The following is a 41,893-nucleotide window of genomic DNA, read 5'->3' on the forward strand; positions in this document are numbered from 1 at the left end:
CAGCCCAGGACCAGCATCAGGATCGTTGTCGTCAGGCTCATAAGTGCCTCCTTTCGTGCCCTTGTGGGGCACACACTCTTACTAATCGACAGTCTAGTAGGCTCTGTGTTTCAAGCTATTGACCAATAGTCGAGCGTCTTCGAACACTTCGCTCTATGGTTTTAAATTAACTGCCCCCCGGCGCTATACCCCTGCTCGCGAGAGCCCTATGATCAGGGCCCCAGCCGGGAGCGGGTCGCCCGGCAGCAGATATATAGAGAGCGATGATGGTGCGGGTATTTCCTCGATTTCGAGCGGCGCTGCTGGCCAGCGCCTGTGTCTTGGGCCTGGTCGGTTGTGCCGGCAGTGTGCCGCCGCAGCTCAAGCGCTTGCCTGAGCGGGTGGAACTGAGCAGCGTGCCGTTCTTCCGTGGCGAGATGTACCAGAGCGGACCAGGGGCGTTGGCCAGCATGCTGTCGCAGCAGGGCATCGTGATCACCCCAGGGTTGCTGGACAAGCCCCTGCATTTGCCGGGAGCCGAGGCCCAGTTGCAGCAGAACATGCAGAACCTGGCCCGGGAATACGGCATGGTGGTCTACCCCTTGGACGATAACCTGGCGGCCTTGCTGACCCAGGTGGCCGCCGGTTATCCGGTACTGGTGCGCTTCACCGAAGGCAAGGCATTCTGGAGCGAACCGCGCTATGCGGTGCTGGCGGGTTACAACCAGGATAAGCAGACGGTGCTGCTGCGGGGGGGCAAGTTGCGTCGGCAGTTGATGGAATTCGGCGAGTTCGAGTCGGCCTGGAAGGATGCCGGTAGCTTCGCGGTGCTGATCCAGGCTCCCGAGCAACTGCCGGCGGGCGTCGATCGCCAGCGTTGGCTGAAGGCGGTCAATGAGCTGGCCCAGGCTGGCCAGGAGCAGGCAGCTGCCAGGGCCGGCAAGGCCCTCGACAAACGTTGAACCTGTAATAACGACAACGGCGCCCGAAGGCGCCGTTGTTGCAAGAGAGGGCTGCGGATCAGTGGGAGGCCTGGGTGGCTCCCACCTGCCGGCTCTTGAGGTTCTTCTCGGCCTTGTAGCGCAGGGCCACATCCGGCACCGAGCCGCTCTTGCCGGTCTCTACCCAGTTGCGGATCCGGCTGGCATCGGCGAAGTGGGTGTACTTGCCGAAGGCATCGAGAATCACCAGGGCCACCGGACGATTGCCCATGCTGGTCACCAGCACCAGGCAATGACCGGCCTGGTTGGTGAAGCCGGTCTTGGTGATCTTGATGTCCCATTTTTCCTTGTTCACCAAATGGTCGGTATTGCGAAAGCCCAGGGTGTAGTTGGGCTTGCGGAATGCCACGGTCTTTTCCTTGGTGGTGCTCAGTTCGCTGAGCATCGGATATTTGCGTGCGGCCAGCAGCAGCTTGCTCAGGTCGCGGGCGGTGGACACGTTATGGATCGACAGGCCGGTGGGCTCCACGTAGCGGGTGTGGGTCATGCCCAGGGACTTGGCCTTGGCGTTCATCGCGGCGATGAAGGCGGCGTAGCCACCCGGGTAGTGGTGGGCCAGGCTGGCGGCGGCGCGGTTTTCCGAGGACATCAGGGTGATCAGGAGCATTTCATGGCGGCTGAGCTCGCTATTGAGCTTGACTCGGGAGAACACGCCTTTCATTTCCGGGGTGTCGCTGATATTGACGGAAATGTATTCGTTCATGGGCTGCTTGGCGTCCAGCACCACCATGGCGGTCATGAGCTTGGTGACCGAGGCGATGGGCACCACGACGTCCGGGTTGCTGGAATAGATGACTTTGTTGGTCTGCAGGTCGAGCAGCAGGGCGCTGCCGGAGGCGATGTGCAATTGTGAAGTGTCTCTTGGCGCCGCGGTGGTTTCGGCGGCGTCGACGCTCTGCGCGACCAGGGTACCGGACACAGCAAACAACAAGCTGAGGATGGAGAGACGAATTTTCACGCTGGTGGACTCGATAGGATGGATATGCCGTCTTGCAACGGGCTTTCTTGGAAAAACGTTACATTCTATGAGTATGGCTGAAGAACTGTCGATTGCTCTTCAGCAGTCAGGTGAAAGCCCTTCAAAACCAAGAAAAAAACCGATTTTTTCCTGAACGGTAGTGCATGGTCGGTCTGGATCGCATGGCAGGCGCCGGGCCAGAAGTCGCCAGCGATAAGGGGAGGTAAATACTGGGGTGTTACAGAATAAAGAAAGCCCGCCGATGGCGGGCTTTTGTGTGCGCAAGGGCGCTCAGCTGTGCAGCGTTTCGGCGGCGTACAGGGTATTTTCCAGCAGGCAGGCGCGGGTCATGGGGCCTACGCCACCTGGCACCGGCGTAATCCAGCCGGCACGGGGCAGGGCGGTGTCATACACCACGTCGCCCACCAGCTTGCCGTCTTCCTGGCGGTTGATGCCGACGTCGATGACGATCGCGCCTTCCTTGATCCATTCGCCCTTGACCAGGCCCGGCTTGCCGGCGGCCACGACCACCAGGTCGGCACGGCTGACATGGCCGGCCAGGTCCTTGGTGAAGCGATGGGTCACGGTCACGGTGCAGCCGGCCAGCAGCAACTCCATGGCCATGGGGCGGCCGACGATGTTGGATGCGCCTACGACGACCGCATCCATGCCGTACAGGTCGGCACCGGTGCTCTCCAGCAGGGTCATGATGCCCTTGGGGGTGCAGGGGCGCAGCAGCGGGATACGCTGGGCCAGGCGACCGACGTTATAAGGATGGAAGCCATCCACGTCCTTGTCCGGGCGGATGCGCTCCAGCAACAGAGAAGAGTCCAGATGCTCCGGCAGAGGCAGTTGCAGCAGGACGCCATCGATATTCGGGTCATCGTTGAGGCGGTCGATCAGGCCGGCCAGGGCCTCTTGGGTGGTATCGGCCGGTAGATCGTAGGCTTGGGAAAGGAAGCCTACCTCTTCGCAGTCTTTACGCTTGTGCGAGACATAGACCTGGGAGGCCGGGTCGCTGCCGACCAGAATCACCGCAAGACCAGGAGTACGCAGGCCTTGCTGGCGACGCTCGGCGACACGCTTGGCGATCTGCTGGCGCAGGCTAGCGGCGATCGCTTTGCCGTCGATTAGTTGTGCAGTCATGACGCGTGATTAACCATCGAGAGGGAGAGAAAATGGGAACACATTCTCGCATGTCGGAACGAGAGGGCAAAGGCGCTTGGTCCGTGAATTGCCCTAACTCCTTTAATTAAATGAATTTTTTTTAAAAAAGAGTTGACGACCTAACGGCTCGTCTATAACATTCGTCGCACTTGTCGGGCACAGCCTAGCACTGGTTAAGAAGGTCGGGCAGAGTTGAAGTTGAACTCGTAACGACTGAAGCAATTAGTTTGTAGTCATCTAAGAGTACAGATTAATAAGGCGCCCGTAGCTCAGCTGGATAGAGCATCCGCCTTCTAAGCGGATGGTCGCAGGTTCGAGTCCTGCCGGGTGCGCCATTAGGCAGCTTTGGCACAAGTAATGCAATATGGTGGGCGTAGCTCAGTTGGTAGAGCACAGGATTGTGACTCCTGTTGTCGTGGGTTCGATCCCCATCGTCCACCCCATATTCGAAAAGGCGCCAGATTAATAGTCTGGCGCCTTTGCTTTAAAAGTCTGTTACGCGGACGTGGTGGAATTGGTAGACACACTGGATTTAGGTTCCAGCGCCGCAAGGTGTAAGAGTTCGAGTCTCTTCGTCCGCACCAATAAAGTAGCTAGTTAATAGCAGATGACGGCGCAGTACCTGAAAAGGTCTGCGCCGTTTTCGTTTCCGGTCTTGGTGCGTCCCGTGCGCGCGGCACGCCAGGAGGTGAAATACCCGTGCTGTATTCGTCAGCTTTCTCGGCGAATGGCTGCTGTTGGCTGGTACGTTCGAGGGGCTCGTTCAGGTTCCTTCTATATATAGAGGGGCTGATGCTGAGGCCCTGGTTCGGTTCGTAGTATTTGCTCTCATGGCGGGGCTGGAACCTTTGTCCCCGTCTTCACATTGCTGGCCGCTTTTTACCCGTTTTCAGTAGGGTGACTTCTTGAGTTCGACCCACTAGAATGCATGCCCTTGATTCTGGGGTCGGAAAACGGCCGGCTAATCGTCTGTGCAACGAGGAATATCCATGCAAGTTTCTGTTGAAAATACTTCTGCTCTTGAGCGCCGCATGAGCATCACCGTGCCGGCTGAGCGCATCGAGAGCCAGGTCAACAAGCGTCTGCAGCAGACTGCCCAAAAGGCCAAAATCCCAGGCTTCCGTCCTGGCAAGGTTCCAATGAGCGTGATTCGCCAGCGTTATGAGGCTGATGCACGTCAAGAAGCAGTAGGTGATGTGATCCAGGCTTCCTTCTATGAGGCCGTTGTCGAGCAGAAGCTGAACCCGGCTGGCGCTCCTTCGGTCGAGCCTAAGGTGCTGGAAAAAGGCAAGGACCTGGAATACGTCGCCACTTTCGAAGTTTTCCCTGAGTTCACCGTTGCCGGTTTCGAAGGTATCTCTGTCGAGCGCCTGAGCGCCGAAGTGGCTGATGCCGATCTGGACAAGATGCTGGAAATCCTGCGCAAGCAAAACGTTCGTTTCGAAGTGGCCGACCGCGCTGCCCAGAACGATGACCAACTGAACATCGATTTTGTTGGCAAGATCGACGGCGAAGCTTTCGCTGGCGGTTCGGCCAAGGGCACCCAGCTGGTATTGGGTTCCGGCCGCATGATCCCGGGCTTCGAAGATGGCCTGGTTGGCGCCAAGGCTGGTGAAGAGCGCGTTCTGAATCTGACCTTCCCCGAGAACTACCAGAACCTGGACCTGGCCAATAAGGCTGCCGAGTTCACCGTTACCGTCAACAGCGTTTCCGAACCCAAGCTGCCTGAACTGACTGAAGAGTTCTTCGCGCAATTCGGTATCAAGGAAGCTGGCCTGGATGGTTTCCGTGCAGAAGTTCGCAAGAACATGGAGCGTGAACTGCGTCAGGCCATCAAGTCAAAGGTGAAGAACCAGGTCATGGATGGTCTGCTGGCCGCCAACCCGATCGAAGTACCGAAGGCTCTGCTGGATAACGAAGTCAACCGTCTGCGCGTTCAGGCTGTTCAGCAGTTCGGTGGCAATATCAAGCCTGATCAACTGCCAGCCGAGCTGTTCGAAGAACAAGCCAAGCGCCGCGTAGTACTGGGTCTGATCGTTGCTGAAGTGGTCAAGCAATTCGACCTCAAGCCTGACGAAGCACGCGTTCGTGAACTGATCCAGGAAATGGCTTCTGCCTACCAGGAACCAGAGCAAGTCGTGTCCTGGTACTACAAGAACGAGCAGCAACTGAACGAAGTTCGTTCGGTTGTGCTGGAAGAACAAGTTGTGGATACTGTTCTGCAGAAAGCTAGCGTGACCGACAAATCGGTCTCTTACGAAGAAGCGGTCAAGCCGGTAGAAGCACCTCAAGCCGACTAATCTTCTTTATCGTTCGAAGCACACACCATAAGCCAGCCTTCGTGCTGGCTTATGCGTATTCAAGATATGACTATTTGGGAGTAACTGCAGGACATGTCCCGCAATTCTTATTATCAGCAGAGCTCTGACATTCAGGCCGCAGGTGGTCTGGTCCCGATGGTTATCGAGCAGTCCGCCCGTGGCGAGCGCGCCTACGACATCTACTCGCGCCTCCTCAAGGAGCGGGTGATCTTCCTGATCGGCCCGGTAGAAGACTACATGGCCAACCTGGTTGCGGCGCAGCTGCTTTTCCTTGAAGCCGAAAACCCGGACAAGGACATCCATCTGTACATCAACTCGCCAGGTGGTTCGGTGACCGCCGGCATGTCGATCTACGACACCATGCAGTTCATCAAGCCTGACGTTTCCACTATTTGCATCGGCCAGGCATGCAGCATGGGTGCATTTCTGCTTGCAGGTGGTGCGGCTGGCAAGCGCCACTGCCTGCCGAACTCGCGCATGATGATCCACCAGCCGCTCGGCGGTTTCCAAGGCCAGGCGTCGGATATCGACATCCATGCCAAGGAAATCCTGCACATCCGTTCGCGACTGAACTCGCTGCTGGCCCATCACACTGGCCAGAGCCTGGAAACGATTGAGCGTGATACCGAGCGTGATAACTTCATGAGCGCCGAGCGCGCTGCGGAGTACGGCCTGATCGACTCCGTGATCAACAAGCGTCAAATGCCCGCCTAAGCAACTTGAATGGAGGCGACTGGTTTGACCGGTCGCCTGCGGACTTGAAAAAGCCCGCAATTGCCTTCATCTTGTGTTGCAAGCCTATCGGATTTGGATCGATCGAATGACTGACACCCGCAACGGCGAGGACAACGGCAAACTGCTTTATTGCTCCTTCTGTGGCAAAAGCCAGCATGAAGTGCGCAAATTGATTGCCGGCCCCTCGGTCTTTATCTGCGACGAGTGCGTCGACCTGTGCAATGACATCATCCGTGAGGAGGTGCAGGAGGCACAGGCTGAGAGCAGCGCGCATAAATTGCCTTCGCCTAAAGAAATCAGCGGCATCCTTGATCAGTATGTGATTGGTCAGGAGCGTGCGAAGAAGGTTCTGGCGGTAGCGGTGTACAACCACTACAAGCGTCTGAACCAGCGTGACAAGAAAAGTGACGATGTCGAACTCGGCAAGAGCAACATTTTGCTGATCGGCCCTACAGGTTCGGGTAAAACACTGTTGGCCGAAACCCTGGCGCGCCTGTTGAACGTGCCTTTCACCATTGCCGACGCGACCACCCTGACCGAAGCCGGTTACGTGGGTGAGGACGTCGAGAACATCATTCAGAAGCTGCTGCAGAAGTGCGACTACGATGTGGAAAAAGCCCAGATGGGCATTGTCTACATCGATGAAATCGACAAGATTTCCCGCAAGTCCGACAACCCTTCGATTACCCGGGATGTTTCCGGCGAAGGCGTGCAGCAGGCATTGTTGAAGCTGATCGAAGGCACGGTCGCCTCGGTTCCGCCTCAAGGTGGCCGCAAGCATCCCCAGCAGGAGTTCCTGCAAGTCGACACCCGCAACATCCTGTTCATCTGTGGCGGTGCGTTCTCCGGCCTGGAGAAGGTCATCCAGAATCGCTCCACTCGCGGTGGCATCGGCTTCAATGCCGAAGTCCGCAGCAAGGAAGAGGGCAAGAAGGTTGGCGAGTCCCTGCGTGAAGTCGAGCCTGACGATCTGGTCAAGTTTGGCCTGATTCCAGAGTTCGTCGGTCGTCTGCCGGTTCTGGCAACCCTGGACGAGCTGGATGAGGCTGCGCTGATCCAGATCCTCACCGAACCGAAGAACGCCTTGACCAAGCAGTACGGCAAGCTGTTCGAGATGGAAGGTGTCGACCTGGAGTTCCGCACGGACGCACTGAAGGCCGTCGCTAAGCGGGCGTTGGAGCGCAAGACTGGCGCCCGTGGGCTGCGCTCGATTCTCGAAGGCGTGCTGCTCGACACTATGTACGAGATCCCCTCGCAGTCCGAGGTGAGTAAAGTAGTGATCGACGAAAGCGTTATTGAAGGCAAGTCCCAGCCACTGTTCATTTATGAAAACAGTGAGCCGACTGCCAAGGCGGCTCCCGACGCGTAAGCTTCGGGCTGTTCGAGTGAAAGAAGGGGCCTTCGGGCCCCTTTGTTTTTAGCGTCTTTGAAACGCTGTCTTTGAGCTTGTTTTTTTTTCAGGCAGCCCCCATCTTGGTTTCACGTTTACTTCCACCTGTTTACGGCCGTATGGCCGCCGTAGAGGCGAAATCATGAAGACAACCATCGAATTGCCTCTCCTGCCATTGCGTGATGTCGTAGTTTATCCGCACATGGTTATCCCGCTGTTCGTGGGGCGCGAGAAGTCGATCGAAGCCCTCGAGGCAGCGATGACGGGCGACAAGCAGATTCTGCTGCTGGCACAGAGAAACCCTGCTGATGACGATCCCGGTGAGGATGCACTCTATCGCGTAGGTACCATTGCGACTGTGTTGCAGTTGCTCAAGCTGCCCGATGGCACTGTCAAGGTGCTTGTCGAGGGCGAGCAGCGCGGCGCTGTCGAGCGCTTCAGCGAAGTGGACGGCCACTGCCGTGCCGAAGTCGCCCTGATTGATGAGGTCGAAGCTCCCGACCGCGAGTCGGAAGTTTTCGTCCGCAGCTTGCTGTCCCAGTTCGAGCAATATGTACAGCTGGGCAAGAAGGTCCCTGCCGAGGTTCTTTCTTCCCTCAATAGTATCGATGAGCCCAGTCGCCTGGTGGATACCATGGCGGCGCACATGGCGCTGAAGATCGAGCAGAAGCAGGAAATCCTCGAGATCATCGACCTGTCCGCACGGGTCGAGCATGTCCTGGCCCTGCTGGATGCCGAGATCGATCTGCTGCAAGTGGAAAAACGCATCCGTGGTCGCGTCAAGAAGCAGATGGAGCGCAGCCAGCGCGAGTACTACCTGAATGAGCAGATGAAGGCCATTCAGAAAGAGCTGGGCGATGGTGACGAAGGTCACAACGAAATCGAAGAACTGAAGAAGCGCATCGATGCCGCCGGGCTGCCGAAGGACGCCATGGCCAAGGCCCAGGCCGAGCTGAACAAGCTCAAGCAGATGTCGCCGATGTCCGCCGAGGCCACCGTGGTTCGCTCCTACATCGACTGGCTGGTGCAGGTGCCTTGGAAGGCCCAGAGCAAGGTACGCCTGGACCTGGCGCGCGCCGAGGACATCCTCGATGCCGACCACTACGGCCTGGAAGAGGTCAAGGAACGGATCCTCGAATACCTCGCCGTGCAGAAGCGCGTGAAGAAGATTCGTGGCCCGGTACTGTGCCTGGTGGGCCCGCCCGGGGTCGGCAAGACCTCCCTGGCGGAATCGATCGCCAATGCCACCAACCGCAAGTTCGTGCGCATGGCCCTGGGCGGTGTGCGTGACGAAGCGGAAATTCGTGGGCACCGGCGGACCTACATCGGTTCGATGCCGGGAAGATTGATTCAAAAGATGACCAAGGTTGGCGTGCGCAACCCGCTGTTCCTGCTCGATGAAATCGACAAGATGGGCAGCGACATGCGCGGCGATCCAGCCTCGGCCCTGCTCGAGGTGCTGGACCCCGAGCAGAACCACAACTTCAACGATCACTACCTGGAGGTCGACTACGACCTGTCCGATGTGATGTTCCTCTGCACCTCCAACTCGATGAACATTCCGCCAGCCCTGCTGGACCGGATGGAAGTGATCCGCCTGCCCGGGTACACCGAGGACGAGAAGATCAACATCGCGGTCAAGTACCTTGCGCCCAAGCAGGTCCAGGCCAATGGCCTGAAGAAGGGCGAGCTGGAATTCGACCCGGCGGCGATCCGCGACATCATCCGCTACTACACTCGCGAGGCAGGTGTGCGCGGCCTGGAGCGCCAGATCGCCAAGGTCTGCCGCAAGGCGGTGAAGGAGCATGCGTTGGAAAAACGCTTCTCGGTGAAGGTCACTTCCGACCTGCTGGAGCATTTCCTGGGCGTGCGCAAATTCCGCTACGGCCTGGCCGAGCAGCAGGACCAGATCGGCCAGGTGACCGGCCTGGCGTGGACCCAGGTGGGGGGGGAGCTGTTGACCATCGAGGCGGCCGTGGTGCCGGGCAAGGGGCAACTGATCAAGACCGGTTCCCTGGGCGATGTCATGGTCGAGTCGATCACCGCCGCGCAGACCGTAGTTCGCAGCCGCGCCAAGAGCCTGGGCATTCCCCTGGATTTCCATGAGAAGCGCGATACCCATATCCACATGCCCGAAGGCGCGACTCCGAAAGACGGTCCGAGCGCGGGCATAGGCATGTGCACGGCATTGGTTTCGGCCCTGACCGGTATTCCGGTACGAGCGGATGTAGCGATGACCGGCGAGATCACTCTGCGTGGTCAGGTATTGGCTATCGGTGGTTTGAAAGAGAAACTACTGGCGGCTCATCGGGGCGGAATCAAGACCGTGATCATTCCTGAAGAGAACGTTCGCGATTTGAAAGAAATTCCAGACAATATCAAGCAGGATCTGCAGATCAAACCAGTTAAATGGATTGACGAAGTCCTGCAAATTGCGCTGCAATACGCGCCGGAGCCCTTGCCGGATGTGGCTCCCGAGATAGTTGCAAAGGACGAAAAACGCGAGTCTGACTCTAAGGAAAGAATTAGCACGCATTAGTACGCATTAGCCTGGGGGGCTTCCTTGACAGCTTTTTAGAGCCCTTGTTATAAAGCGGCTCTTAAATGCCTGTAGGCCATTCAGCACTCGTTTTTGCTTTCACCAAAAAACTTAGAATCATACTCATAGATATATAAGGGGACTTAGAGTGAACAAGTCGGAACTGATTGATGCTATCGCTGCATCTGCTGATCTCCCGAAAGCTGCTGCTGGCCGTGCGCTGGATGCAGTGATCGAATCCGTTACTGGCGCTCTGAAGGCCGGTGACTCTGTTGTGCTGGTTGGTTTCGGTACTTTCTCGGTAACTGATCGTCCAGCTCGTGTTGGTCGTAACCCACAGACCGGCAAGACTCTGGAAATCGCTGCTGCTAAAAAGCCAGGTTTCAAAGCCGGTAAAGCTCTGAAAGAAGCGGTCAACTAAGTTTCTTCAGGGCCTTTGCCCATCCGGGTCGGGGTCATGCCTGATCTGGCAGCGGGGCGCCAGTCGACCGGTGCTACCGGTTCACGCCGAGAGTCGCAGGTTCAGCTCTTGTCCGCTCCGCCAGTTACGAGAAGGCGCATCCTCGGATGCGCCTTTCTTCTATCCGGACTCTACCCACGCTCCACGGTTGCTTGAACAGAAGTACAGCCGTTTCTGGGGGACGCATGCTGCAGAATATCAGGGACAATTCACAAGGCTGGATTGCCAAAACCATCATCGGGGTCATCGTCGCATTGATGGCGTTGACCGGTTTCGATGCCATTTTCAACGCGACTAGCCATAAACAGGATGCGGCCAAGGTCAACGGCGAGGAGATCACTCAGAACGAGTTGAGCCAGGCCGTCGACATGCAACGCCGCCAGCTGATGCAGCAATTGGGCAAGGACTTCGATGCCTCCCTGCTCGACGAGAAGATGCTGCGTGAAGCGGCCCTGAAAGGGTTGATCGACCGCAAGTTGCTGCTGCAAGGTGCCCAGGACTCCAAGTTCGCTTTCTCCGAAGGTGCCCTGGACCAGGTGATCCTGCAAACACCGGAATTCCAGGTTGAAGGCAAGTTCAGCCCCGAGCGTTTCGATCAGGTCATTCGCCAGCTGGGTTATAGCCGCATGCAGTTCCGGCAGATGCTCAGCCAGGAAATGCTCATCGGCCAGATCCGTGCCGGCCTGGCTGGCAGCGGTTTCGTCACCGACGCCCAGGTGCTGGCATTCGCCCGGCTGGAGAAACAGACCCGCGACTTCGCTTCCCTGACCGTCAAGGCCGATCCGGTAGCCATCAAGCTGACCGATGACGAGGTCAAGGCCTATTACGACCAGCACGCCAAGGAGTTCATGACGCCTGACCAAGTGGTGATCGATTACATCGAGCTGAAGAAAGCCGCTTTCTTCGACCAAGTCAGTGTCAAGGACGAAGACCTGCAGGCGCTTTATCAGAAAGAGATCGGCAACCTGGCCGAGCAGCGCCGTGCCGCGCATATCCTGATCGAGGTCAACGACAAGGTCGACGAAGCCCAGGCCAAGGCCAAGATCGAAGACATCCAGGCTCGCCTGGCCAAGGGCGAGAAGTTCGAGGCGCTGGCCAAGGAGTTCTCCCAGGATCCGGGTTCGGCCAATAACGGTGGTGACCTGGGTTACGCAGGTCCCGGCGTCTACGATCCAGCCTTCGAGAAAGCGCTGTACGCGTTGAACAAGGACCAGGTCTCCGCCCCGGTACGCACCGATTTCGGTTTCCACCTGATCAAGCTGCTCGGTGTCGAGGCGCCTGAGGTGCCGAGCTTCGCCAGCCTCAAGGACAAGCTGACCCGCGAGCTGAAGGCGCAACAGGTCGAACAGCGTTTCGTCGATGCCACCAAGCAGCTGGAAGACTCGTCGTTCGAAGCCTCCGACCTGGCCCAGCCGGCCCAGGACCTGAAACTCACCGTGCATACCTCCGCGCCGTTCGGCCGTGAGGGTGGCGACGGTATCGCGGCCAACCGCGCCGTGATCCAGGCGGCTTTCAGTACCGAAGTCCTCGACGAGGGGGCCAACAGCGGCGCCATCGAACTGGATCCGGAAACCGTCGTGGTACTGCGTGCCAAGGAGCACCGCAAGCCCGAGCAACTGCCCCTGGAGAGCGTAGCCAGTTCCATTCGCACGCAATTGGCCAAGGAGCACGCCAGCGCTGCGGCCAAGACCAAGGCTGAAGAGCTGATCGCCAGTCTGCGCGATGGCAAGGTTGCGCTGAACAAGCCCGTGGACGGCCAGGACTGGAAAGTCGCTAAAGCCGTTACCCGCGGCCAGGACGGTATCGATCCGACCGTACTGCAGGCTCTGTTCCGCATGAGCAAGCCTGAGTCCAAGGACAAGCCGAGCTTCACCAGCGTGACCCTGCCTAACGGCAACCTGCTGGTGCTGCAGCTCAACGCGGTCAACGAAGCCACGGCGCCGACCGAGGAAGAGAAGGCCCAGTACCGTCGCTTCCTGGCTTCGCGCCAAGGGCAGCAAGACTTCGCGGCCTACCGCAAGCAACTGGAAAGCCAAGCGGATATCAAGCGCTACTGATGCCTGTTCCCCTGTGTTGAAAAGACCCCGGCCTCAAAGCCGGGGTCTTTTTTTTGCGTGGATGATCCCCATCCATGAGCGGTTAGCGATAAGCCGCAAACCCTTGTCGCTTGGCACCCACCGCTACCAGCAGGGCCGTCAGCAGCAGGCCGCCGATCACCCAGGGGAAGCTGGTCACCCCCGGCCCCTGGAGCAGCACTGCGCCGCCCAGGCCGCCCCCGGCGATTGCCAGGTTCCACAAGGTCACCAGCATCGACTGCGCGGCGTCGGCATGTTCACCAGCAGATTTGGCCAGCGCGGTTTGCAATAGGGTGGGAATACCTCCGAACGAAAGCCCCCAGATCACTGTCGCGACATAGATCGTCGTCGGTCCCTGGGGAAGCAGCCCCAGCAGCAGGGTCGAGGCGATGAACAGTAGGCAACTGACCAGTACCAGTGCCCTTAGCCAGCGATCGATCAGCAACCCGGTCGCCCAGATACTCAACAGGGCGGCCAGGCCGAACACCAGCAGCACACGCTCGATCTGTCCGCCAAGGCCGGCTGGTCCAAGGAAGGGCGCAATGTAGGTGTAGAGAATGTTGTGGCCCAATACATAGGTAAAGGTCACGAACAACACCGGCCTGACGCCCGGCAATGCCAGTACCCGGCGCAGGGGAAGGCGTTTCTGGGGGCGTAGCCCCGGGAAGTCCGGTACCTGCCGGAGTACCCAGACCACCAGCCCGAGGGTCAGCAACGTCATGATGGCGAAACTCATGCGCCAGCCCACCATGTTGCCGAGCAAGGTTCCCGCCGGAATACCGATGGACAACGCGACAGGGGCACCGAGCATGGCCATGGCGATCGCTCGTCCCTGCAGGTGAGGCGCCACCATGCGACTGGCGTAGCCGGCGAGCAGGGCCCAGAGCAAACCGGCGAAGACTCCAGCACAGAAGCGAGCGGCCAGGGTCAGGCTGTAGTCGCTGGAAAGGGCGGTAATGCTGTTGACGATGGCGAACCCGCCAACGGCGATCAGCAACAGGGGGCGCCGTCGCCAACTTTGAGTCAGGGTCACCAGCGGAATGGCCGCCAGCAACGAGCCCAGGGCATACAAGGTGACCAATTGCCCGATCAGAGGCGGCGAGACCTCAAGGCCCTGGCTCATTTGTGGCAGTAATCCGGCCGGCATGGCTTCGGTCAACAGGGTGATGAAACCTGCGCTCGCCAGGGCCAGAAGGCCGCCGACGGGAAAGCGTTCAGAAGTTTCAGTAACAGGGGGCAGCAGCTCGCAGGCATCCACTGGGCGATTCATGGAAGGCTCCATGGTTGAAAGGGAGATACAGGGTAGGGCGCTGTCCATGGGGGAAAAATAGGCTAAGGTTCCGAACTTATCGGACATCCAGGTCCTTAATTCCGGAGTTGGCAATGGATTGGTTAGGCAGTATCCCGGTGTTCATGCAGGTGGCGGAGACTCGCAGCTTCACCGAGGCCGGGCGCCTTCTGGGGGTGTCGTCCTCGGCTGTGGGCAAAAGCATCGCGCGCTTGGAGGAGCGATTGGAAACCCGCCTCTTTCATCGCACCACCCGCAGTATCAGCCTTACCGCCGAAGGGGCGGGGTTGCTGGAGCGGTGCCGCCGGATTGCCGCCGAGGTCGAGCTGGCCCAATTCCAGTTATGCGATTCGGCCAGTGCCCCCGTGGGCAAACTGCGGATCAGCGCGCCCCAGGCCCACAGCCTGTTGATGCCGGTACTGGCGGAGTTCATGTTGCGCTATCCGCAGATCGAGCTGGATGTCGATCTTTCCGACCGCATGGTGGACGTCGTGGAAGAGGGCTTCGATCTGGTGGTACGCACCGGCAACCCCAAGGATTCACGCTTGCTGGCCCGGCAGGTGGGGCGTTTTCGCATGGTGCTGGTGGGCAGCCCGGGCTACTTCCAGGCCCGCGGACTGCCCCTGTCACCCCAGGAGTTGCATGGGCACGCCTGCCTGCGGCACATCTTCCATCACACCGGCAAGCTTGAGGCCTGGCCATTCAAGCCTCGGCTCCACCAGCCTGAACCGCTGCTGCCGACTCGCTTGACCAGTAGCTCTATCGAAGCACTGGAGCAAGCGGCCCGCAGCGGCCTGGGCATCGCCTGCTTGCCGGACTTCATGGTGCGTTCCGCCATCCAGCGCCAAGAGCTGCAGGTGGTACTCGACGAGTACCTGGAGTTCAAGGGCACCTTCTGGTTGCTGTGGCCGTCGAGCCGGCACGCCGCTGCCAAGCTGCGAGTGCTGATCGAACATTTGAGCGAACGACTTTTTCCGGTAAACAGTGGTCAGTAACCTTGCGTGAGATCAACGCCATCAATTAGCCGAACTGCGCGACGCTGATCTGTAGCACAATACGCGCCGAAGCGTTTTCCTCAGGATTCTCGATGTTTAGATCATTTCCCCTGCGCTCGGCAACCGCGGTATTGCTGTTGTCCGCGGTCGCCGGTTGTTCATCGCACAAGACGGCCATCTACGAGCATGAAAGCTTCGACGATTCGGGTACGTTCTCGCGCAACTATCCGGTCAGCGAGACGGCATCTTGCGAGGCTGCGCGACGCGCACTGCTGAGCCAGGGCTACATCATCACCAGCAATGATCCGAAGCTGGTCAGTGGCCACAAGAGCTTCCAGCAGACCGGCGAGACCCACCTGGAAATCAGCTTCAACATCGTCTGTGCCAAGGATGGGACCGGTGGTCGTCGCTCGACGGTGTTCGCCAACGCCCTGCAGGACCGCTATGCCCTGAAGAAACTGAACAACTCGGCGAGCCTCGGGGTCGGGGTCCTGGGCTCGGTATCGATGCCCATCGGCTCCACTGACGATTCGATGGTCAAGGTGGCCAGCGAGACGGTGTCATCCGCCAAGTTCTATGAGCGCTACTTTGCCCTGTTGGAATTGTTCCTGCCCGAGGAAACCAAGGCAGCCACCCATGTCGAGGACAAGCCCAAGGCCGATCTCGGGGTTCCCGAGAACAAGCCGGACAGCCAGGCCCAGCTTCCGGCCAAGGCAGAGCCCCAGCCTGCATCATTGGCTCCGCTGGTCGTGCCCTCAGCGGTCCCAAGTACCCCGGTCGCCGAGCCTGAGCCGAGCCTGTCGCAGCCGGTGGTGCCGCCGGTGCAGGCGGCTCCGATAGTGCCGGCTCCAGCAAGCGAGCCAGCGCCGGCAAGCGATGTGCTCGTTCCAGAGCCCGTCATTACTCCTCCTCCCGCCAGCACGCTGCCACCGCCTTCCGAGCCGATCCAGGCGTTGCCGCGCTGAGCTGCCATGGCGATGGCGGTTCCGCCATCGCGGCACCCGGTCGCCAGGGCCTGGCTTGTCCAACAGTTGCTGCTTCCCTTGTCGACAGGGTCGCTGTTCGCCGTTCGGGCAGGGCGATAGCGGTTGCCTGTTTAAATTGTTTATGGGCCGTTACGTTTCAATGACAGAAATCCTGACTTGGGGGGTAGTATTTTTCCTGTCATCCCGGCAACTTATGCTGATCCTGGCGATAAACGAGCGCAGGTCCATTCAATCAACGGAAAAGGAGTCTCCATGGACGATTACCAAGAAGAGCTGCTGGAGTATCAAGCTTTCGAGCTGGATCCTCTGGAACCCGCAGACGATGCCACCGAGCTGTAAAGCCGGTGGTTTTTTTTAGCCGAACTGCCGGTGGCTGCGACGAAACTCCCCCGGAGTCTGGCCGTTCCAGCGCTTGAAGGCCCGCTGAAAGGCCTCGGCTGAGGCGAACCCCAACAGATAGGCAATCTCGCCGAACGCCAGTTCGGTGTCGCGGATGTAAGTCATGGCCAGGTCGCGCCGGGTGTCGTTGAGAATCGCCCGGAACTGCGTACCTTCCTCGGCCAGCTTGCGGCGCAAGGTCCAGGTCGGCAGCTTCAGGCGCGCCGCCACTTCCTCCAGGTCCGGTTCCCGGCCACCGTTGAGCAACGGTCCGAGCAATTGAATGATGCGTTCGCGCAGGCTGCGGGTGCGGGTCAGTTGCTCCAGTTCCCTTTCGCACAACAGCAACAGGTGGCGCCAGGTGCTCGGGCAATGCTCGGGGTTGCGCAAGGCCAGGCTGGCCTGGTCCAGGCGCAGTTGGTTGCGCTCGGCGCCGAAGTGCACCGTGGTAGGGCCGAGCAGGGCATAGGCCTCGTGGTAGTCGGGCTGTTCGAATTCGATGTCGATCCGTTGCGCGTGCAGCGTTTTCCCGGCCAGGTTGGACAACTGCTGCAACCAGCCGGAGATGATCGAGTCCACCACGAAACGGTTGTAGGCGTTGTACGGGCTGATGGAATAGAAGCGCAGCCAGGCGCCGTCGGTATCCTCGCAAAAGCTCGACTGGCCGCGATAGTTGGAGCCGTACAGGGCTTCGAAGCGCGTCAGGCAGCGTGCCGCTTCACGCACGGTGGGCGCCTGGGCGGCGGTGACACCGGCCAGGCCGGCCTGGCTCAGGCGGCTGAGGCGACCCATGCGCAATCCCAGGGCCGGATCCCCGGTGAGCTGGATCGCCCCGTGGCCCAGGCGCATGTAGCGTGGAATCGACAGGCGCGCCCCGGCTTCGGCCAGCCGCGCGCTGTCCAGTCCATACTGCTCCAACAGGGGAGCAGGGTCCTGGCCATGGCTGCGGACCGCATCCGCCAGGCTATGGACGAAGCCCACCGACAGGTCGCCCAGGCGCATCGGTGCGCTTTTCAAGGCTCTACAGCCAGAGGTTCAGCAGGCGGGCGCCACGGCTGCCATCGTCGGCGAAGGTCTGGCCTGCGCTGCTCAGGAAGCTCTGGCCGCTGGTGCCCAGGTCCCAGAACTGGCCACGCAGGAAGACGCTGGCGCCACCGCTGGCCAGGCTCTGGGAGGCGCGGCTGGTGAGGGTCAGGCGCTGCCACGCCGTGCCCTCGCTGGTATTCGGCGCGAGGGCTGCAAGGGCGGCACTGTGGTCGCCGCGCCAGGGTTGCTCCCAGCGGCCCTTGCCCATGATGAAGGCCGGCACCGCCACCAGCTGTGCCTGCTGTGCGTCGAGCTTGCGGTAGTTCTCCGGATACCAGCTATCGCTGCCGATCAGGACCCCGAGACGCCCGGCCGGAGTGTCGAAGACCTGCGGCGCCGCGCCGACATCGCCATGGATATAGCCGCTCTCGGAGAGGCTGGGGTAGATCTGGCGCTGCGGCTGGCCAATGGGCTGGCCATCGCTGCCGAACACCAGGGCGCTGTTGTACAGGGCGCCAGTACCCACCAGCAGGCTGCCCTGGTTGACGCTGGGTTCGGGGAGCACGATGGAGCCGGCCACCAGGGTCACCTGGAATTCCCGGGCCAGGCCGCCGAAGAGCTCCTGATAGTCCCTGGCCATCTGCTGGGCTTTCATCCGCAGGTGGGCGTCGTCCAGCCGGCTGGCGCCCTTGGCGGCGGCCAAGGCCTTGACGAACAGCAGCGGGTTGCTCACCGCCAGCCAGTTCATGGCCTCCTTCAGGGTGGTGGCCTGGTACAGCTCGTTCTTCTCGCCACTGACCATCAGCCAGGTACCGATATGTTCGGGCAGCACGACGATGGTCTTGGCATTCACCAGGCCGCGCTCACGAGCCTGTTGCAGGTAGGCCGCAAGCTTGCGGTGCAGGCGTGCGCTGCTTTGGTAGTCAGTGGGAAACAGCTCCGGCTGGATCGCCAGCAGGTTGCCGTGGTCGGCGCGCGCGCCATGGTCCACCGCCAGCGTGATGCGCAGGTCCGACAGGTAGTGCGCCCCCGGGCGATCGCGGGTCCAGGCTCCATAGCTGCCGATGGCGGCGACCAGGGCCAGGGCGAGGGTGATGTACAGAAGTTTGCGCATGGGAAAACAGTCGACAACCGTGTGCAGGATTCGCCGCCTAGGGTAGGGCGACAGCCCACGCTTGCCAAGGGTCGCTGTGCGTTTGGATCAATAACTTGTCAGTTACGGTCATTGAGCCTACAGCGGGTGTGCTTTTAGTCTGTGCCGCACTACCGACGGGAGCCGCAGAGCTTCCGCACCTACCGTGATAGCCCGATCTGGAGTGACGCCATGGCTGCTGCCCCGTACCCGCATTTGCTGGCCCCCCTCGACCTGGGGTTCACCACCCTGCGCAACCGCACCCTGATGGGCTCCATGCACACCGGCCTGGAAGAAAAGCCCGGCGGCTTCGAGCGCATGGCGGCGTATTTTGCCGAGCGCGCCCGCGGCGGCGTGGGCCTGATGGTCACCGGCGGCATCGGCCCCAACGATGAAGGTGGGGTGTATTCCGGAGCGGCCAAGCTGACTACCGAGGAAGAGGCGCAGAAGCACCTGATCGTGACCCGCGCGGTGCACGAGGCCGGTGGCAAGATCTGCATGCAGATCCTGCACGCCGGACGTTACGCCTACAGCCCCAAGCAGGTCGCGCCCAGCGCCATCCAGGCGCCGATCAACCCGTTCAAGCCCAAGGAGCTGGACGAGGAGGGCATCGAGAAGCAGATCCGCGATTTCGTCACCTGTTCGACCCTGGCCCAGAAGGCCGAATACGACGGCGTCGAGATCATGGGGTCCGAGGGCTACTTCATCAACCAGTTCCTCGCCGCCCATACCAACCACCGTACCGACCGCTGGGGTGGCAGCTACGAGAACCGCATGCGCCTGCCGCTGGAGATCGTGCGTCGGGTGCGTGAAGCGGTAGGCCCGAACTTCATCATCATCTTCCGCCTGTCGATGCTCGACCTGGTGGAAGGCGGCAGCACCTGGGAAGAGATCGTGCAACTGGCCCAGGCCATCGAGAAGGCCGGCGCCACCCTCATCAACACCGGTATCGGCTGGCACGAGGCGCGCATCCCGACCATCGCCACCAAGGTGCCGCGCGCCGCGTTCAGCAAGGTCACGGCCAAGCTGCGGGGTTCGGTGGGCATCCCGCTGATCACCACCAACCGCATCAATACCCCGGAAGTGGCGGAGCAGATCCTGGCCGAGGGTGATGCCGACATGGTGTCCATGGCCCGGCCGTTCCTGGCCGATCCGGACTTCGTCAACAAGGCTGCCGCCGGCCGTGCCGACGAGATCAACACCTGCATCGGCTGCAACCAGGCGTGCCTGGACCACACCTTCGGCGGCAAGCTGACCAGTTGCCTGGTCAACCCCCGCGCCTGCCACGAGACCGAGCTCAATTACCTGCCGGTCCAGCAGATCAAGAAGATCGCCGTGGTCGGTGCCGGTCCGGCCGGTTTGTCCGCCGCCACCGTGGCCGCCGAGCGTGGGCACCAGGTGACCCTGTTCGATTCGGCCAGCGAAATTGGCGGCCAGTTCAATATCGCCAAGCGTGTGCCGGGCAAGGAGGAGTTCTACGAAACCCTGCGTTACTTCAAGCGCAAATTGCAGACCACGCATGTCGAGTTGTGCCTGGATACCCGGGTGGATGTCGAGCAACTGGTGGCCGGCGGGTTCGATGAAATCATCCTCGCCACCGGCATCGCACCACGGGTGCCGGCGATTCCCGGGGTGGAACACGCCAAGGTCCTGAGCTACCTGGACGTGCTGCTCGAGCGCAAGCCGGTGGGCCAGAAGGTGGCGGTGATCGGTGCTGGCGGCATCGGCTTCGACGTCTCCGAGTTCCTCGTGCACCAGGGCGTAGCCACCAGCCAGGATCGCGAGGCGTTCTGGAAGGAGTGGGGCATCGACACCCGCTTGCAGGCTCGCGGCGGCATCGCCGGGATCAAGGCCGAACCCCATGCTCCGGCGCGCCAGGTGTTCCTGCTGCAGCGCAAGAAGAGCAAGGTCGGAGATGGCCTGGGCAAGACCACGGGCTGGATCCATCGCACTGGCTTGAAGAACAAGCAGGTGCAGATGCTCAACAGCGTCGAGTACCTGAAGATCGACGACGCCGGCCTGCATATCCGCGTTGGCGAAGCGGGCGAGCCCCAGGTGCTGCCGGTGGACAACGTGGTGATCTGCGCCGGCCAGGACCCGCTGCGCGAATTGCACGATGGCCTGGTGGCCGCCGGGCAGAACGTGCACCTGATCGGTGGCGCCGACGTGGCGGCCGAGCTGGATGCCAAGCGCGCCATCAACCAGGGTTCGCGCCTGGCCGCCGAGCTCTGATCCCTCCTGCCCCGGCAGCGGCCCTGTAGCCGCTGCCGAAGGCTGCGCATGCCCCGCATGGGCACGACGATCTTCCATTCCTGCACCTTCCCGTTGGCCTCTGAAGGTCTTACCTGCCCCGTAGGGGCACGGCGATCCTCGATCCCTGCACCCACACCTGCCCTTTGCCCCTGAAGGCCCTGCGGTCCTTTGCGCAGCCTTCGGCAGCGGTTACACGAAGCTTGTGTCGCTGGGGCACGGCGATCTGGTCCAGGGTTGCTAGAATGCGCACCCCTGTCTGCCGAGTCGCCAGCGATGCCCCTTGCCGAGTCCTTCGATCACTTGCCCCAGGCCCCGCTACAGCGGCTGGAGCTGGATTGGCTGCACCAGGCCGGGGTCGAGGTGGCGGTGCTGCGCCTGGACCTGATCGATCCGCTGATCAGCGGCAACAAGTGGTTCAAGCTCAACCACCACCTGCAGGCGGCGCGCCGCCAGGGCGCGCGGGGCATCATCAGCCTCGGCGGCGCCCATTCCAATCACCTGCATGCCCTGGCCGCCGCCGGCCAGCGTTTCGCCTTCGCCACGGTCGGGCTGCTGCGCGGGCAGCGCCAGGACACGCCGACCGTGCTCGACCTGGAGCGCTTCGGCATGCAGTTGCACTGGCTCGGCTACGGCGGCTACCGGGCGCGCCATCAAGCGGGTTTCTGGACACCCTGGCAGGCCCGGTATCCCGACCTTTACCCGGTACCCGAGGGCGGTGGCGGCCTGGCCGGAGCATTGGGCTGCGTGCCGCTGCTGGAGCAGGTGCGCTCGCAACTGCCGGCCCTGGGCTGGAGCGATTATCACGGCTGGTGGCTGGCCGCCGGCACTGGCACCACGCTGGCCGGGCTGGTCCTGGCCGAGGCCGGGGCGCACCCGGTGCAGGGTGCCCTGGCGGTGCCGATGGACCACGGCGTACCGCAGCAAGTCGCCGGTATCCTGGGGGAAGCCGGCAGGGCGCTCGAAGGTTATGCCTTGCTGGACGCCAGCCGTGGCGGCTTCGCCAAGGTGGACCGGGTGCTGGAGGCGTTCATCGAGCAGACGGAAAAGGCCAGCGGCTTGCCGCTGGAGCCGCTGTACACCGGCAAGGCCCTGCTGGCCCTGCACGAGCAGGTCCAGGCCGGAAGATTCGCCCCGGGTTGTCGGTTGATCTTCGTCCACAGCGGCGGCCTGCAGGGGCGCCGCGGCTTTGCCGGTCAGGCCTGATCGCGCGGATGCCACATCCGCTGCAGGGTGTTGTCGCGCATCACGTAGTGGTGATACAGCCCGGCCAGGGCATGCAGGCCGATCAGCCAGTAGCCCAGGGTGCCCAGCAGTTCGTGCCAGCCCTGGAGCTGTTTGGCCAGGGCTTTGTCTTCATGCAGCAGCAATGGCAGGTCCAGGCCATAGAACATCACCTGGTGCCCCTTGGCGCTGGTGGTCAGCCAGCCCAGCAGCGGCATGGCGATCATGAACAGGTACAGCGCCCAGTGCATCAGCGTCGCCAGCAGCCTCTGCCATGACGGCGGCGTGGGCTCGATCCTTGGCGCCACGCCCTGGGCCCGGGCGAACAACCGCAGCCAGACCAGGACGAACACGGTCAGGCCGAGCATGAAGTGGGCCTCGGTGATCAGGGTGCGGCCACCGCTGCCCTTGGGGAAGATGCCGCGAAATTCGATACAGGCGTAGACCACCGCCAGCAGGACCAGCATCAGCCAGTGCAGGGCGATTGTCATGGTGCTATAGCGCGCCTCGGTGTTTTTCCAGGGCATGGGGGCTTCCTCGGTCATCAGGTCTGAAGCCTCCGTTCTTGAGCGACGGAGTGCTTTAACTGTAAGCCGCTTTTGCCCGGTTTGCCTGGTGCGCCGCAAGCTTTCATCGGCTGGATGCCGAGCGCCAGCCGATAAAGCAACGGCGACTTGTATCAGTCGCCGTCCGGTCATTTTCACGGATGAAGTTCACCGCCCCTGGGGCATTTCTCCCCGGGCCAGGCGCTGGTTGATATCGGCGATCACCTGGGGCAGGTCGGCGATGGTGTCGATCATGTAGTGCGGGCGCGATGGCTCGAATAGCGTGTGGATGCGCTGGCGCTCGCTGGCCAGGGTATCGCTGGCCAAGGCGCGGTAGCCCTCGTAGCTCAGGCCCAGGGCGTTGCCCGAGCAGGTCAGGGCCACGGTCCACATGCCGGCGCGGCGGCCTTCGAGAATCCCCGGCACGGTGTCGTCGATCTTCACGCAGGCGGCTACATCGTCGATGCCCAGGGCGATCACGTTGGCCAGGGCCTGGGCCGGCCAGGGGCGACCGTTGGGCACTTCGTCGGTGGCCACCACGTGGTCGGCGATATAGCCGTTGGTCGCGGCCAGGGCCACCACCCGGTCCATCACCTGTTTCGGATAACCGGAGCAGGAGCCGATCTTGATGCCTTGCTCACGCAGCTTGGCGATCACCTCCAAAGCCCCGGGGATCAGGGCCGAGTGCTCGGCGATCTTCTCGATCTGCAACGGCATGAAGCGCTCGTAGATGGCGGTGACGTCGGCATCGGTTGGGGTGCGGCCGAAGACCTTGCGATAGCGCTCGGCCACTTGCGGCAAATCGCACAGGGTGCGGATGTGGTCCCACTTGCCCATGCCCATCGGGCCGCGGGCTTCTTCGATGGAGACCTCTACATCGAACTCGGCGAAGGCCTCGACGAAGATCTGGGTCGGGGCGAAGGAGCCGAAATCGACCACGGTGCCGGCCCAGTCGAGGATCGCGGCTTGCAGCTGGTTGGGGTTGGTGTAGTTCATCGTTCAAGGACCTGTACAAGAGGCGAGGACGGCCGTGCCCGGCGGGCACGGTGATGGGGCGATCAGATATCCAGTACTTCCATTTCCCGCAGCACCTGGGCCACGGCAGCGACGGCGGCCTGCATGCCGGCTCGGTCGACGTGGCCGATGCAGCCGACGCGGAAGGTCTCGACCTGGGTCAGCTTGCCCGGGTAGAGGATGAAACCCTTGGCCTTGACCCGCTCGTAGAAGTCCTTGAACTGGTAGCGCGGGTCTTGTGGGGCGTGGAAGGTAACGATGATCGGCGCCTGGATCGCCGCTGGCAGGAAGCTGCGCAGGCCCAACTCGCCCATGCCTTGCAACAGGGCCTGGCAGTTGTCGCGGTAGCGTGCCAGGCGTGCCGGCAAGCCGCCCTCCTCGTGGTATTGCAGCAAGGCTTCGTGCAGCGCAGCCACCACGTGGGTCGGCGGGGTGAAACGCCACTGGCCGGTCTTGGCCATGTAGGCGTGCTGGTCGTGCAGGTCCATGGCCAGGGAATGGGCATTGCCCGCCGCCTGGGCCAGGGACTCCTTGCGAGCGAAGACGAAGCCCATGCCGGGCACGCCTTCCAGGCACTTGCCGGACGCGGCGATCAGCGCATCGAAGGCGATCTCGCGGGCATCGATGGGCAAGGCGCCGAAGGAACTCATGGCGTCGATGATCAGGCGCTTGCCGTGGCGGGCGACCACCTGGGCGATCTCCGGCAGCGGGTTGAGGATGCCGGTGCTGGTCTCGCAGTGGATCAGCGCCACGTGGCTGATGGACGGGTCGGCCAGCAGCAGGCGCTCGACATCGGCGGCGGTGGTGGGCTCGTCCTCGGCGGTTTCGAAGGTACTGAAGTCACGGCCGAGCACTTCGCAGATCTTCGCCAGGCGCTGGCCGTAGGCGCCGTTGATCAGCACCAGGACCTTGCCATCGCGGGGCACCAGGGTGCCGATGGCGGCTTCCACGGCGAAAGTGCCGCTGCCTTGGAGGGGGACACAGTGATGGGTGGCCTGGCCGTTGACGATGGCCAGCAATTGCGCGCACAGGCTGGCGGTCAGCTGGTTGAAGTCGCGATCCCAGGAGCCCCAGTCCACCAGCATCGCCCGGCGGGTGCGGGCGGACGTGGTCAGGGGGCCGGGGGTAAGCAGGATTGGCTCGGCGATGCTCATGCTGTGTCCTCGAAAATGATGGGAGTTAGGGTCTGTTGCCGTTTCGGCGCAAACCGCGTTGCCGCGTCAAATGGCGCCAGGCTAGGCGTAGGACGCAGGCAATGGTTGTTCCCTTGCCAAGTCCTGCAACGACGCGTGGCGCCATTTGCCGCGCAACCCGAAGGGACGGGCCGGTTTTAGCGCGGCGCGTCGTTACTCGACGGCTCATTTGGACGGCCAAACCTCGCGTCTCTTGCCTAGCCCCGCGCTAAAACTGGCTCCGGCGCGGTCGCGGCGAAATGGCAACAGACCCTAGCTACGGCGACTAAATTGCAATTTGCCTTATCATCAATCAAATTGTTTGTTGTTATGCCTGCCATAAGTGAGGCCGATAGATATGAATCTGTTCCAGCTCCGCGCATTCGACGCCGTGGCCCGAGAAGGCAGTTTCACCCGGGCCGCCGGGCGCCTGTTCATCAGCCAGCCGGCGGTTACCGGGCACATCAAGGCCTTGGAGGAGCACTACCAGATCACCCTGCTGCGGCGTACCGCCCGGCGGGTGGAACTGACCGAGGAGGGCACCAAGCTGGCGGCCATTACCCGGGCGATGTTCGGCCTCGCCGAAGAAGCCCAGGCCATGCTCGAGGCCAACCGCCAGCTCTTGACCGGGCGCCTGGAAGTAGCGGCGGACGGTCCGCACCTGGTCATGCCGATGCTGGCCCGCCTGCGCGAGCGTTATCCGGGGGTGACCGTCAACCTGCGACTGGGCAACGCCCAGGAGACCCTGGCCGCGTTGCTCTCGGAGCATGCCGACGTGGCGGTGTTGACCGAGGTCGAGGAGCGCAAGGGCCTGCACCTGCAGAGCCTTGGGCAGTCGCGGATGTGTGCCCTGGTGCCCCAGGGCCATGAATGGCTGGAGCTGGCCGAAGGCATCGCCATCGAGCAACTGGACCAGGTGATCATGGTGCTGCGCGAACCCAGCTCCATCACCCGCCGCACCTTCGACCAGGCGTGCGGACTTTCCAAGGTCCAGCCCCGGGTGCTGCTGGAGCTGGACAGTCGCGAGGCGGTGACCGAGGCGGTGGCGGCGCACCTGGGGGTCGGGGTCGTCAGTTCGCTGGAAGTGGGCCACGACCCACGGGTGCGGGTGGTGCCGCTTCGTGGCGCGGGCCTGGTCAACCAGCACATGATCGGCTGCCTGGAGCGGCGCCGGGAACTGCGGCTGATCCAGGCCTTCCTCGGCCTCGCCCCGCAAGCCCGGTAGCCGTTGCCGCAGGCTGCGTAGCAGACGCGGTGCCGGAGGTTCCAGGGCAAGGTCCTGCGGACCTTTGCGCAACCTCGCCGTGGCTCGACAGCGGCTACAGGTGGGACGGTCGGTTGTCGAGCACCAGGTCGAAGAAGGTGGCGACGATCCGCCGCGAACGCTGTTCGCGCAGGCACACCAGGGTCTCGGTCATGCGCTGCTGGCAGTCGACGATAGGCAGGGCGCAGATCCGCGAGTCGGCACCGAACTCCGCCGCTGACACCACACCCACGCCGATACCCGCCACCACCGCCTCGCGCGCCGCCTCCCGGCCTTCGACCTGGATCGCCGGGCGGATCCGCAGCCCGGCACGGTGCATTTCCGCCTCCACGATCTGGCGGGTCACCGAGCCGGTTTCCCGCAGCACCATGGGCGTATCGTCGAGGTCGGCCAGGCAGATGGACTGGCGCTCGGCCCAGGGATGATGGCGCGAGACGAACGCCACCATCGGGTCATTGCCCAGGGGCAGCGACCACAGGCGCTCATCGTCCACTTCGCGTCCCAGCAGGGCCAGGTCGGCCTGGTAGCTGAACAGGCGCAGCAGGGATTCGTCGGTGTTGCCGGTCTCGATGCGCACGTTGATCCCCGGATACAACTGGCAGAAGCGAGCGACCTGCGCCAGCACGTGCACTGGCGCATCCACCGCCAGCACCAGGCTACCGGTTTGCAGGGCCTGGGAGTCCTGCAACAGTTCCTTGGCTTCGGCTTCGGCGACGAACAGGCGCTGGGTGATGGCCAGTAACCGCTGCCCCAGGTCTGTGAGCTGCACCGAGCGCTTGTTGCGATGGAACAGCAGGACGCCGAAACGCTCCTCCAGCTTGCGCACCTGGTCCGAAATGGCCGGTTGGGTCAGGTACAGGCGTTCGGCGGCCCGGGTGAAGCTGCCGTGCACGGCTACGGCATGGAAGGCTTTCAACTGCGCATGGGAAACCGACATGACCACCTCTTACAAGCTGGGCTTATATTTGAAATACGATAAATCGATTTCATTTATTAATTGCTAATTGCTTCCATCTTTCAAGGCCCGGTGACCGGTCGGTCGATCGCCACCGGGTCCTGGGGCCTGTGCGTGCGCTCGCAACCTCCCGCCCGGGAGCGCAACAGGCCCCGTCTGACCGGCAGCGCCCGCCACCAGGGCCCTGCCGTCGTGCTCAACAACAAAAAACACAGGCGTTTGCTTCGCATCCTGCCGGCACACTCACCCTGAGGTCAGAATCACGATGAACAAGCAGATCGGCACCATCAAACGTTGGCGCGTGCAGATTTTCGCCATCACCTGGATCGCCTACGCGGCCTTCTACTTCACTCGCAAGGCCTTTTCCGTCGCCAAGCTGGGGATCGCCGACGATCCCGGCTTCACCCTCGACAAGATGGCCATGGCCAACCTCGACGCCATCTACCTGGCGGCCTACGCCGTGGGGCAGTTCACCTGGGGCATGTTCGCCGACCGCTTCGGCCCGCGGGTGGTGGTGCTGGGCGGCCTGTTGATTTCCGCCGTCGCGGCGCTGGTGATGGGCAGCTTCGCCACCTTGCCGGTGTTCGCCACCTGCATGCTGGTCCAGGGGCTGGCGCAATCCACCGGCTGGTCCGGGTTGTGCAAGAACATCGGCAGCTTCTTTCCCGCCGAGCAACGGGGGCGGGTCCTGGGCCTGTGGAGTTCGTGCTACGCCTTTGGCGGCCTGGTGGCCTCGCCCTTCGCCGGCTGGTGGGCCTACACCCTGGTGGGAACCTGGCATGCAGCGTTCATCTCCAGTGCGGTGGTGGTGGGCCTGACCGCGCTGTTGTTCTTCATCTTCCAGCGCAATACCCCGCAGGACGTGGGCCTGCCAGCGGTGGAGGAGCCGGCGGCCCGAGAGCCTGCAACGGGTTGCCGCCTTGGGGTCTGGGCGCCACTGCGGGCGATCCTGCGCAATCGCCCGGTGCTGGTGCTGGGGCTGGCGTACTTCCTGCTCAAGCCGGCGCGCTACGCGATCCTGTTGTGGGGGCCGGTGATCGTCTACGAGCAGATGCCCTCGGTGGGCAAGGTCGGCGCGGCGATCGTGCCCACCGCCTTCGAGCTGGCCGGGTTGCTGGGACCGATCATGATCGGCCTGGCCTCGGACAAGCTGTTCAGCGCCCGGCGCATGCCGGCCTGCGTCCTCAGTTTGCTGGCCCTGACCCTGAGCCTGGGACTGTTCATGGGCGCGCTGCATAGCGGCAGCGTAGCGCTGGTGGTGGCGCTGCTGTTCGTCATGGGCCTGACCCTGTACGGACCGGACTCGATGATCAGCGGCGCGGCCGCCATCGATTTCGGCGCCGCCGGGGCCGGGGCTACGGCGGCCGGGTTCGTCAACGGTTGCGGTTCGGTGGGGGCGATCCTCGGTGGCCTGTTGCCGGGCTACTTCGATACGGTGACGGTGTTCCTGCTGTTTGCCGGCTGCGCCCTGGTGGCGGCGCTGTTGCTGGTGCCATTCTGGAACAGCCGGCCCAGTGGGGTCGAACCGGCGCCTGCGCTGGCCTCCAACGAACCCCTGCTGGCCAGGCCGGTGCGCTCCTGAGGTCCTCGCGCCGGGAGCCGCTGCTGCGCTCCCGGCAAGTCCGACAAGGGCCGGAGCTCGGCCGGCCACTGACTTTTTGGTCGATCAGGGCCCAGAGGACGTATAAACTTGCGCCTCGCGTCGGCCAAATCCAACTCGACGCCATAGATCAAAGAGAGTGAGTAATGGGCGCACAGTGGAAGGTTAAACACAAAGAAGCAGCAGCCAACGCCAAGGGCAAGATCTTCGGCAAGCTGGTGAAGGAAATCACCATCGCTGCACGCAACGGCGCTGATGTAGCCACCAACGCCCACCTGCGGCTGGTGGTCGAGCAAGCGAAAAAGGCCTCGATGCCTCGCGAAACCCTGGAGCGTGCGATCAAGAAGGGCTCGGGCCAGCTGGGCGAGACCGTGCAGTACCACCGCGTGACCTACGAAGGTTTCGCCCCGCACCAGGTGCCGCTGATCGTCGAGTGCGTAACCGATAACATCAACCGTACCGTGGCGGAAATCCGCGTGGCCTTCCGCAAGGGCCAGCTGGGCGCCTCGGGTTCGGTGTCCTGGGATTTCAACCACGTGGGCATGATCGAGGCCTCGCCGGACAGCCCGGACGCCGATCCGGAACTGGCGGCCATCGAGGCCGGCGCCCAGGATTTCGAGCCGGGCGAAGAGGGCGCGACCCTGTTCCTGACCGAGCCTGCGGACCTGGACGCCGTGCAGAAGGCCCTGCCGGAGCAAGGCTTCACCGTGCTGTCGGCCAAGCTGGGCTACCAGCCGAAGAACCCGGTCAGTGGCCTGAGCGATGAGCAGATGGCCGAAGTCGAGGCGTTCCTCGAAGGCCTGGATAACCACGACGACGTCCAGGACATGTTCGTCGGCCTGGCCGGCTAAGCCGCGCTGCGCGATTCGTTCGCCGGCCAGTGAGCTCCTGCAAGGAGGCTTGCTGGCCGGCGAAGTCGTTTCTAGAGGCTGTCCAACTCGCGGATCACCTGCTCGAAAGCCGGGCGCGCCAGGACGTGCGGTTGCTGGCAACGTTGCACCAGGTCCCGCAGGCCCTGGTGCTGCGCAGGGGCCAGCGAACCATCCTGGCGATCGAGCAGTTCCTCCAGCAAGATGCCGAAGGCCCGTACTTCCAGGCGTTGCAGGGCCTGGCTCTGAGGTGTGTCGTCCTGGGCGTGGAACGACGCTGCGCCAAAGTCCCCCAACAGGCAATCGCCCTGGGCATCGAACAAGGTGTTGTGGCCATACAGGTCGCCATGGGTGATGCCCTGGGCGTGCAGGTGGCCGGCTACCGAGGCGATGCCCCGGGCCAGGCGCAGGATCGCCCCAGCGCTGAAGCTGGCGTCCTCGGGATAGATGTCCCGGGAGCAGGAGTCCAGGCTCGGCAGCGCGGCGAGGTTGGCATAGCTGGGGTCGATCAACTGCATCACCAGACCGTCCTGGCCCTGGGGGTGATCGGTGATGCGGCCCTCGACCCGGATCAGGTTGGGGTGTAGCCCGGCGCTGATGCAGGCGTGCATTTCATGCAGCGGCGAGCCATCGCTGGTCATCTGGCCCTTGTACAGCTTGACCGCCACGGCCCGCGCTGGTTGCCCGGGAGCCTGCCACTGCGCTTGGTGGATCACCCCGGAGGCGCCTTCGCCCAGGCGTTGGGCCAGTTCCAGCTGGGTCCAGGGAATGCTGGGCGTGGATGCCAGGGCTGCGGCATCGACCTGGGACTCCAGCGGGTTACCGGCATAGGCCAGCCAGGTCAGGCTCGGCAAGGCCAGCAGGAACGGCGGCAGTTCGGTCAGGCGGTTGGCGGCGATCCGCAGCAGCTCCAGGCGCTGGCACTGCTCCAGGCTTTGCGGCAGCGCGGTCAGGCGATTGCCGGACAGCATGAGTTTTTGCAGCAGCGGGCGCCGGCCCAACTCGTCCGGCAGTTCAGTGATGCGGTTGTCGGTGAGGATCAGCCAACGCAGCAGGGGCGGTAGGGCGGCGGCCGGTACCCGCTCGATGCGGTTGGCCTTGAAGCCGATCATGCTCAGGCGCGCGCAGCGACCCAGGCATTCCGGCAGTTCGCTGAACAGGTTGTCCGAGCAGAACAGGATGCGCAGGTGGCTGAGGCGGTGCAGGTCCTCGGGCAGGCTGTGCAGGGCGTTGCCGCTGAGATTGAGGATCTCCAGGGAGTCGGCGAGATCGAAGATCTCCCGGGGGAATTCAGTCAATCCGCAAGACAGATCCAGGCGCTTGATGCCGGCCAGCTGGCCGGCCCGCAGTTGGGCAAGGGTATCCATGAACAGCGTCGACACTCGAATGGGGAGGCCAGGGCCCCGGGAAAAGGCGCCCATGATAGCCATTGGCGCGCGGGCTTGCTCAGGCAAGTGCGCTGTCGGGGCCGACCTGGCGCAATTGTCCGAGGCGGCTGCGGGTCCGCGCCAGGTCGGCGACCTGGCCATCCAGGCCTTGTGCCAGGGGGAGTTGGCCAATCAGCAGCAGCTGCTTGTCCTGGTCGTAGAGCACATCGATCAGGTTGATGAAGCGCTGCTGGGCGGCCACCGAGCAACTGTCCAGCGCCGGCAGCTCGTCGATGATCCAGGTATCGAAGCGCCGGCTCAGTTCCAGGTAGTCCATTACCGCCGTGGGTCGTTCGCACAGGTCGTCGAACTCGAAGCGGATACTGCGTTGGCCGACCTGGCGCACGTCCAGGTGACGGTTGCCCACCGCCAGCCGCGTGGCCGGGGCATGGCGCTCGGGCAGTTGCAGTGCCTGGCGCTGGGCCGGGCTGCCGGGCCACACATACTGGCCCCGGGTGAAGGCTTGCTGGTCGTGGCTGCGGGCCCGGGTTCGATAATCCTGGTCGCCCCCTACTTCCAGGACGTGCATGCGTGCGTTGATCAAGTCGATCACTGGCTTGAAGCGCGCGTGATACAGCGGGTTGGGCAGCAGGCCCTCGGGGGCGTAGTTGGAAGTCACCAGCAGCAGGATGCCGCGCTGGAACAGGGCCTTGAACAGCCGGGTGATGAGCATGGCGTCGCCGATGTCGTGCACGTGGAACTCATCGAAGCACAGCACCCGGCACTGCTGCAGCAGTTCATCCAGGGTGGTTTGCAGGGCGTCGTCGTGCTGTTGGTGGCGGAACATGCCCTGGTGCAGTTGGTTGAAGAAATCGTGGAAATGCAGGCGGCGCTTTTCGGCGATGGGCAGGGCACGGAAAAAACCGTCCAGCAGCCAGCTTTTGCCGCGGCCGACGGCGCCATGCAGGTACAGGCTGCGGGCTTGGTGCGGAGCATACTGCAGGGCCTGGGCCTGGCGGGCCATGCTGTCGATCACCTGCAACTGGCCGGGGCTCAGGGTGTAGCCCAGTTCCTGCGCCTTGTGCCGAAAGTAGCCGTGGATCGATCCGTCCGTGGCAGGTTGCCGGCGTGCCCTGGCCAACCAGCGGCGCCAGAGCGATGGGATCGATGCAGGTGGTGGCGATGAAGCGGTCAATGCTGGTTATCCCGGATGTTGGCCCGGCGCCCACCTTAAAAGCGCCATGGCCGTTTGACCAATAGAAAACCCGGTGGCCAGTGATCTCGAAAAGGCATGGCTGTGGTGGCGCAAGTGCCTGGGCCGGGCCCTGGGGCCAATTAATACGCAAACTGGCGGTTTTGGCCCCGGGTGCCAACCTCATGGCAGCTAATGCTTCTCATCAGGGAATCGAGGCCTTGAATGGATGTAAGGGTTTGGCAGTCATGAGCGCATTGCTCGGCGTAACGGCAGGCGCCGCTGACCTGCAGGTGCAGGTCCGGGTCGATGTGGCACGTGGCTGCCAGTTGGTGGGGCAACAGCGCGAGGCCGGGGTGGCCCAGCTCGGCACCCTGGACTTCGGTACCACCGCACGCCTGGATGACTCTCGCGGCCCCTTGGGCGCGGCGCTGGGTGGCAGCCGCCAGCCACGCCTGGAGTGCAATCCCGATACTCCCTACCAGATGCGTATCGACGGCGGCCTGCACGGCGGCGTCGGTGAAGTGCGCTACCTGGCCGGCGCTGATTCTGCCGGCAAGCCGATCCCTTACCGTCTCTACCAGGACCCGGCGCGGCGCATCCCGTTGCCGGTCAATGTCCCGGTCAGCGGCCGGGTGCCGGATTCCGGCACGGTGGACCTGCCCTTGTACGGGCGTATCGAGCCCCTGGCCGAGATTCCGCGGGCCGGGGATTACTCCGATGTTTTGAAGGTGACCCTGACCTGGTAGCCAGGGGCATCGACGCTGTCGCGGGGGAACCGCGCAGAACAGGAATAGCCGCTGCAAGTGCACGGCTCAAGTGGGAGTCCTGATGGAACTGGGATGGGGGCAATGAAAGGCAAGACCTGGACGATCATCGCCCTGGGCTCGTTGTGCCTGGTGGTCGACGATGCGCAAGCGGCCATCAGCGGGCAGATCCAGGCGCGCCTGGTGATCACCGCCAGTTGCCAGGTCAGCAGCGGCGGTTCCGCCACCCACCCGGTCACGGATCCGGGCATGCTCGACTTCGGCCGGCAAGGGCCGACCTGGGTCAACCCCATCAAGGCCAGCCTCACCGACGAGGTCCATGGCCAGTTGCAGGTGGCCTGCAATCCCTCGGTCACCGGTTTCACGGTGAGCATCAACGGCGGCCTCAACGGCGACGGTACGACCCGGCGCTTGAGCAACGGCCGCCAGACCATCCCTTATCGATTGTTCGTCGATGCCTCGGGTAGCGATAGCTACAGCATCGGCCAGCAGCGCAATTTCGCAGTGAGCAGCGGTGGCCGGATCCCCATTCCGGTGTTCGGCTCGGTGGTCGCGAATACCCGCGCGGTTCCGGCAGGGGTCTACACCGACACCCTGACCATCACGCTGGATTGGTAAACCACGAGAGGACGTACATCATGCACGCGCTTGTATCCCGAATCGGCTGGCCATTGCTGGGCCTGCTCATGGCCTCCACGGCCCAGGCGGCGACCACGGTCACCGGGCAGATCACCTCGACCCTGATCCTCACCAGCAGTTGCCAGGTCAACGGCGTGGGCGGCACCACCGGATTGAATTTCGGCGCCTTGAACTTCGGCACCACCAACAGCCTGTTCACCACCGCCAGCGGCCAGGTGCTGGGTGGCGGTGGCGGTGCCCTGTCGATCCTCTGCTCGGCCGGCACCACCCCGAGCCTCACCGTGCAGGGCGGCAGCAACGACGGCAAGTCCACCGGCGGCACCCGGGCCCTGTACGACGGGGTGGGCAACTACGTGCCTTATGACCTGTATACCGATGCCGGGCATTCGCAGCTCCTGGCGATCAACGGAGTGATCGCCCTGGCGCCGAGCACCGGCGTGGCCCAGACGGTCAATATCTATGGCCAGGCAGTGGGCAAGGCCGGGCTGCCGGCGGGCACCTATACCGACACGGTGTCCGTGCAATTGACCTTCTGACGCCATGGCTCGCCATGGTCCTGCGGTGCTGGCCCTGGTGTGTGCCACTGCCTGGTCCGGCTGGCTTGCCGCGGCCACCAGCCAGAGCTTCCAGGTCAGCGCCACCGTCGCGGCCGGATGCCTGGTAATCGGCGGTGTCAGCAATTACGGCAGCCTGGTGTTCGGTAGCCAACCGGCATTGTCCACCAGTTCCGTGAGAGTGGCGCTGAGCGGCGGTGTGCAGCTGCAATGCACGCCCGGGGTGAGCCTGAACATGACGGTCGACGGCGGCCAGAACAACAACGGTGGGCGGAACATGCGGCTCAACAGCGGCAGCGCCCGGGTGGCCTACCAGCTGTTTCGCGATGCGGCCTACAGCCAGGGCCTGGGGGTCGGCCAGAGCGTGGCGGTGACCTACAGCGATGCCAATAACATCAGCCTGCCGATTTATGGACAGGTGCAGTTGCCGGGCAATCAGCCTGGGGGGACCTATAGCGATGTGCTGCAGGTGCAGCTGTCGTGGTGATGGGGCGTTTCAACGACCAGCCGGCAGGCGGACAAGGAGTAGCAGCATGCGTTTATCTGTACGGGGCCTGAGGGCCTGCGGTTACCTGATACTGGCCGGGCTGTTGTCCAGCGCCCCGGGAGCCTGGGCCGCCAGTTCGGTATTGATCTGGCCGATCGATCCGGTGCTGGAAGCCGACCAGCAGGCCAGCGCGTTGTGGCTGGAGAACCGTGGCAGCGAGACCGCCAACCTGCAGATCCGGGTCTTCGCCTGGAGCCAGAGCGATTTTGCCGACCAGTACCAGAACCAGCGGGATGTAATCGGCAGCCCACCGGTGGCGAAGATCGAGCCCGGGCAAAAACAGCTGGTGCGCCTGACCCGTACCCGGGACATCCCGCCGGGCCAGGAGCTGGCCTATCGGATCATCATCGATGAAATCCCTTCCGCCACCCCCAAAGACCCCCGGAGCGATGCCGAGAGTGTGGCCGCGATTCGCTTCCAGATGCGTTATTCGGTGCCGCTGTTCGCCTATGGCGCGGGCTTGTGGAGCAAGGAAGATGCCAACCGGGCCAGGGACCCCAAGGGCATCGGCGTGCCCAACCTCAGCTGGCGCAAGGTGAACGCCGATGGCAAGACCTTCCTCGAAATGCGCAACCAGGGCGCGGTGCATGCCCGCCTGACGGATGTCGCCTTCAAGCAGGGCGGGCAGAACCGCCCCCTGGCGCCGGGCCTGTTGGGCTATGTGTTGCCTGGAGCGGTAATGCGCTGGCCACTCTCGCAAACCCTGGCCGGCGATTCGCACCTGCAACTGCGGGTCAATGGCGCACCGCAGGTCCAGGACCTGCCACCTTCACGCTGAACGGCGCGAAGACCGCCGCCGGGTATCGGCGGCAAGGACGGATGCGCGGGCCTTAGCGCATGCGCCCAGGGATGGAGAGGTCCATGGATGGACTTGAACCGCTCATGAGCCATGACCCGGCTCGGCGCTTTGGGGGCTGGAAGGGGCTGCTGGCTGGCTTGTGGGGCTTGCTGCTGGCGGCTCCGATCCAGGCTGGCGAGCTGCCGCCGCCGCCCAGCAGCCTGGAGTCGATGGCCGATGCGCAGCTGTTCCTGGAGTTGGTGATCAACCAGATGGATACGGGCAAGGTGGTGGCGGTGGAGCAACGTGCAGGGCGGCTGTTCATGCCAGCCAGCGCCTTGCGCGAGACGGGCATCAAGCTGGCGCAGCAACTGGAGAGCGAGGTCGATCTCGAAGCCTTGCCGGGGCTGCACAGCGATTACGACAGCCAGGGCCAGCGCCTGTTGCTGAACGTACCGCCGGACTGGTTGCCGGAGCAGTTGATCGGCAGTCGCCAGGCCTATCCGCGGACCCCGGCCCTGAGCAGCTTCGGCGCGTTGCTCAACTATGACCTGTACTTCAACGACACCGACGACGGCGGCAGCTACCTGGCGGCGGGGAACGAGCTGCGGTTGTTCGATAGCTGGGGCACCCTCACCAGCAGCGGGCAATACCGGCGAACCCTGTCCGGGGCCCGCAGCGCTTCGCTGAACAATGGCTATCGACGCTACGACACCACCTGGCGCTTCTCCGATGACGAGCGCATGTTGACCTACGAGGCCGGTGACCTGGTTAGCGGCGCCTTGCCGTGGAGCAGCTCGGTGCGCCTGGGCGGGCTCCAGTTGTCCAGGGACTTCGCCGTGCGCCCGGACCTGGTGACCTATCCCTTGCCGCAGTTCGCCGGGGAAGCGGCAGTGCCCAGCTCGGTGGACCTGTTCATCAATGGCTACAAGGCCAGCAGCGCCGAACTGCAACCTGGGCCCTACACCCTGACCAACATTCCCTTCATCAACGGCGCGGGGGAGGCGGTGGTGGTCACCACCGATGCCCTGGGACGCCAGGTGTCCACCACCGTGCCGTTCTATGTCACCAGCAACTTGTTGCACAAGGGCCTGACGGACTTCTCGGTGGCCGCCGGTACCTTGCGTCGCGACTACACCCTGCGGGACTTCGGCTACGGCCCCGGCGTGACCTCCGCCAGCCTGCGCCACGGCCTGAGCGACAGCCTGACCCTGGAAAGCCATGCCGAGGCCTCGCAGTCCCTGGCCCTGGGCGGGCTCGGCGGCAACCTGCGGCTGGGCCAGTTCGGGATCCTCAACACCGCCTTCAGCCAGAGCCGCTTCGACGGCAATGGCGGCCAGCAACTGAGCTTCGGCTACCAGTACAGCAGCCAACGCTACAGCCTGTCCTACCAGCGCGTGCAGCGCCGCGACCGGTACGCCGACCTGACGGTGGTGGATAGCCCCTACACCCGCCTCAGCCAGCGCAGCGAGCAATTGACCCTGAGCCTGAACCTGGAGCGTTTCGGCAGCCTCGGCGCCGGTTACTTCGACGTGCGCGCCGCCGATTCGACCCGCACCCGGCTGCTGAACCTGACCTGGAGCAAACCGCTATGGCACAACAGCAGTTTCTACCTGTCGGCCAACCGCGAGATCGGCCAGCGCCAATGGGCGATGCAGGCCCAGTTGGTGGTGCCCTTCGACCTGTATGGCAGCCTGAGCTTGAGCAACGAGCGCAGCAAGGCCGGGGAAAACCGCCAGCGGGTCAACTTCAGCCGCTCGGTGCCGCTGGAGGGCGGGCTGGGCTACAACCTCGGCTACGCCACCGGCGATGGCCCGGACTACCGCCAGGCCGACCTGACCTGGCGCTTGCAGTCGGTGCGCCTGCAAGCCGGGGTCTACGGCACTCGCGAGGCCGAGACGCGCTGGGCCGATGCCAGCGGTTCGCTGGTCTGGATGGACCGCGAGGTGTTCGCCGCCAACCGTATCGACGATGCCTTCGTGGTGGTCAGCACCGGTGGCTACAAGGACATCCCGGTGCGCTACGAAAACCAGCTGGTGGGCCAGACCGACAAGAATGGCCACCTGCTGGTGCCCTGGAGCAGCGCCTACTACCGGGGCAAGTACGAGATCGATCCATTGAACCTGCCGGCCAACGTGCAGAGCCCGAACGTCGAGCAAAGGGTCGCGGTGCGTCGTGGCAGCGGCTACCTGCTGGAGTTCCCGCTGACCCGGGTGATCGCCGCGAGCATCGTCCTGGTGGACGCTCGCCAGCAGGAACTGCCCCTGGGCAGTAGCGTCATCCACTCGCAGAGCGGGGCGCAAGCGGTGGTCGGCTGGGATGGCCTGGTGTACCTGGAGAACCTCTCGGCCCATAACACCCTGGAGGTCGGCCTGGCCGATGGCAGCCATTGCCGGGCGCAGTTCGACATCGATCTGGAGCAACAGCAGATCCCGCTGATCGGCCCGCTGGTCTGCCAGTAGCCGCACAGCCACCACAGGAGGTCACATGAATGGATTCAAGGCCTGGCGGGGCCGGACATGGGGACTATGGACCCTGGGCTTGCTGGCCTGGTTGCCGGCGCTGCCGGCCCTGGCGCTCTGTTCCACGGTCAGTACCACCCCGGCGGCGTTCGGCACCGTCAGTTCGATCCTGGTGCGCACTACCTCGCAGCCGGCTTCCACCACCAATGCCGGCCTGAGTTGCACCGGCTCGCTGTTGTCGTTGTTGGCCACCACCGACCACTTCTACGCCACCGTCACTTCCAGTACCAGCGGCATGGTCGGGCCTACCGGCGATGTCATCAACTACACCCTGTATGCCAACAACAGCACCAGCTATCCCATCACCCGGGGCGTGGCCTTCGACTTCGCGCGCAATTCGATCATCGACCTGCTGGGCCTGCTGGGCAGCCCCACGGTGGCCAAGACGGTGCCGATCTACCTGGGCACCGTCACCGGCAGCAATGTCGCGGCGGGGGTCTATACCGAGAACCTGAGCATCTTCTGGAGCTGGAACTATTGTTCCGGAATCGGTGCCTTGGGCGCCTGCCTGGGGCGGGACATCGGCAGCGGCACCCAGAGCCTCACGGTGAACATGACCGTGTCCAACGACTGCGTGATCACCGCACCCAACATCAGCTTCGGCAGCGCACCGGTGGTCAGCGCCTTTGCCACGGTCACCGGGCAGACCATCAACCTGGCCTGCACCAAGGGCAGTGCCTACACCGTGGGTTTGAGCGACGGCCAGAACCCGATCAGTGCTGGCGGTCGGCGGCGCATGGTCTCCGGCGGCAACTACCTGGCCTATGACATCTTCAAGAGCGCCGGGACCACCCGCTGGGGCAGCGTCGGCAGTGCCCGGCGTTCCAGTACCGATGCCGAGGTCAACCCTGGCAACGGCCTGGGCACCGGCAGCCAGGTGTTCAACTACAACGCCAGGATCTATACCGACCAGAGCACGCCGCCGGCCGGTACCTACCTGGATAACGTGGTGCTGGACGTGGGTTTCTGAACGTCAGGCACTTTCCAGCGGGCAGGGCTGGCTGGCGCGCGGGCGCTGTGGGGCCAGGCTCCATAGCCAGTAGCCCAGCGCCATGGCATTGATGCCCGCGCCCAGCAGGCAGACGCCGGTCCAGCCGGCCCAGGCATAGGTGCCGGTGGCGGCGATGGAGCCCGTGGCGCTGCCGATGGAGTAGAACAGCATGTAGCCGGCCGCCAGGCGGCTCTGGGCCTCGGGACGCACACTGTAGATCAGGCTCTGGCTGGTGACATGCACGGCCTGCAGGCCCAGGTCGAGGCCGATTACCCCAACCAGCAGGGCCCACAGCGACCATTGGGTCAGGCCGATGGGGATCCAGCAGAGCAGCATCAGGCCCAGGGCCAGGCCGCTGGTCCATTGCGCCAGGCCTCGGTCGGCCAGTTGTCCGGCCCGCGCCGCCCCTAGGGCGCCGGCGGCCCCGGCCAGGCCGAACAGGCCGATCTGGGTGTGGCTGAGCGACAGCGGCGGGGCGCTCAGGGGCAGCACCAGCGGCGTCCATAGGGTGGTGGCCGCGGCGAAGGTCAGCATGGCCAGCACGGCCCGGTCACGCAGGATCTTCTCCTCTTTGAACAAATGCAGCAGCGAGCCCAACAGGTGCAGGTAGCCCTGGGCTGCCGGGGGGCGTTGCACGGCCGGCAGGACCCGCCACAGGGCCAGGGCCACCATCAGGGTCAGTCCGGCGGACAGCAGGTACACCGAACGCCAACCCGCCAGGTCGGCCATGCCCCCGGCCACGGTACGGGCCAGGAGGATGCCCAGCACCACGCCACTGGTGACCACGCCGACCACCCGCCCGCGTTGTTCCGGTTGCGCCAGGTTGGCGGCGTAGGCCACCAGGACCTGGGTCACCACCGCCAGCAAGCCGACGCCCGCCATGCCCAGCAGCAGCCAGGTGCCGTTCGGCGCCAGGGCCACGACCAGCAGCGCCAGCACCGAGAGCAGGGTCTGGGTGACGATCAGCCGGCGACGGTCGAGCAGGTCGCCCAGGGGGACCAGCAACAGCAGGCCCAGGCCGTAGCCCACCTGGGTCAGCGTGATGACGATGCCCACGGTGGCCGGGGCCAGGCCGAAGCTTTGGGCCATGGCGTCCAGCAGCGGCTGGGCGTAGTAGACGTTGCCGACCGCCAGGCCGCAGGCGGTGGCGAATAGCAGCACCACTTTGGATGAGAGCGTCGCGGCGGCGATGGTGGGCGAATCAGCTGGCATGGCAGGCTCCGTTTCTAGTTGCTTTATGAAACCAGTTGTACGGTAGTCGTCACGGTTTTATATTGCAACCAGTTTTCCCAGGCTTATCGGAGTTTCCCCACCATGGTCAAACGCACCCGCCTGCAAGACGCTGAATGCCCGGTGGCGCGCTCACTCGACGCCATCGGCGATTGGTGGTCGTTGCTGATCGTGCGCGACGCCTTCGACGGTATCCGCCGTTTCGGCGAGTTCCAGCGCAACCTCGGCATGGCCAAGAACATCCTCGCCGCGCGCCTGCGGACCTTGGTGGAGCACGGGGTGCTGGACGTGGTGCCGGCTTCCGACGGCAGCGCCTACCAGGAGTACGTGCTGACGGACAAGGGCAAGGGCCTGTTCCCTTTGATCATCGGCTTGCGCCAATGGGGCGAGGCGTTTTTCTATGCGGAGGGGGAGGCGCATTCGCAACTGGTCGACCGCCAGACCCGGCAACCGCTGCGGGCGCTGGAGCTGCGTTCTGCCGACGGTCGGTTGCTGGGGCCGGAGGACTGCCTGCGGATACCCGTGGCTTGAGACCGCGACGACTGCGCGAGGGGCTCGCGCAGTCGTGGGTTTCGCTCAGCGCAGGCTGTCCACCAGGTCGGCCAGGGTGCTCAGCACATCCTTGCCCAGCTGCATGGAGCGCTTGCCGGACCAGCCGGTGAGCGGGTTGGGCGCATCGTTGTGGTCCTTGAACGGCATTTCCAGGGTCAGCGCCAGGCAATCGTATTTTTCCCCGACGGCATTGCAGGCCAGGGTCATGTTGGCCTGGCCGGGGTTGTCGCGGGTATAGCCGTGGAGGGTCTGGAAGTCCCGGGTCTTGTGCTTCAGGTGACTGCGAAAATGTTCTTCGAGCTTGGCCAGGCGCGGGGTGTAGCCCGGGTTGCCTTCACAGCCGGCCGTGAAGACATGGGGAATCTCCTCGTCGCCATGGATGTCGAGGAACAGGTCGACCCCGTACTGCTCCATTTGCTGCTGGACGAACAGCACTTCCGGGCTGAGCTCCTGGCTGGCGTCCTGCCAGGCGCGGTTCAGGTCCTGGCCCTTGGCATTGGTGCGCAAGTGGCCGTGGAAGGCGCCGTCCGGGTTCATGTTCGGCACCAGGTACAGGTCGGCCTTGGCCAGCAGGGCGTTGAGCTCGGCGTCGTCATGGCGTTGCAAGCGTTCGATCACGCCTTCCATGAACCACTCGGCCATGTGCTCGCCGGGGTGCTGCTGGGCGATGATCCACAGCTTGCGCTGGCCTGGGGTGCCGCTGCCCTTGCGCAGCAACTGGATGTCGCGGCCTTCGACGCTCTTGCCCACGGCCAGCAGTTCGGTGCCGGCCTTGGTCAGGGCCTGGTCGATCAGCCAGTCGTGGCGGCCACGGCTGTAGGGTTCGAAGTAGGCGAACCAGGCGTGGGTCTGGGTGGCTTCGAGATTGAAGCGCAGGGCGTCGCCTTCGAAGATCGTCGGGACGCGAAACCAGTTCACGTGGTCGTAGGAGGCGACGGCGTGGTAGCCGGTCCAGGCCTTGTTGTAGGAGGACTGGCTGGCGTTGGTCAGGCGGAACCAATGTTCCTGGCCGACATGCAGGCCGCTGACCTTGAAGTGAAACCACTGGAAGTGCGGGCTCTGGGTATCAGGGCGGATGGCCAGCTCTACCTGGAGCGGATTGCTGGTGTCCAGCACATTGATGTTGCCGCTGTCGAAGTCGGCGCTGATGTGAAAAGAAGAGTGATTGCCCACGGTCATGGTCGGTTCCTGAACAGGATTGTTGTGACCGCTACTCTACACATCGGAGGAGGCAAAAGAAGGGGGGCGTCGTCCTTGACGCTGATGAAGCTTAGTGTGTATGCGATTGATTCTCAAGCGCTACTTTAGGAAATGCGGGACCTTCTAGTGCGGCCCTTTGCTTGCAAAAGGGCATTCTTTTGCTATCATCGCCGCCACTATTTTTGCGTCATCCACGTCTTCATTAGCCTGAAGCCAAGCCAGCATGACTGG

35 protein-coding genes and 3 tRNA genes are annotated in these 41,893 nt (G+C 63.3%); 25 read left to right on the top strand and 13 right to left on the bottom strand.

All coding sequences use genetic code 11. The features are described from left to right. Positions 1-266 precede the first annotated feature (266 nt). A complete protein-coding gene (locus tag ACK6AU_RS17155; protein ID WP_409300222.1) occupies positions 267-941 on the top strand; it encodes a peptidase C39 family protein in 675 nt (224 codons plus the stop codon). A 58-nt stretch (positions 942-999) separates the two neighbouring features. Here ACK6AU_RS17155 and pbpG read toward each other — a convergent pair whose 3' ends face one another. Together pbpG and folD are read right to left on the bottom strand one after the other, a co-directional pair. Continuing rightward, positions 1,000-1,938, bottom strand: a complete 939-nt coding sequence (pbpG, locus tag ACK6AU_RS17160) for a D-alanyl-D-alanine endopeptidase (protein ID WP_409300224.1) — start codon at positions 1,936-1,938, stop codon at positions 1,000-1,002. Between the two features lie 291 nt (positions 1,939-2,229). Next, positions 2,230-3,084: a bifunctional methylenetetrahydrofolate dehydrogenase/methenyltetrahydrofolate cyclohydrolase FolD gene (gene folD, locus ACK6AU_RS17165; protein ID WP_185698946.1), complete on the bottom strand. Its 855-nt coding sequence runs from the start codon at positions 3,082-3,084 to the stop codon at positions 2,230-2,232. 279 nt (positions 3,085-3,363) lie between these two features. Between folD and ACK6AU_RS17170 the strand changes: the two genes are divergently transcribed. The 9 genes from ACK6AU_RS17170 to ACK6AU_RS17210 all read left to right on the top strand — a co-directional run bounded on the left by ACK6AU_RS17170 (position 3,364) and on the right by ACK6AU_RS17210 (position 12,607). Next, positions 3,364-3,440: transfer RNA gene (locus ACK6AU_RS17170), tRNA-Arg, on the top strand. A 32-nt stretch (positions 3,441-3,472) separates the two neighbouring features. Next, positions 3,473-3,548, top strand: a tRNA-His gene (locus tag ACK6AU_RS17175). 56 nt (positions 3,549-3,604) lie between these two features. Continuing rightward, a tRNA-Leu gene (locus ACK6AU_RS17180) sits at positions 3,605-3,689 on the top strand. 405 nt (positions 3,690-4,094) lie between these two features. Continuing rightward, complete coding sequence (tig, locus tag ACK6AU_RS17185; RefSeq protein WP_185698947.1) at positions 4,095-5,405, top strand: trigger factor; 1,311 nt, start codon at positions 4,095-4,097, stop codon at positions 5,403-5,405. A gap of 93 nt (positions 5,406-5,498) precedes the next feature. Next, positions 5,499-6,140, top strand: a complete 642-nt coding sequence (gene clpP, locus ACK6AU_RS17190; protein ID WP_016965272.1) for an ATP-dependent Clp endopeptidase proteolytic subunit ClpP — start codon at positions 5,499-5,501, stop codon at positions 6,138-6,140. 106 nt (positions 6,141-6,246) lie between these two features. Further along, positions 6,247-7,530, top strand: coding sequence for an ATP-dependent Clp protease ATP-binding subunit ClpX (clpX, locus tag ACK6AU_RS17195; protein WP_185698948.1), 1,284 nt, complete (start codon positions 6,247-6,249; stop codon positions 7,528-7,530). A gap of 163 nt (positions 7,531-7,693) precedes the next feature. After that, entirely contained in the window at positions 7,694-10,090 is a 2,397-nt protein-coding gene (gene lon, locus ACK6AU_RS17200) for an endopeptidase La (RefSeq protein ID WP_185698949.1), read from the top strand. A gap of 148 nt (positions 10,091-10,238) precedes the next feature. Beyond that, complete coding sequence (locus ACK6AU_RS17205) at positions 10,239-10,511, top strand: HU family DNA-binding protein (RefSeq protein WP_022639715.1); 273 nt, start codon at positions 10,239-10,241, stop codon at positions 10,509-10,511. 224 nt (positions 10,512-10,735) lie between these two features. Continuing rightward, entirely contained in the window at positions 10,736-12,607 is a 1,872-nt protein-coding gene (locus ACK6AU_RS17210) for a SurA N-terminal domain-containing protein (protein WP_409300227.1), read from the top strand. Positions 12,608-12,689: 82 nt separating this feature from the next. On the opposite strand, the gene ACK6AU_RS17215 is transcribed toward ACK6AU_RS17210, so the two are convergent. Continuing rightward, the gene (locus ACK6AU_RS17215) at positions 12,690-13,895 is read right to left on the bottom strand and encodes an MFS transporter (protein WP_409300229.1); all 1,206 of its coding nucleotides are present in this window, start codon (positions 13,893-13,895) and stop codon (positions 12,690-12,692) included. Positions 13,896-14,008: 113 nt separating this feature from the next. Here ACK6AU_RS17215 and ACK6AU_RS17220 point away from each other — a divergent pair, with 113 nt between their 5' ends. Both ACK6AU_RS17220 and ACK6AU_RS17225 read left to right on the top strand, forming a co-directional pair. Next, complete coding sequence (locus ACK6AU_RS17220) at positions 14,009-14,908, top strand: LysR family transcriptional regulator (protein ID WP_409300231.1); 900 nt, start codon at positions 14,009-14,011, stop codon at positions 14,906-14,908. A 92-nt stretch (positions 14,909-15,000) separates the two neighbouring features. Next, positions 15,001-15,873: a DUF2242 domain-containing protein gene (locus tag ACK6AU_RS17225; protein WP_409300233.1), complete on the top strand. Its 873-nt coding sequence runs from the start codon at positions 15,001-15,003 to the stop codon at positions 15,871-15,873. A gap of 375 nt (positions 15,874-16,248) precedes the next feature. Here ACK6AU_RS17225 and ACK6AU_RS17230 read toward each other — a convergent pair whose 3' ends face one another. Then, the gene (locus tag ACK6AU_RS17230) at positions 16,249-17,289 is read right to left on the bottom strand and encodes an AraC family transcriptional regulator (RefSeq protein ID WP_185698954.1); all 1,041 of its coding nucleotides are present in this window, start codon (positions 17,287-17,289) and stop codon (positions 16,249-16,251) included. A gap of 4 nt (positions 17,290-17,293) precedes the next feature. Continuing rightward, positions 17,294-18,412: a carbon-nitrogen hydrolase family protein gene (locus tag ACK6AU_RS17235; RefSeq protein ID WP_185698955.1), complete on the bottom strand. Its 1,119-nt coding sequence runs from the start codon at positions 18,410-18,412 to the stop codon at positions 17,294-17,296. A gap of 210 nt (positions 18,413-18,622) precedes the next feature. Between ACK6AU_RS17235 and ACK6AU_RS17240 the strand changes: the two genes are divergently transcribed. Together ACK6AU_RS17240 and ACK6AU_RS17245 are read left to right on the top strand one after the other, a co-directional pair. Next, positions 18,623-20,662 (top strand): FAD-dependent oxidoreductase, encoded by a 2,040-nt coding sequence (locus tag ACK6AU_RS17240; RefSeq protein WP_185698956.1) that lies wholly within the window; start codon positions 18,623-18,625, stop codon positions 20,660-20,662. Between the two features lie 294 nt (positions 20,663-20,956). Further along, on the top strand, positions 20,957-21,886 hold the full coding sequence (locus ACK6AU_RS17245; protein ID WP_185698957.1) for a 1-aminocyclopropane-1-carboxylate deaminase/D-cysteine desulfhydrase: 930 nt from the start codon (positions 20,957-20,959) through the stop codon (positions 21,884-21,886). Here ACK6AU_RS17245 and ACK6AU_RS17250 read toward each other — a convergent pair. The 3 genes from ACK6AU_RS17250 to ACK6AU_RS17260 all read right to left on the bottom strand — a co-directional run bounded on the left by ACK6AU_RS17250 (position 21,877) and on the right by ACK6AU_RS17260 (position 24,617). Then, the gene (locus ACK6AU_RS17250) at positions 21,877-22,431 is read right to left on the bottom strand and encodes a cytochrome b (protein ID WP_409300255.1); all 555 of its coding nucleotides are present in this window, start codon (positions 22,429-22,431) and stop codon (positions 21,877-21,879) included. The genes ACK6AU_RS17245 and ACK6AU_RS17250 overlap by 10 nt on opposite strands. 186 nt (positions 22,432-22,617) lie before the next feature. Continuing rightward, the gene (gene phnX, locus ACK6AU_RS17255; protein WP_409300237.1) at positions 22,618-23,445 is read right to left on the bottom strand and encodes a phosphonoacetaldehyde hydrolase; all 828 of its coding nucleotides are present in this window, start codon (positions 23,443-23,445) and stop codon (positions 22,618-22,620) included. A gap of 62 nt (positions 23,446-23,507) precedes the next feature. After that, complete coding sequence (locus ACK6AU_RS17260; RefSeq protein WP_185698960.1) at positions 23,508-24,617, bottom strand: 2-aminoethylphosphonate--pyruvate transaminase; 1,110 nt, start codon at positions 24,615-24,617, stop codon at positions 23,508-23,510. Between the two features lie 376 nt (positions 24,618-24,993). Here ACK6AU_RS17260 and ACK6AU_RS17265 point away from each other — a divergent pair, with 376 nt between their 5' ends. Beyond that, a complete protein-coding gene (locus ACK6AU_RS17265; protein ID WP_185698961.1) occupies positions 24,994-25,860 on the top strand; it encodes a LysR substrate-binding domain-containing protein in 867 nt (288 codons plus the stop codon). Positions 25,861-25,954: 94 nt separating this feature from the next. On the opposite strand, the gene ACK6AU_RS17270 is transcribed toward ACK6AU_RS17265, so the two are convergent. After that, a complete protein-coding gene (locus tag ACK6AU_RS17270; protein ID WP_409300240.1) occupies positions 25,955-26,836 on the bottom strand; it encodes a LysR substrate-binding domain-containing protein in 882 nt (293 codons plus the stop codon). A gap of 283 nt (positions 26,837-27,119) precedes the next feature. On the opposite strand from ACK6AU_RS17270, the gene ACK6AU_RS17275 reads away from it, so the two are divergent. Next, the gene (locus ACK6AU_RS17275) at positions 27,120-28,436 is read left to right on the top strand and encodes an MFS transporter (RefSeq protein WP_409300242.1); all 1,317 of its coding nucleotides are present in this window, start codon (positions 27,120-27,122) and stop codon (positions 28,434-28,436) included. Between the two features lie 164 nt (positions 28,437-28,600). Next, positions 28,601-29,305 (top strand): YebC/PmpR family DNA-binding transcriptional regulator, encoded by a 705-nt coding sequence (locus tag ACK6AU_RS17280; protein WP_060840179.1) that lies wholly within the window; start codon positions 28,601-28,603, stop codon positions 29,303-29,305. A 71-nt stretch (positions 29,306-29,376) separates the two neighbouring features. Here the strand turns inward: ACK6AU_RS17280 and ACK6AU_RS17285 are convergent, their stop codons facing one another. After that, a complete protein-coding gene (locus ACK6AU_RS17285) occupies positions 29,377-30,690 on the bottom strand; it encodes a leucine-rich repeat-containing protein kinase family protein (protein ID WP_409300245.1) in 1,314 nt (437 codons plus the stop codon). 79 nt (positions 30,691-30,769) lie between these two features. After that, complete coding sequence (gene zapE / locus ACK6AU_RS17290) at positions 30,770-31,885, bottom strand: cell division protein ZapE (protein WP_185698965.1); 1,116 nt, start codon at positions 31,883-31,885, stop codon at positions 30,770-30,772. A gap of 245 nt (positions 31,886-32,130) precedes the next feature. Here zapE and ACK6AU_RS17295 point away from each other — a divergent pair, with 245 nt between their 5' ends. The 7 genes from ACK6AU_RS17295 to ACK6AU_RS17325 all read left to right on the top strand — a co-directional run bounded on the left by ACK6AU_RS17295 (position 32,131) and on the right by ACK6AU_RS17325 (position 38,659). Beyond that, on the top strand, positions 32,131-32,631 hold the full coding sequence (locus tag ACK6AU_RS17295) for a spore coat U domain-containing protein (protein ID WP_185698966.1): 501 nt from the start codon (positions 32,131-32,133) through the stop codon (positions 32,629-32,631). Positions 32,632-32,733: 102 nt separating this feature from the next. Beyond that, positions 32,734-33,267, top strand: coding sequence for a spore coat U domain-containing protein (locus ACK6AU_RS17300; RefSeq protein ID WP_185699048.1), 534 nt, complete (start codon positions 32,734-32,736; stop codon positions 33,265-33,267). 20 nt (positions 33,268-33,287) lie between these two features. Further along, positions 33,288-33,824 (top strand): spore coat protein U domain-containing protein, encoded by a 537-nt coding sequence (locus tag ACK6AU_RS17305; RefSeq protein ID WP_185698967.1) that lies wholly within the window; start codon positions 33,288-33,290, stop codon positions 33,822-33,824. A 4-nt stretch (positions 33,825-33,828) separates the two neighbouring features. Then, positions 33,829-34,329: a spore coat U domain-containing protein gene (locus tag ACK6AU_RS17310; protein WP_409300248.1), complete on the top strand. Its 501-nt coding sequence runs from the start codon at positions 33,829-33,831 to the stop codon at positions 34,327-34,329. Positions 34,330-34,375: 46 nt separating this feature from the next. Next, complete coding sequence (locus tag ACK6AU_RS17315; protein WP_185698969.1) at positions 34,376-35,167, top strand: molecular chaperone; 792 nt, start codon at positions 34,376-34,378, stop codon at positions 35,165-35,167. Positions 35,168-35,271: 104 nt separating this feature from the next. After that, positions 35,272-37,629 (top strand): fimbria/pilus outer membrane usher protein, encoded by a 2,358-nt coding sequence (locus ACK6AU_RS17320; RefSeq protein ID WP_409300258.1) that lies wholly within the window; start codon positions 35,272-35,274, stop codon positions 37,627-37,629. Positions 37,630-37,654: 25 nt separating this feature from the next. Then, complete coding sequence (locus ACK6AU_RS17325) at positions 37,655-38,659, top strand: spore coat U domain-containing protein (RefSeq protein WP_185698970.1); 1,005 nt, start codon at positions 37,655-37,657, stop codon at positions 38,657-38,659. Positions 38,660-38,662: 3 nt separating this feature from the next. On the opposite strand, the gene ACK6AU_RS17330 is transcribed toward ACK6AU_RS17325, so the two are convergent. After that, positions 38,663-39,892: an MFS transporter gene (locus tag ACK6AU_RS17330; RefSeq protein ID WP_409300251.1), complete on the bottom strand. Its 1,230-nt coding sequence runs from the start codon at positions 39,890-39,892 to the stop codon at positions 38,663-38,665. Positions 39,893-39,994: 102 nt separating this feature from the next. On the opposite strand from ACK6AU_RS17330, the gene ACK6AU_RS17335 reads away from it, so the two are divergent. Beyond that, complete coding sequence (locus ACK6AU_RS17335) at positions 39,995-40,441, top strand: helix-turn-helix domain-containing protein (protein ID WP_185698972.1); 447 nt, start codon at positions 39,995-39,997, stop codon at positions 40,439-40,441. A 45-nt stretch (positions 40,442-40,486) separates the two neighbouring features. Here the strand turns inward: ACK6AU_RS17335 and ACK6AU_RS17340 are convergent, their stop codons facing one another. After that, a complete protein-coding gene (locus ACK6AU_RS17340) occupies positions 40,487-41,641 on the bottom strand; it encodes a M14-type cytosolic carboxypeptidase (protein ID WP_409300253.1) in 1,155 nt (384 codons plus the stop codon). Positions 41,642-41,893: the final 252 nt, after the last annotated feature.

The sequence above is a fragment of the Pseudomonas sp. KCJK8993 genome (genome assembly GCF_046230915.1).
GTDB lineage: Bacteria > Pseudomonadota > Gammaproteobacteria > Pseudomonadales > Pseudomonadaceae > Aquipseudomonas > Aquipseudomonas piscis.

Coding starts and splice junctions, on each gene's coding strand:
- clpX (WP_185698948.1), top strand. CDS start 6,247: ATGACTGACACCCGCAACGGCGAGGACAACGGCAAACTGCTTTATTGC.
- ACK6AU_RS17250 (WP_409300255.1), bottom strand. CDS start 22,431: ATGCCCTGGAAAAACACCGAGGCGCGCTATAGCACCATGACAATCGCC.
- ACK6AU_RS17220 (WP_409300231.1), top strand. CDS start 14,009: ATGGATTGGTTAGGCAGTATCCCGGTGTTCATGCAGGTGGCGGAGACT.
- ACK6AU_RS17280 (WP_060840179.1), top strand. CDS start 28,601: ATGGGCGCACAGTGGAAGGTTAAACACAAAGAAGCAGCAGCCAACGCC.
- ACK6AU_RS17210 (WP_409300227.1), top strand. CDS start 10,736: ATGCTGCAGAATATCAGGGACAATTCACAAGGCTGGATTGCCAAAACC.
- ACK6AU_RS17310 (WP_409300248.1), top strand. CDS start 33,829: ATGGCTCGCCATGGTCCTGCGGTGCTGGCCCTGGTGTGTGCCACTGCC.
- ACK6AU_RS17330 (WP_409300251.1), bottom strand. CDS start 39,892: ATGCCAGCTGATTCGCCCACCATCGCCGCCGCGACGCTCTCATCCAAA.
- ACK6AU_RS17260 (WP_185698960.1), bottom strand. CDS start 24,617: ATGAGCATCGCCGAGCCAATCCTGCTTACCCCCGGCCCCCTGACCACG.
- clpP (WP_016965272.1), top strand. CDS start 5,499: ATGTCCCGCAATTCTTATTATCAGCAGAGCTCTGACATTCAGGCCGCA.
- ACK6AU_RS17215 (WP_409300229.1), bottom strand. CDS start 13,895: ATGAATCGCCCAGTGGATGCCTGCGAGCTGCTGCCCCCTGTTACTGAA.
- lon (WP_185698949.1), top strand. CDS start 7,694: ATGAAGACAACCATCGAATTGCCTCTCCTGCCATTGCGTGATGTCGTA.
- phnX (WP_409300237.1), bottom strand. CDS start 23,445: ATGAACTACACCAACCCCAACCAGCTGCAAGCCGCGATCCTCGACTGG.
- ACK6AU_RS17155 (WP_409300222.1), top strand. CDS start 267: ATGGTGCGGGTATTTCCTCGATTTCGAGCGGCGCTGCTGGCCAGCGCC.
- ACK6AU_RS17300 (WP_185699048.1), top strand. CDS start 32,734: ATGAAAGGCAAGACCTGGACGATCATCGCCCTGGGCTCGTTGTGCCTG.
- ACK6AU_RS17305 (WP_185698967.1), top strand. CDS start 33,288: ATGCACGCGCTTGTATCCCGAATCGGCTGGCCATTGCTGGGCCTGCTC.
- ACK6AU_RS17325 (WP_185698970.1), top strand. CDS start 37,655: ATGAATGGATTCAAGGCCTGGCGGGGCCGGACATGGGGACTATGGACC.
- ACK6AU_RS17295 (WP_185698966.1), top strand. CDS start 32,131: ATGAGCGCATTGCTCGGCGTAACGGCAGGCGCCGCTGACCTGCAGGTG.
- ACK6AU_RS17245 (WP_185698957.1), top strand. CDS start 20,957: ATGCCCCTTGCCGAGTCCTTCGATCACTTGCCCCAGGCCCCGCTACAG.
- ACK6AU_RS17340 (WP_409300253.1), bottom strand. CDS start 41,641: ATGACCGTGGGCAATCACTCTTCTTTTCACATCAGCGCCGACTTCGAC.
- ACK6AU_RS17275 (WP_409300242.1), top strand. CDS start 27,120: ATGAACAAGCAGATCGGCACCATCAAACGTTGGCGCGTGCAGATTTTC.
- tig (WP_185698947.1), top strand. CDS start 4,095: ATGCAAGTTTCTGTTGAAAATACTTCTGCTCTTGAGCGCCGCATGAGC.
- ACK6AU_RS17320 (WP_409300258.1), top strand. CDS start 35,272: ATGAGCCATGACCCGGCTCGGCGCTTTGGGGGCTGGAAGGGGCTGCTG.
- ACK6AU_RS17225 (WP_409300233.1), top strand. CDS start 15,001: ATGTTTAGATCATTTCCCCTGCGCTCGGCAACCGCGGTATTGCTGTTG.
- ACK6AU_RS17265 (WP_185698961.1), top strand. CDS start 24,994: ATGAATCTGTTCCAGCTCCGCGCATTCGACGCCGTGGCCCGAGAAGGC.
- ACK6AU_RS17335 (WP_185698972.1), top strand. CDS start 39,995: ATGGTCAAACGCACCCGCCTGCAAGACGCTGAATGCCCGGTGGCGCGC.
- ACK6AU_RS17235 (WP_185698955.1), bottom strand. CDS start 18,412: ATGCGCAAACTTCTGTACATCACCCTCGCCCTGGCCCTGGTCGCCGCC.
- ACK6AU_RS17315 (WP_185698969.1), top strand. CDS start 34,376: ATGCGTTTATCTGTACGGGGCCTGAGGGCCTGCGGTTACCTGATACTG.
- ACK6AU_RS17270 (WP_409300240.1), bottom strand. CDS start 26,836: ATGTCGGTTTCCCATGCGCAGTTGAAAGCCTTCCATGCCGTAGCCGTG.
- ACK6AU_RS17240 (WP_185698956.1), top strand. CDS start 18,623: ATGGCTGCTGCCCCGTACCCGCATTTGCTGGCCCCCCTCGACCTGGGG.
- ACK6AU_RS17285 (WP_409300245.1), bottom strand. CDS start 30,690: ATGGATACCCTTGCCCAACTGCGGGCCGGCCAGCTGGCCGGCATCAAG.
- folD (WP_185698946.1), bottom strand. CDS start 3,084: ATGACTGCACAACTAATCGACGGCAAAGCGATCGCCGCTAGCCTGCGC.